Genomic DNA, 52,010 nt, shown 5'->3' with positions numbered 1-52,010 from the left:
ATGCTGAGCAGGAACGCGTACCGGCCCAGCTCGGCGCAGACCTCGGCGAGCTCGTCGACCTCGGCGCCGTCGATCAGCGGCATGCCGAGGCGGGCGAGTCCGACCAGGTGCAGCGGCATCGGCACCTGGGGGTCGACCGGCGGGTGCCCGTCGCCGATGTCGCCGGCGTAGAGCGAGACGTCGCGGTGTCGCATCCATGCCACCGCGTCGAGGGTCATGCCGGGCATCGGGTTCGCCGGGTCCCGGGAGAACTCCCACCCACCGCGCACGACGAGGGCGTCGCCGGGCTCCACGCGGACCCCACCGCGCTGCTCGGCGGCGTCGAGGTCGGCAGCGGTGACCGGGTGTGCCGCGGGCAGCCGTCCACCGGGAGCGAGATCGAGCAGGACTCCATGGGTGAGCACGCCGTCGGCGAACGCCGTGGTCGAGCCGTGGCGGACACCGGTCGGGGTCACGGCGTCGGTCAGGGGGCGCCCGGGGTAGACGTGTCCGTCGACCGGGATGTGCACGAGCGCGTCGAGGTGGGTCAGGCCGGGGTTGTGCGGGGTCACGACCAGCACCTCGGCCATACCCATCGGCGGGGCGCCGGTGTAGAGCATGGCCTGCTGCACCGGTGGGGACGGCGGGGTCGGTGGGGCGAACGGCCCGCCCATCATCGAGGCCGGGTCGATGGGCCTCGCCAGCGACACGCACCGGCCGGTGCGCGCCTGCGCCAGGGCCCGCGCGCGGGTCTCGTCGGTGATCAGGTTCAGGGTGCCGAGCTCGTCCTCGGAGCCCCACCGGCCCCAGTTGCTGAGGTCGTCGATGTTCTCGGAGTCGGTCACCGTGTGCCTCGTTCCGTCGCGTGCGAGGTGATGCCTGAGCCGTGTCGCGTGCCCCGACGCTCAGGCACGTGCCGGCTCCGGCACGTGCAGGGCGGGCATCCGCTCCAGAGCGGCGCGCAGGGTGGCGTCCCCGTGGCCACGGGCGCTGAGATAGCCGTCGGGACGGGCGAGGAGCCAGTCCCCGTCGGTCGCGGCCAGCGTGTCCCTGACCCGGCCGTCGGGATCCCGCACACCGCGGTCGTCGCCGACGCTGATCGTGATCCTGTCCAGCCACGCCGGCAACGACGCGGTGACCGGTTCCGGACTGCTCGCGTCGTTGCTCCCGGCGAAGACCAGCAGGTGCCAGGCGGGAGTCCGCAGCGCTGTGCGCAGGACCGTCCAGCCGGGTGACTGGGCATCCGCGGCGGAGATCTGGGTGAGTCGCCGGCCGGGTCGCGGTCCCTCGCCCGGCTGATCGTCGGGCTGATCGTCCGGCACCGTCAGCGGGCTGTCGGGGTAGGCGATGCCCAGGCCCGACATGGTCCGGATGAGCTGACGCGCGAAGCCCCGATCGGCGTCCTGGGTGTCGGCACTCGTGGTGTCGACCATCGCGGTGTTCATGACCTCGCCGGTGGAGGCGAGCAGGGCCTGGCCGATGGGGACGCGCTCGGTGTCGTAGGTGTCGAGGAGCACGGGGTCCGCGTGGCCCTGGATGACCATGGCCAGCTTCCAGGCCAGGTTGTAGGCGTCCTGGATGCCGGTGTTGAGGCCCTGCCCGGATGCGGGGGAGTGGACGTGAGCGGCGTCGCCGGAGACGAAGCACCGCCCGACGTGCATGGCAGGTACCGCGCGCTGCTGGATGGTGAACCTCGACGCCCAGCTGGGGCTCTCGACGTCGGTGTCGCGTCCCAGGGCCTCGGACAGCTTGGTGCCGAACTGCCGGGCGATCTGCTCGGGATCGTCGGGATCACCCTGGCCGGTGGTGTCCAGGAGCCGCCACTTGCCCGGGTCGGGGAAGGGGAACGCCATCAGCGCGCCGCCGGCCGGGAACAGCCAGTGCACTCCGTCGCGGTCGAGGTCGGTGTGCACGACGGCGTCGGCGATCAGCCAGGTGTGGGCGGCCTCGCCGGTCAGGGGGAGCTGGAGGGTCTTCCGGACGGTCGAGTGCCCGCCGTCGCAGCCCCACAGGTACCGCGCCCGCACGGTCTCCTGCCGGTGCTCCTGGCCGTCGCCGTGGGCCAGGGCGACCGTGACGCCGTCCTCGTCGAGCGTGAACGACTCCAGCCGCGTGTTCCACTCCACCGCCACCCCGGCCGCGGCGGCCTGCCCGCGGAGCACGCGTTCGGTGATCACCTGGTCGACGTTGAACATGTAGGGAAACCGGGTCGCGAGGTCGCCGAACTCGAAATCGACCCTGGCCACCCGGTCGGGCTGGTGGCGGATGAAGGCGTTGACCCTCGTCCCGTGCGGAGCGATCTCGCCGAGGATGCCGAGCTGGTCGTAGATCTCCAGGCTGCGGGCGTGCGTACCGAGCGCGCGGCTGGTCGTCGCCGGCCCGGAAGCGGCGTCCACCAGCCGGACCGAGACGCCCCACCGGGCCAGCTGCCACGCCGCGAGGAGGCCGACCGGGCCCGCCCCGGCCACGAGGACGTCGACGTCGTAGCTCTCCATACCCACCGGTCCCTCTGTGTCACCTAAGCTGACACAGCAACTCTACGCCGAGGACGGAGGAGCGCGAGCCATGAGTGCCGACGAGGACGCGCGCACGGACCTGCCGCTGCTGGCGCTCCTGCAGCGAGCCGTCCGCTGGTTCTCCGACGAGCTGCTCGAGCGTCTGGGGGAGGCGGGCGTGGACCCGATCACCCCGGCACACGCGGTCGTGCTCGCTCACCTGGACAGCGAGACGTCCCTGAGCATCGCCGAACTGGCCCGCCGCGCCGGCGTCACCCGCCAGACGATGCACCGCGCGGTCACGCAGCTGGTCGACGAAGGGCTGCTGGTCAGCGCGCCGGGGCCGGGCTTCCCCCGCAGCACCCTCGTCGGACTGACCGACGCGGGGTGCCGGCGTCGTGACGTCGCTTCCGGAATCCTCCGCGACCTCGAACACGAGCTCGAGCGTCGGCTGGGGCCCGGGGCCCTGACGGAGTTGCGCGACAGCCTGACGCGAGCGTGGCCGCGGTAGCGGACTGTCGGCCCTCATGGCCCGGATCCTGCGCAAGGGGGTCATCGCGGACTACGACGCCTGGCTCGCCGACGTCGTCGGGCCGGATCAGGTCGGCCGGCTGCGCGAGACCCTGCACCTGATCATCGGCAGCCCGCGACGCGAGAGGCGTGCGAGTGCACGCGCCGCCGACGACTGACGTGCGGAGAACGACGAGGCCTCGGTGATCTGCTCACCACAGCGACGCGTCGGCCGGGTGGACGTCGTCCAGGAACGCGGTGATCATCGGTTCGAGGACGTCCACGGCTACGAAGATCGAGATGTGCGACGTCGCCGGGAGGACGACGAGCCTGGCCCGCGGCACCGAGGACATCACGCCCGTCGCGGCCGCCTCCTCGTCACCGCCACCGAGCACCGTGAACATCTCCACCGCGTGCCCGGGCCTGACGCCGTCCGCGTCCCCGACGATGACCATCGCGCGGGCACGGATCGACCTCATGTCGGCGTCGCTGATGTCGTGGTCCTCGATGCCCAGCACCTTCATCTTCTCGACGTAGGTCTCGAACGCCTGCGGATCGGAGGTGTGCCGGCGGAAGGTCTCGCCGATCGGCGTGTCCGCGAAGTCGGCGCTGGTGAGATCCGCGATCGCCCGGGGGACCGCCGGGTACCAGCCGTCCGGGCGGTAGGTGGCCGACATGACGACGAGCTTGCTCACGAGCTGCGGGTGACGCAGCGCCAGCTGCAACCCGACCGCCCCGCCCTGCGAGTAGCCCATGACGTCGGCGCGTGCGACCTCCAGGGCGCTCAGCACCGCGGCTGCGTCGTCGCCGAACCGCTCGTACGACATCGGACGCGGCGTATCGGGTGTGCGGCCGTGCCCCTGTTGATCGACGACGATGACGGGACGCGCATCGGCGAAGGCTGCCACCCAAGGCGTCATGAACTCGGTCGACTGGAAGGCCCCGGGAACGAGCAGGAGGGGAACGGCGCCGGGAGCCGCGAGATCACCGTGCACCTCGTAGTACAGCTGGAGCCCGTCGATCGGCAGATGACCTCTGCGCGAAGGCTCCATGCGTCGAAGGTATCCACCCCGGGGCCGCGTGGCAGGAAAGGCTCGAGCCCTGGAGCGCGGAGTCATGGCTCCCCGAGTGGTAGCTGACGCCCACCCGGAGCAGAGCCCGAGCCGCAGAGGGAGCGACGCCGTAGCCCGTGTGCCGGCCGGATGAACACGGCCCGTGCGCCGGGGCCTGGTCCGGTGTCAGAGTTGCTCTGTCGGTCAAACCGATGGCCTCGACCTCGACTACTGCGCGGCACGGCAGTCGACCCTGTTCGAGGAGGCCCCGGTGTCCGTTTCTCCTGATCCAGTGGACGTAGCGACGGGGATGCTCGTCGAGCGCTACCACCTGGACGTTCCTCGGGCCTCGACGATGCTCACCGAGATCGCCACCAGCTGTGGTTCCGATGCCTCGCACTACGCAGCCTGGCTGGTCACGACGTGGAGCCACGACCAGGCGCCCGGGCAGGTCGGCTGGGAGCCGATCGCGGTCCGGCGAGCCGTGGAGTTCATCCACGCGAACGCGCATCGCGCCATCACCATCCGGGACATCGCCGACGCCGCAGGCATCGGCACCCGGGGCGTGCAGCACGCCTTCCGCAAGTATCGCGGCCAGACTCCGTTCGGCTATCTGCGCACCCTCCGGCTCGAGAACGCGCACCGCGATCTCGCCGCGGCCGACCCCGCCCGGGGCGACACCGTCAACGACATCGCCGCACGATGGGGCTTCGCGAGCGCCGGGCGTTTCGCCGGCGACTACACCAAGGTGTTCGGGTGCCCGCCGAGCAGCACCTTGCGTAGCTGACTTCGCGGTCTCCGATGTCGAATCGGTCGCAGACCCGACGACGACGGCACGGTGGTCGACGGGGACCTCCGGGACGTCATCGCCGGGGCGGCGTCGGTGCTTCCGTGACGGAACTCCTGGCGCGATGTCCCCGCGGACGGCATCGTCGAGCCCGCCACCGTGGAGAGGGACCACTCGCGCGGGCCGGAGCGGCCGAGCACGACGCGCTCGTCTCCGCCCGACGGGCGACAGGGCGCCCTGATCAGGGAGCGAGCCCGTGACGTTCCGAGAACCCGGCCGACCCGCCTGGTCACTGGCGACTCTCCCGGTGCTGGTCGTGGTCCTGACCGTGCTCAGCGCCGGCGTCGCGGCGCCGGCGCGGGCCGCCGTGTGGGGGCAGCGGCCCGTGGTCGATCTGTCGTTCGACGTGGCCCCGGACCTGCGCAGCGCCACCGGGCAGGAGACGGTGACGTTCACCCCCGACCTGCCGGTGTGCGAGCTTGTGTTCCGGACCTGGCCGAACATGCCGAACGCCGCCGACCAGGGCAACGCTCTGCAGGTCACCGCCGCCACGGTGCAAGGACGTCCCGTCGCGCCGGTGGTCCGGGCGGCGGGCGCTCGGCCCGGTGTCCCCGGCACGCTCGTCGAGCTCCCGCTGCCCGTCTGTGTCAGCGCGGGGCAGACCGTCCGGGTCGGGCTCGATTTCACGCTGCGCCTGGGCGGTGATGCCGACGAGCGACTGGGCACCTCCCGGCGCAGCGGTGTCGCCTGGTTCGGCTCCGGGTTCCCCCTGCTCGCGTGGGTCCGCGGACAGGGCTGGGTCCGTGACGACGCCGTGCAGATCCCCAGCGAGACCGCGACCAGCGAGGAGTTCCGCCTCGACGCCCTGCGGGTCCTGGCTCCCGACGGCGCCGCCGTGTCGGGCGCCGGCCATGCCGACGCCCCGGCCCCGGGGCCGCGTGCCGGCACCACGACCCACGTGTTCCGCGCCGAGGCCGTGCGCGACGTCGCCGTCGCTGTCGGCGCCTACCGCGTGCTCGAGCGCGACGTCGCCGGCACCCGCCTGCACCTGTTCGTCCCGACGTCGGGGACGCGCACCGACCCGGCGCGCTGGGCCGACGAGATCGACGGCGCGCTCGGGCGGCTCGAGGCGCTCGTCGGCGCCTTCCCCTACCCCGATCTGTGGGTCGCGATCGTCCCGCCGCTGTCGTCGGGCATCGAGTACCCGGGCACTGTGCTGTTCGGCGACATCCCGCCGGACGGGCTCCCCGAGCTGGTCACCCACGAGCTGGCCCACCAGTGGTTCTACGGGCTCGTCGGCAACGACCAGGCCCGCGATCCCTGGCTCGACGAGGGCTTCGCGACCTACGCCCAGGCCGTCGCCGACGACACCCCGGAGCAGTACGCCACCCACGACGTGCCCAAGGGGCTGCGCGGCAGGCTCGGGGATCCGATGACGATCTGGTCGGACCGCGGCGCCGAGGCCTACTACTCCGGGGTCTACGTACAAGGCGCCGCCGCCCTGCTCGCCGCCCGGCAGCGCGTCGGCGCCGGACCTTTCGACGCCGCGATCCGGGCCTACGTCGCCGAGAACGCCCACCGCGTCGCCACCCCGGCCGACCTGGCTCACGCCCTGCGGGGACTGCCGCCCGCCACCGACGTGCTCACCCGCGCCGGAGCCCTCACCCCGCCCGGCTGAGGGTGGCGGCTCTCGAAGCGTGGTGACCGTGGCCTTCTCACGGTCTGAACCGCACTGGTGCCCGTCCCCGGCAGTGCAGCTGCTGTGACGAAGGGCAGGGTCAACCGCCGGTGCCGCCGGGCGGACCGCCGCGGAAGCCGGGGGAGCCGGGACCGGAGATCGGTGTCGGGCTGAACTTGCCGGTCCAGGACGCGACCGCCCCGGAGTCGCCGATCCGGTACACGGTCACGAGCGCGCCCACGGCCAGGACGACGGCGAGGACCGCGATCACGACGGTCACTGCGGCACCACCCGGCCGGGTGCGGGGAGCGGTGACCGTGCCCGGCCCGTGACGGCGCGTCCGGCGGGCCGCCCGCTCACGCCCGGCCACGGCCAGCGCCACCACGGCCAGACCGATCGCCCAGGGCAGCATCGTGTCCCCGAGCTCGGCGTGGACCTCGATGAGCTCGGAGTGCGGTAGCCGGTGCTCGAGCCACTCCCCGGCCTCGGTCGTGATCGGGACCGCGACGAGCGTGATCACGGCGACGACCGCGGTGAAGACCGTGAGCCGGGCCCGTGCGGCAGGCCAGACCGTCACCAGCACCAGCAGCAGCGACGTCAGCGGAACCAGCACCACGACCGCGTGCACCAGCAGGACATGGGCCGGAAGCCCGTTCACCGTCGACATCCGGGACCGCCCTCTCTCGTCGTCGGGCGTCAGCATGGGTGTGTCGGCTGAAACGGTGCTGAAGGAGCAGGAGAACGCGGTGCGCCGGCACGCGCGGCGAGCCGCCCGCGCGGCGGGTCGTGATCCCATTGGCGTCCGGGCGAGCTCGGCCGGCCCCATTGATCTCCGGCCCGTGACAGGAGCAGCGTGCAACCGCGGCCTCGCTCCTACTCGGTATGGGCCTGGCGGTACTGCTCGTCGGTGACGGGCTCGAGCCACGTGGTGCCGTCGCCGTCGCCGGTGCCCTCGAGCAGGGCGTAGTGGCACATGAGGTTGCCCTCGGTGGCGCCGTGCCAGTGCTCCTCGCCGGGCGGGGTCCAGACGGTGTCGCCGGGACGCATGCGGATGACGGTGCCGTCGCGGTTGACGACGAAGCCTTCGCCGTCGGTGCAGTGCAGCGCCTGGCCGAGGTGGTGGGAGTGCCAGTTGGTGCGAGCGCCGGGGGTGAAGCGCACGAGGCTGGCGATGAGCCGCGACGGCTCGTGGGGGGTGTGGACGGGGTTGACGTAGACGTCGCCGGTGAAGCGCTCGGCGGGCGCCTTGGCGGTGGGGGCGACGGGTTCCAGCTCCACGGCTTCTCCTTGCGTGATCAGACGAGATGGTCGGACGGCGGTGTCACGCCGTCTCCTCGCCGCGGCTCTCCAGGACCTCCTCGAGACGGCTCAGGGCGGTGACGGCGGTCGGCCACCCGCCGTAGAACGCGAGGTGGGTGATGGCCTCGACGAGCTCGTCGCGGGTCAGGCCGTTGTCGAGCGCGCGGTGGAGGTGCCCGACGAGCTGCTCGGGGCGGTAGAGCGAGACCAGCGCGGCGACGGTGATCAGGCTGCGGTCGCGCTTCGGGAGCCCGGGACGCTCCCAGACGTCGCCGAACAGGACGTCGCTGGTGAGCTCGCCGAGCTTGGGGGACAGGGCGAAGGGGTCGTCGGCCATGGGGGTTCCTCTCGTGTGAATCAGGTGGCGATCGTGGCCGGGGTGCGCTCGCGGATGACGAGGGCAAACAGGGCGCAGGCCAGCGACACGGATGCGGTGACGACGACGGCGGTGCCCCACCCCGCCACGGCTGCGGCGGGACCGGTCCCGGCGCCCGCGACGATCACCGCGCAGACAGTGGGGTGCGCCGGGGTTCTGGACCACCGAGGTCGCTGCGGCAGTTCACGGCGACGCCGACCGCCGGGAGGACGGCATCGCTCGCCTCTGCTCCCGATCTTGATCATGCTCGATGGAATGTGTCACTGTCCCACCAACGATGCGATGTCGTGCATCGATCGAGGACAGAGCCGGGCGGACGCGTGGTGGGAGACCGGATGAAGACTCGTGCGGCAGTCATGGACAAGGGGCAGACGGAGTTCGAGATCACCGAGCTCGAGGTCGACGATCCGGGCCCCGGCGAGGTGCACGTCAAGTTCACCGCGTCCGGGTTGTGCCACTCCGACCTGCACCTGGTCGAGGGCATCTACGGGGACTCCCCCCGGTTCCCGATCGTGGCCGGTCACGAGGGCGCCGGGATCATCGAGTCGGTCGGCCCGGGGGTGACGCACCTCGAGCCCGGTGACCACGTCGTGTGCAGCTTCATGCCCAGCTGCGGCTACTGCCGGTACTGCGAGACCGGGCACACGAACCTGTGCAACATCGGGGCCAACATCCTGCAGGGCTGCATGCCCGACGGGACGTTCCGCTACCACCGGGGCGGCACCGACCTCGGTGGTTTCTGCATGCTCGGCACGTTCTCCGAGCGAGCCACGGTGCACGAGCGGTCGGCGGTGAAGGTCGATCCGTGGCTCCCGCTCGAGGTGGCCGTCCTGGCCGGGTGCGGCGTCCCGACCGGGTGGGGCTCCGCGGTCAACGCCGGCGGCGTGCGGGCGGGTGACACGGCGGTGATCTTCGGCGCCGGCGGCGTCGGGATGAACGCGGTGCAGGGGGCCGCGCAGGCGGGTGCCCAGTACGTCGTGGTGGTCGACCCGGTGGAGTTCAAGCGGGAGACGGCGCTGTCGTTCGGCGCGACCCACACGTTCGCGGACGCGGAGGAGGCCGACGCGAAGGTCAAGGAGCTCACCTGGGGCAACGGCGCGGACCAGGCGATCCTGACCGTCGGCGTGATGGACGAGAAGGTCATCCGGCAGGCCTTCGACATCGTGGGCAAGGGCTCGACGGTGGTGCTGGTCAGCCAGGCGAACGCGGCGAACAACACGATCCAGCTCCCGAGCGCCCTGATGGTGCGCAGCGAGAAGGTCATGCGCGGCGCCCAGTTCGGCTCGTGCAACCCGCACCACGACATCCCGCGGCTGCTGCGGCTGTGGAACAAGGGCGGGCTCAAGCTCGACGAGCTCATCACCAAGCGGTACACCCTCGACCAGGTCAACGAGGGCTACCAGGACCTCCGCGACGGCAAGATCATCCGTGGGGTGATCGTGCACGAGTGAACGCTCCCCGTGCGGCCACGACGCGCTGAGGCCTGGTTCGGCTCGGCGCCGCGACGCCGTGGCCGCGCGCCACCGGCGTCGGAGTCCTGACGGCCGCGAACACGGGCTCGTCGAAGACCCCGAGGTACTTCCCCCTCGCTCCGTGGGGCGACCCCGAGACCGACCAGGAGCGGTGAGCGCCCCGTCGGCGAGCTCGACGCGCAGCAGGCTCGCCCTGACTCGAGGGCATCCCGGACATCACACCGTCTGATCGCCCTCGGGAGCGCGTTCGTCGGCCCGCCGCTTCTGTTCGACCTGGTACCCGACAACGATGTGGACGAGCCCGGCCGCCGCGAACACGAGCGCGGCGGGCGGGTAGACGGCGCCCGCCGCGCACGTCATGAGTGCCCAGAAACCGACGACGAGGAACAGCGCGCGGTGGTAGCGCTCCCGGGCGCCGACGGGGTCGGGCCGGCCATGCGCTTCGGTGCCCCGTCCACGCCGTGGTCGCCCCCAGGCGAACAGGCCCGAGCGCAGTCTGGCGAAGCGAAACGACACGGCCGACCCCCGACAGGACGAGCGACGAGGGCCGTTCCAGGCCCATCGGTTCCACGATATGAGACACAGCGTCTCGTCGCTGTCCGACGACGAGGGCAAGATCCAACGCCGGGGCGCCGGGACGTCCCCGGAGACGGGCAGGCGATGCGCCCGGGTCGCCGGCCACGCGGTCGATCGAGGATACTTGCGTGTTGTCTGGCAAGTATGTGACGCTGGTCGGGGAATCGAGAGGAGCCGATGATGATCGAGGTACAGGACGGCGCGGTGGACACGATGCTCGCCGAGGACCCCGGCGGGCCCGTCGTCATGCTCAACCTGCTGCGTTTCCGACCCGACGGAGGTCGGGAGAGCTACCAGCGCTACGTCGACGCCATCAGCGGGGTGGTCGCGCGCCACGGCGTGCAGATCACCTACCTGGGCGAGGGCGGACGCCCGCTCGCCGCCGAGCAGGGGCAGGCCTGGGACATGGTCGCGCTCGTGCGCTACCCGAGCCGGGAGCACTTCGCGGCGATGATCAGCGACCCGGAGTACCGGCAGGCCGAGCACTTCCGTACCGAAGCCCTGGTCGAGGCCGTGCTCCAGCCGACCGTGCCGTTGGCGGAGGTGTCGTCGTGACGGTGGTGCTCGTGCACGGCAACCCGGAGACCCCGGTCGTCTGGGACCGCCTGCTCGAGGCGCTGGAGCGGGCCGGGGTGCGGGAGCGGATCGTGCGGCTCGCGCCGCCCGGCTTCGGGGCAGCCCTGCCCGAGGACTTCTCGGCCACACCGGACGGCTACCGCGACTGGCTCGTCGGCGAGCTCGAAGCGATCGTCGCCACCGACCGGCCCGTCGACCTCGTCGGCCACGACCTGGGCGGCAGTCACACGGTGCGCGTCGCCATGAGCCGTCCCGACCTCCTGCGCAGCTGGGTCAGCGACACCCTCGGGGCCTTCGAGCCCGACTACGTCTGGCACGAGCTCGCGCAGCGCTGGCAGACGCCCGGCGTGGGCGAGGCCGACGTCGCGGAACGCTTCGGTCCCGACCGCGACGTGGACGCCGTGGTGGCCCTGCTCGTCGACCGCGGGATGCCGGAGCCGGTCGCCGCGCGGGTCGTCGCCGGCCAGGACGAGGCGATGGGACGCGCTGTGCTCCGGTACTACCGCGCGGCGGTGCAGCCGGTGATGGCCGAGGCCGGCGCCCGCCTGCCGGACGCCGCGCAGCGCCCGGGCCTCGCGGTGCTCGCCACCGCCGACCACGTGGTGGGCGACGAGGGCCAGCGCCGACGCGCGGCAGCTCGGGCCGGGGCCCGGCTCGCGGTGCTCGAGGGCCTCGGTCACTGGTGGATGGCGCAGGACCCGGTGCGCGGTGCCCAGGTGCTCGTGGACTTCTGGAAGGAGGTCGCGTCGTGACCACCATCCCCGCGCTGCGCCCCCCCACGAGCGGTTCGTTGACCTCGCGGGTGACGAGGGCCTGCGGGTGCACCACCTCGATCTCGGTCCGCGCGACGCCGACCGGGGGCGTGGGTGCCCGGAGCCGCTCGTGATCCCGGAGGCGGGTCACGTCGAGCAGGAGCACGGCCGGATCGTCGCCCGACGGGCACTGGCGCGCCCCGGCGACGTCTGAGCGCGGGAGGGCACCAGCAAGATCCTCGCCGGGACCGCGGCGGCCTCGATGCCTTCGAGGGCTTCCCCTCCGATCCGTCCACCTGCCTGCTTGGCGCGCGGAGCTGCGTGTCCGGTGGCATCGTCGGGGCCACCCGGTGTCGCGCACCACGCGCGTGCGGCCGGTCGGAGAGGACGGCGCCGCGTGGACGTGGGGACGACCGACACCGAGGCGCGCAGCCTCGTCCACTGGGCCGAGAGCGGGCGGCTCGGCATGGAGGCCTTCTACGCGCTCGCCATCGAGGACTACCGGCAGATGGTCGCGGCGCGCGACTGGGCCGCGGACCTGCGCAGGCATGCTCGTGACGACGCCGAGGTGCGGGTCCTCGACGTCGCCTGCGGCAGTGGCAAGTTCCCCGCTGAGCTGGTGCGTCGCGGGCTCGCCGGTCGGGTCGACGGACGCTCGGTCGGGGTCGACCTGCTCGACCCGTCCGCGTTCTCGATCTCCGAGGCGCGCTCGGTGCTCGGCCCGCCCTTCGTGGTGCGCGGGGAGCACGAGGTCCGCCTGCAGGACCTCCATCCCTCGGTGGATGGGTTCGACGTGGCGTGGGCGACCCACGCGCTCTACGCGATCCCGGCCGGGCAGCTCGACGCGGCCCTCGCCCGCATGGTCGCCGCGCTGCGCCCCGGTGGCTTCGGCGCGGTCGTCCAGGCGACCACCGCGTCGCACTACCTGCGCTTCGCCGGGCTGTTCAGGGACTCCTTCTCGCCCGCGTCGACGCCGTTCTCCACCGCCGAGCAGGTGGCCGACGCGCTGGGCCGCGCCGGCGTCGAGCCGAGGGTCGAGCCGATCGAGTACACGGTGGCTTCCGACGACCGCGCCACCGTCGAGGGGTTCCTGCAGCGCTGCGTGTTCGAGGACTCGGTCCCGCTCGCGGCGATGGAGGCCGACCCGGCGGTGGGCGCCTACCTCACAGGGTGCCGCACCGACGGCGGCTACCGCTTCACCCAGCACGTCCATGTGATCACCTGGGAGGTGGCGCCGTGAGCGCCGTGAACGATCGGCTCTCCGACGCCACCGGCGCCGGGCCCTCCACCGACGTCTCCACCGCCTGGGACTCCGACAACGAGTCGTGGTGGGACTGGTACATGACGCTCGCCGAACGGCAGGACGGCGACGGCGACCTGGTCGAGGTGTCCGTCGTGGATCCGGGGCCGCTCCCCGGCGAGGCCGAGGTGCTCGCGCAGCTCGCCGAGCCCTACCCGCTCGACGACGCGGCGGTCGCCGCGTTCGCGACCGATGGCTTCGTCCGACTGCCCGGGGTGATCACGCCGGGGGCCGCCGAGGTCCTGCGCCGGCGGCTGGAGATCATGCTCACCGATCGGTCGAGCGCCTCGGGGCTGCGCAGCCGCGAGATGATGTGGCTCGAGGACGACCTCGTGCGGGCCGCGGTGCTCTCCCCGCGGATCGGGTCCATCAGCGCCGCCCTGCTCGGCGTCGACGCGCTGCGGCTCTACCACGACAGCGCGCTGTGCAAGGAGCCCGGCGCCGGCCGCACCCCCTGGCACGAGGACGCGCACCACTTCCCGCTCGACAGCCACGACGTGGTGTCCACCTGGATGCCCCTGCAGGCCGCGCCCGCGGCGATGGGGCCGCTCGCGTTCGCCCGCGGGATGCGCGCGCGCGACGTCGTCGCCGGGCTGCCGTTCGACAAGCACGGCACGTCGTTCGACCGGCAGGTCTCCCGAGCGTTCGACGACGCGGGTGTCGAGGTGGTCGAGGAGCCGTTCGCGCTCGGTGACGTCAGCTTCCACTCCACGCTGTGCTTCCACACCGCAGGGGCGAACCGCTCGACGCAGCCGCGCATGGTGCTGGGGGCGACCTACTACGGGGAGGGCGCCCGCATCATCGACGCGCCCACGATGGTCAGCGGCGACTGGCGGCTCTTCGTCCCCGACACCGAGCCCGGCGAGCGCGCCGCGAGCTCCCGCAACCCGCTGCTGGACATCCGCCGGGCGTCGTCCCGTCGGTGGTGATCGGGACCGCGACGAGCACGACGAGGACGGCGGTGGTGCGGGATACCGCAGAGGTATCGGGGCGGTCGCGCCGATCATCGACGTCACCGCATCGGCGCCCGCACCTCTGCGTCAAGCTTCGGCGCGGACCGGCTGTGGCCGATCACGACGAGCTGGGACGTGTCGTCAGCGGGCCGCGATTCGCGCTGCCGTGCGTTGCGGCCGGTCTCGTCGTCGCGGCAGGAGATGACGAGCACCGCGAAGACTTGCTGGGCGCGGCGCGCGAGGTGGCGCAGGACGTCGAACGTGGCGTCATCACCCCGCTGGACGTTCTCGAACGACCGCCCGACATAGGGGGGTCCGGGTGCAGGGATGGGGGACTTCTCCCAACGTCGGCCTCGTCGCGTGTCCTTAGTGTTCTCGCTGTCCGGCGGCCTCACCATGCTTGCGCTGCCCGACGACTCGATCATCGCGGCGGCGGGGTCGCACGGCACGCCTGTCGACCACAGCCGGCCCGCGGCGTTCTTCCGGGTCGACGGCGGCCTGCTCGCCGTCGGGGACGCCGCCGAAGTCGTGCAGCTGCGCGGATACGCTCAGGGCCCCGGTCCTGGAGGTGCGTAGTGGCGCAGGTCGTCGACTTCTCTGACGTCTCGACGAATGGCCTCGAGTCCTCTCCGGTCGCGGCGGCTCTCGCCGGCCTGCGTGCGAACGAGGCTCGGTACTTCACGAACAAGTACGACCACGAGTTCACCGTCGAACCCGCGGACGAGGCCGTCGAGGTCGTCGAGTGGGTGACCCGAATCCTCGCCGAGGAACGAGAGATCGTGATCGCGTCGCGGCCGTTGGAGGCGACCGGATTCGTGGCGGGCGGAATCCGGTTCGCCTACGTGTTCTACGAGTCGGGGCTCTCGATCAACGTGATGTACGGCCTCGAGCCGGGGTCGAAACGCGCAGTGGGGTTCAAGCTCTCGGAGGGCATGGAGGTCCCCGACGAGCTGGCGACGCGGTTCAAGTTCGCGAAGCAGCGCTCCAAGCTCGCCGGCACGATCCGCGGCAGCTTCTTCGTCATCAAGGGCGAGTACTGACGGGCCGCTCCCCAGGTGGTCACCGGGTCGCCGTGGGCGACCGGCGCCCTGGAAACGGAGGGGTTCTCCGTTCCTCCCACTACGCCTGGGCGCGGAAGAGCAGCGCGGAGTGTCCGACGCGGATGGTGTCACCGTCCGCGAGTTGCTCGGTCTGCACGGGGGATGCCGTTGACGAAGGTGCCGCTGGTCGACCACTGGTCGGGTCAGCGTGGCTTGCCGACGTCCCACTCGATCACGAAATGACGGCGGGACACGGAGGCGTCGGTGAGCGCGGAGTGGGCGTCCCTGCCGCGACCGATGACGTTCGAGCCTCGACCAGTCGGGCGTCGTGCCGGGCGATGACGTGACATCAGCGGGCCTCGAAGCGGGCCCGACCGGCCACGGAGGACACCCCTCCCGCTCTGCTCGAGGTGTTCGCTGGGCCCGGGTGGAGCCGTTACCGTCGGGCCGATGACGGCGATGTACTCGGTGGATGACGAGCCCGCCCGTGGGCACCCGCTGCGGAAGGGGGCGTCACCGGGGGCGATCCGGTCGGCGCTGCTGCCCGAGGACCAGGCCGGCTTCGATGCTGACTACGAGCAGGCGCTGACCCGGGCGGGCACCAGCCGCGATCTGACCGAGCTGTTCACCGTGCTCGAGCACTGGCGTCGCCTTGCGGTGCTGCAGTCCGAGCCCGAGGTGTTCCGGCGCGTCGCGCGCCGGGCGGCCGAGCTGCACACCGGGGCGCCGCGACCCGAGGACGAGCCGCTGTCGGTGACTCGGTCGCACACCGGCATCTGAGCCGGCGTATGTCCTCCACGTCGACGACGAGGTGTCCGCGGCGCTCGAGCAGCTCCCCGCCGAAGTATCGGCGATGGTGCTCGAGCTGCGGGCCGCGCTGGAGGTGTCGCCGTGGACGGTCGCACCGTCGGTGAATCCTCGGAACCCCGACGCGGAGGTTCGCTGCCATGTCTTCGAGGTGGGTGGGGGGGAGGGCATGGTCTGGTACCAGGTCACGGAGTCCTTGGAGTGCGTCGATCTGCTGCGGCTGGTCTGGCACGGATGAACCCGCCGCGAGAAGCGACACACACGCTCGTACTTGCGGTCCCCGCCGGGACACCCCCGTGAGATCGCCCCCAGCCGCCCACTCGGGCTGAACGACGTCGGGAGGACCAACGGGAAGGGCCACTCCGCTCGAGCAGATCGAGCAGAGGGGCGCTTGATCGGGCCGGAGTCGCGAGGTCACCAGGCGACGGCGCCGCCGTCGACGAGGAAGTTCGCTCCCGTGCAGTACGAGGCCGCTGCGCTGAGCAGGAAGACCACCGGCCCGACGAGCTCCTCGGTCTCGGCCCGCGGGCGAGCATGGCGGCGCCCTCGGCACATCGGCCTCCACCGCGAGGGCGCGGCGACCGACGCCCTCGATGGTGGCGACGGTCTCCGCCACCCCCTCGGCGGACACGTCGAGGCAGGCCACGTCGGCGCCGTACTCGGCCAGGCCCAGCGCCACGCGGGCCCCGATGCCGCCCGCGGCTCCGGTGACCAGCGCGGCGGCAGGCCCGTCGACGTCGAGACGGAACGACGGCGCCGGACCGGCCGCGAAGGAAGCGGTCACGCCTGGGCCGAGGCGGCCTGCTTGGCCTCGCGCTCGGCCTGGTGCTTGGCCGACCAGGCGTTGCCTAGCCGCTGTCGGGGGCCGGTCGGGGCAGGAGCCGGCGGACGTCGTCGCAGAGCTCCTGGATCTCATCGATGGGCGCGGCGCTGAGCAGGCCCATGAAGTGCGACCAGCGGGCTCCGTCGACGGACACCGCCATGGACGCGGACCCGGCGGCCAACGCCAGCAGCCCGTCGAGGCCGGCGCGGCGGCAGACGGTGACAGCGGTCATCTGCAGGTGCAGCTCGGTCAGGCCGCTGCGATGGAGCTGTTCGCAGTAGTTGGCGAGACTCCTCATCTCGGACGTGCCGATGGGGCCGGCCAGAATGATGGTGCGCGGCGTGGGGGAGAGCACCGGCGGCCCCCGCTCGAGTTGAATGACCGTCAGCCTCCTCCTCCCGGGGGTGCGCGGCAAGTGAGCGGCTGGCTACGGTTCGGGGCCGCTTCACGCGGCTGTGTCGCTCGCGGTCCCGCCCGGCAGCGACATCCGGGCGATGGTGGCGAGGACTCCGGCGTACTGGCGGGGAAGCGAACCAGACGTGTACGGGAGTCCGTAGCGCGTGCAGATGTCGCGCACCGCGGGTGCGACCTGCGCGTAGCGGCGCGAGGGCATGTCCGGGAAGAGGTGGTGCTCGATCTGGTGGGACAGGTTGCCGGTCATCAGGTGCAGCAGCGGGGGGCCGTCCAGGTTGGCCGAGCCGAGCAGCTGGCGCAGGTACCACTGGCCACGCGTCTCTCCGTCGAGCTGGTCCTCGCCGAAGACCTCGGCGCCGGCCGGGAAGTGGCCGCAGAAGATCACGGCGTGCGTCCAGACGTTGCGTGCGATGTTGGCGGTGAGGTTGGCCGCGAGGGTCGTCGGGGCCGCCAGGCCGGACAGCAGCGGCCACCGGATGTAGTCCTTGGCGAGTTGGCCGCGGATCTTGCGCCACAGGCCGCGCAGCTCGCTGCGGGCCTGTGCCCACGGCTTACGGCCGGCGGCGACCTCCTCGAGCTCGATGTCGTAGACGGCGATGCCGTACTCGAAGCCGAGGGCGAGCGCGGCGTTGGTGCCGAGCTGGACGAGGTGGTGCGGTCGCCACGGCTGTTCGGGGCTGACGCGCAGTACGGCGTACCCGACGTCGCGGTCCTTGCCGAGGACGTTGGTGTAGGTGTGGTGCACGAAGTTGTGGGTGTACTTCCACCCCTCGGCGGACGAGGCCGAGTCCCACTCCCAGGTGCTCGAATGGATCTCGGGGTCGTTCATCCAGTCCCACTGGCCGTGCAGGACGTTGTGGCCGATCTCCATGTTCTCGAGGATCTTGGCCACCGAGAGGGCCGCGGTCCCGGCGAGCCAGGCCGGCGGCAGCGGCGAGACCAGCAACAGCGTGCGGCCGCCGGCCTCGAGCCCTCGTTGGACCGCGACGACCCGCCGGATGTAGGCGGCGTCCTCGTCGCCGAGATCACTCATCACGCTCTGGCGCAGCGCGTCCAGCTCGACCCCGAGGTCCTCGACGTCGGCATCCGAGAGGTGCGCGGTCGTACTCGACGTCGACGTCGTCGGTGGACGGACCGCGGTGGCGTTGTGGTCGTCGTCGGTGTGGGTGGTGGTCGGTGCAGGCAGAACAGCCGTCATGGGGCCTCCGGGTCTCGCGGACGTGGGGCGACGGGATCGCGGGGTCCTGGCGAACACATTCGGAGGGCCGCCGGCGCGGGGCCGTGCGGGCTCACTCCCAGGGTGCTCGCCCGACCGCCGTCGCACACCCGGAGGAGCGCAGGCCTACACCTCGGCGCGGTGGGCCGTCCTACGGATCGGCCCGGAGGGACGCCACGTCGACCGTGCGCTCGACCACGGCGCGGGCGAGGTCGGTGAGCCGCAGACCGTGCCGTCGGGCGTGGGTCCGCAGCCTGCCGAACGCCTCCTCCGGGCTGAGCCCGCTCTGCCCGGCGACGACGCCCTTGGCCTGCTCGATGGTCACTCTGCTGTTGAGGGCGCCCTGGAGCTGTTCTTGCACGGTCTCGGCGTGGCGCACCGCCCGCTCGTGGAGCAGGCCGATGGTCGCCGCGTCCGCCAGCGCCTGACCGAGCCGGACGTCGTCGTCGACGAGGGTGTGCGGGTCGGTGTGGAGCAGGGTCAGCACCCCGATCACCTCGTCCCGCAGGCGCATCGGGAGGGCATGGGTGGACCGGAACCCGGCGTCGGTGGCCTGGAGCGCGTAACGGGGCCACCGGTCGCCGGCGCCGGGCGCGGTGAGGTCCTCGCTGCTCACCGGCCGTCCGCTGCGCACGCAGTCCACGCACGGGCCGGCGTCGATGGCGACGGCGAACACCTCCAACAGGCGGGTCCGCTCCGTGGACGCGGCGGCCACCGACAGGCCGCCCTGCCCGTCGGTCAGGATGACCCCCGCCGCGTCGACGTCGAGGAGCTCGACGCAGCGTTCCGAGAGCATCGTCAGCATGTCCAGGGCGTCGAAGTCGTGGACGAGGGTGTCGGTCAGGCCCAGGAACGTGTCGATGACCTGGGGTTCGCGGCCGTTGCTCATGGGTCTTCGCCCTCCGGGTTCGGGGCTGGGGTCTCTGGAGATGCTTCGTGCCCGTCCTCGAGAGGAGGTCCCGGTGCGGGCGTCCCCGACCGGTCGAGCACCAGGTCGCGGGCGATGATCCGCCGGGCGACGTCGTGGATCGGTTCGCTGTGGGAGAAGGCGTAGGCCCGCAACCGCAGCAGGGCGGTGGCGACGTCGACGCCGGCGCGGGCCGAGACCATGCCGGCGGCGACGTGCACGTCGGCGTGCACGTCGGGCAGCCATCCCGTCAGGGACGCCGCCGCGTCCTGGACGTCGCCGTCGTCCTCCGGGGCGGCGCCGTTGCCGGAGCCGGTGAGGTCGAGCAGGGCCTCGGTGGCGAGTGCGGCGAGGGCGAGGGCGTCGGCGAGCTGCTCGCGCGTGAGCTGGCCCGCCGTGAGGCGGTGCAGATCGAGGGTGCCCAGCCGGACCGCGCCGACCTGCAGCGGCAGCGAGAACAGCGCCGCCACCCCCGCCCGGACCGCCTCGGGGGCGAACCCCAACCAGCGGGCCGGCTCGGCAGCGATGTCTCCGGCCAGGACCGGGAGGCCTCCCCGGAAGGCGTCGAGGCACGGGCCCTCGCCGGTGGTGAGCTGCAGGTCCTCGAGCTGCTGGGTCAATCGGCCGGTGGCGGCGAGCTGGTCCCGCGCGCCGCCCACCCCGCCCTCGAGGCTGCCCATCACCGTCACCCCGGCACCATCGACCCGGACCTCCGACACCGCCACCGTGCACACCCTGCCGAGCCGGGACAACAGGGCCGGCGCGTCGGCGGTGCCCCGGCTGCCCCCCGCGCCCGCGCCCGCCGACCCCTCGCCGTCGACGAGCGCCAGCAGCCGGTGACGCCGCAGAGCGTCCTCGGCGCCATCCTGGGCGCTCACGCTGTGTCCCTCCCGACCCGCGCAGCGACGGCTGTGTCCTCGTCGGCCGGGGTCCGGGGCCTGCGACGCGCTGGTGGCACGACGTCTCGAAGACCACCGCACGGTAGAGCATCGAGGCCCGATGGGCTTCCCGCCTCTCGCGGCACTGGTGCGGTGACGGACCGTGTAGCGTTCCGGCCGTTGCCGTCTTGTTGTCCTCGCGTCGAGCGCCGGATCACGTGACACCGATCTCGTGCGCACACCCGGGGAAGCCTCGGGTTGGCAGGAGTTCCGGGCAACGCCGACCGGCAGGTCCCTGCCGCGGCCGCGCAGAAGAGATGAGGAACTCCGTGACCGACGGAACCGTGAAATGGTTCAACGCCGAGAAGGGCTTCGGTTTCATCGCGCCCGATGACGGGAGCAAGGACGTCTTCGTCCACTTCTCCGCCATCGACTCGTCGGGCTACAAGTCGCTCGAGGAGAACCAGCGGGTGACCTTCACCGCGTCGCAGGGCCAGAAAGGGATGCAAGCCGACTCGGTCCGTCCTCTCTGAGACCACGGCGGGCCGGCGACCGGCGAGCGTCCTCACGACGCCTCCGGCGCCGGCGCGCCGATCGACCCCGTCAGGCCTGCACCTCCACGAAAGCAGGGCAACCATCAGGTCACCCGTTTCTCTCGCGCACGCTTCCGGGCACGTCGACCGCCCCTGCCGCCAGCGCCACGCGGACGCCTCGTGATCCCCACCGGCCGTGTCGCCGCGAATCTGCTCGATCTCGTCGGCGAGGGGGTCGGCGCGCTGGTCGTCTCCTCGATCGCGCTGGTCGCGGCCGTGCGGGGCGCAGCGCCGCCGACCCGACCGGCGTCGTCACCGCTCCCCGACCCCCTCGATCCCCGCACTCGCCCCTGATCCCTGCTCGCCGCGCAGGGGCGCGCCGGCCTCGTGCAGGTGGCGCAAGGTGCGGGCGTACGAGTCGAGGAGCCCGGTCTCGGTGTAGGTGATGCCCTGCCGCTCGCAGAACGCGGCGACGAGAGGCCGCGCGCGCCGCAGGTTCGGCCGTGGCATGCGGGTGAACAGGTGGTGTTCGATCTGGTGGTTCAGGCCGCCCATCGCGTGGTCGACGAGGACGTTGCCGCGGATGTTCCGCGAGGTGAGGACCTGCTTGCGCACGGGGTCGAGGCGATCCGCCGCGGACACCATCGGCATGCCCTTGTGGTTCGGCGCGAACACCGCCCCGAGGTAGAGCCCGAAGAGCCCCTGCTGGACGACGACGAAGACGACCGCGGGGCCCGGCGAGAGCACGAGGAACACCGCACCGAGGTAGACCAGGGCGTGCACGGCGAGCAGAGTCGCCTCCAGGCGAGGCCTGGCGACCTCGCCGTCGAGGAGGGCCCGGACACTCCCGACGTGCATGCTCAGCCCCTCGAGCAGCAGGAGAGGGAAGAACAGCACGGCCTGGTGGCGGGCGACGAAGCCGAGCGGACCGCGCCGCCCCGTGGCCTGCTCCGCGCTGAAGGCGAGCACCGGGATCTGGACGTCCGGGTCGCGGGTCTCGTGGTTGGGGTTGGCGTGGTGCGCGTTGTGCTCGGCCACCCATCGGGCGTAGCCCAGACCGATGGCGAGGTTGCCGGCCACGTAGCCGACGGCGTCGTTGGCCCGTGCGCTGTCGAAGATCTGGCGGTGCCCGGCGTCGTGACCGATGAACCCGCACTGTCCGGCCACGACGGCGAACACCGGAGCCAGCGCCACCGTCCACCAGGAGTCGCCGATCGCGACGAAGGCGGCGACGGTCGCACCCAGTAGCGTGGTCGTGGCGACGATCAGGGCCGCGTACCAGCCACGGCGCCGCTCGAGCAGCCCGGCCGCGCGCAGCGCGCGCGTCAGCACGGCGAACTCCGTGCGCCGCGGCACCGGTCGGACCGCCTCGCCCGCGATCATGGTTGCTCCTGTCGTGTCGTGTCGACGGCCCATCGGTCAGGCCGGATGCGGGCGAGCGGGGAAGCGCGGGCGCCCGAAGACCTCGGGGAACGCCGACACCTCGGGGTCGGTGATCAGCCGCCGGCGCAGCCCCACGACGTGCAGCCGGCCGCCGGCGCGCGAGAGCCGGTGCCAGGTGGCGGCGAGGACCTCGAGGACGTCGGCGTCACGACCCTCGAGGCGGGTCAGATCGACGGTGATGTGGCGGCCGTGGGCTCTCATGATCAGGTCGAGCGCACGGTCGAGGCGTTCGACGGCGTCGGCGTCGGCGTGGCCGTCCACGGTGACCTGGGCGTGGTGGCGGATGGTCCACATGACGATCAGGCGGGGGCTGGGGCACATGGGAACCGACGGGGGCGGCGCCGGAGCTCGACGAGTGCGCCGAGCACCTGTGGCAGGTCGTTGACGAGGGCCGAGAGACCGGATGGTGACAGCTGGAGCATCGAGAGCTTCCCCGGAGGAGTCACGTGAGCAGGACCGAAACGTCCACCGGGACCAGGGGGGACAGCTGCCGCACCGTGCGGGCGCGGCGATGAGCGCGGCTACCCTTGCCTCTCGGCGGGCCAAACACTCCTCGCGACGGGCTGCCGCCCTCGAACGGGCTCACGGCCCGCTCCCCGGGGCGGGAGGCGCGGGCGGGCGACGCGCCGCCTGACCGAGGACGTCGGCGAAGCGGTCCGACACGGCCACCTCGCGATCGAGGCCGCACAGCCGCAGCGCCCGCCGTCTCAGGACGACCGGGATGCCCGGACGCGAGCGCGGGTCGCGTCGTGGTGCATCCAGGCGGTGGTGGTGTCGTCGGCGATGGCCTGACCCAGGGCACGCTGGTCGGCATCGAAGCTGCGTGTGCGGATGTCGAACAGGTACAGCGCGCCGACGACGCGGCGGCCGCTGCGCAGCGGGAGAGCCTGCGCCGAGCGGAAGCCTGCGCGGCGTGCGGCGGCGCCGTAACCGGGCCAGGCCGCGGTGTCGCGGTCGATGTGCGGGCTGCTGACCTGGGCGCCGGTACGGAGGGCCTCGACGCCGGGGCCGGTCTCGGTGGCCGCGGCGAACGATGCGAGGTCGTGGCAGCCCGGTGACGTCGCCGCGGCGACACGCACCCGCTCACCGGGCGAGACCAACAAGACCGCCGCAGCGGCGACGTCGAACACCGCGAGACAGCGTCGCGCGAGCTGGACGAGCAGCTCGCTCGAGCTGGATTCGGGCACGAAGGACTTGCCTCTCGCTGGTGCGGGCGGAACAGGCGGTACGCGCCCGGGGCGTCGCCGGTCGGGACCGACGCGGCGGGGCGCGACGACGGGGACACCGGACGTCGGCGACGGTGCGATCCGATCCGGCAGATCGGTGATTGCGGACTGTCTGCTCCCGCTTACCTCCAGCCCCGTCCACGGGGCGTGGTCGGAGGATCGGACATCACGTCGACCGGGTCTGGGGAGGACGACCGGGGCCCGCGTGCGAAGCCCGGTCACGTGAACGTACCTCCCGGGGAGAGGTCGCCCAACTCGACCGGACGACGTTGCGACGGACAGACCAGTCTCGACGAGAGACCGGTTGCGCTCATCGACCGGGCTCGCATCCAGGAAGCGTCGCCGCGTCCGTCAGGGCTCGAACCCGTGGAGGGCAGGCCGCAGGGACGTCATGGCGGCGAAGGTGCGGGACTTGACGGTACCGAGCGGGATCCCGAGCGTCGTCGCGATCTCGGACTGGGTGCAGCCGCGGTAGTACGCCAGCGCCAGCACCTGGCGTTGCGCCGGCGGGAGGGCCGCGAGGGCCGCCCGCACGTTCGCGCCCACCACCGAACCGATCGCGGCCTGGTCCGCTCCCGGGGCGGCGGGGAGCTCCCGCTCGTCCTCACCGGCCGAGAGGGTGCGCCGTCGGATCGCCGCTTCGCGGCGGACGGCGTCGACGGCGATGTGGTGGGCGAGCGTGAAGATCCACGTACGGACCGATCCGCGCGCGGGATCGAAACGGCCTGCCTGGCGCCAGACGGCGAGGAACAGCTCCTGGGTGGCCTCCTCGGCAATGTGCTCGTCGCGACAGATGCGCCGGGCCAGGGAGTACACCTGCCGGCCGAACCGGTCGTAGAGCTCGCCGAGGGCGTGCTGATCCCGCCGGGCGACGCGGGCCAGCACGGCCGCGTCGACCTCGGACTCGCCGGTCTGTCGCCGCCGTCCGGCACCCCCCGACTCCGGGTGGCCGTGCTCGGGGGGCTCGGGCACGTCGGCCGACGCGGCCGTGCCGGTCACTGCGCTCATCCCGCTCCCGCCGCGCGCGCCTGTTCTGGTGCACGGTGCGCCGGGTCCGGGACATCACCGGTGGTCCTTTCAGTCCAATCTTAGAGGCCCGGTCGAAGCAGCGCAGTGCGCCGCGCTGCTGACCGATGGGAGCGGCGAACCACGCCAGTGCCCCACCTCCGGGATCGTCCCGAGCCGGCGCCGCGAGGACGTGCCCGACGTCCGTCTCCCGCGGCCCAGCATGGGTAGCGGCATCCCGGCCCCGATGCCGGACGGGCGAGCACGGCTCGCAGGACGAGGGCGGACGGCGATGCACCCCAGACACGGCACCCGCGCCGATGCGCTCGGCCGGAGGACCCGCGTCCCGACCGGGACGTCGGCCCACCGGCAGCCCGCGCCCTCGACGTCCATCACGGTCCGCCACCGCGGGGACGCCACGCTCCTCCGAGTTCGCGGCACGCTCTGCACCGACACGGTCGCCGAGCTCCACCATGTCGTGTCGAGCGCCCTGGCGAGCAGGCCACCCCGCCTGGTCGTCGACATGACCGAGGTGCTCGCCGGTGGCGCGCCGGCATGGTGGACCCTCCACGCGGTGGCGGACCACGCCCATCGGTGCGGGGTCCTCCCGACGGTGGTCGTCCCGAATCCTCGGGTACGGGCGCGTCTGGCCGAGGTGGCGCGGTGCGGGTTGGAGATCGTCGGTGCGTCACCGCCACCGGCCGCGTCGCACGAGTCCGCGGACTTCGTCCACCGGATCGCTCGTCCTTCGACCGACCTGTCGGCGTGGGAGATCGAGGACCTGCTCGGTCGCTACGGTTCCGCGCTCGTGACGGTGACGCGGTCACCGCCGGCCGTTGTCACACCGGACCGACGTTCGTCACCGAGCCCCCGACGGTCCTCACCATCGCGACCCGCCAGGAGATCGAGGATTCCCTGACCCGGCTCGCCGCGGGCTACCGCGACGCCAGGCTGGTCTCGGCGCGCCCCGCCCTGGAGACGGCGACGCTCCTCGGCGACCAGTACTGCGAGGCGAGCGTGCTCTGGTGTCACGCCGACGGCGAGGGCCGGCGCCGTGTCCATTCCCGCTACCGCTATCTGCTGCGTCGGGTGCACCGACGCCTCGCCACGGGCTCGGTCGCCGCATACACCCGCATCAACACCGTGACCGTCCTGGAAGGACCGCGCGTCGCGGGACCGCACGGACCCCGCTGACGAGCGGGGCGCGGTATCAGTCGGGGTTGCGCGGAGCGACATCGGAGCTGCCCTGGTCCTCGGGGTCGACGTCCACCGCGAAGGCCGGCTCGGTGTCGGCGCCACGGCCGGAGGCAGCCTCCGTCGGCGCGAGAGCATCGGGATGCCCGCCGTCGAGGCGGTGGTCGGGCCCGCCGAGTACCCGCCGCTCGAGCTCGTCCACCGCGTCCTCGGGGTGGCGGCGGGCGCGATGCCGGTCCAGCGGGTCGTCGGACGGACCCGGCTCGGGGGATCGATCGGTCATGGCGGCTCCCTGTCGCGTCGGGCGGCGCAGAGGATCGGGCCGCGCCTACGAGGTGCTGACCGCGCGGCGCGCGAACTCGCGGATCTGCTGGCCCGGACGCTGCTGCTCGCCGTGCTGCGAGCCCAGGGCCAGGACGATCCCGGTGAGGGCGGGCACGGCGGACTGCGCGTAGCGCAGCTGGCGCTCGGCCTGGGCCACGTCCACCGGGAGCTGCTCGGCGACGGAGCCGACGGCCTGCCCGACGGCCTTGTCGGCCGCCGCGGTGACCGTCTGCGGCCCGCCGCTCGCCGAGGCGGGGGAGGTGGTCGACGACGACACGCCGGGCGCCCGGTGGATCTCCTCCTGCTCGAGCCTCTTGCCGAGGATCCGGGTGTAGGCCGACGCGCCGAGTGCCGCGGCGGTCAGCGCGACCTTGACGGCGGTGTTGCGGGCGGGGCCGGGCTGGTGGGCGACCCGGTCACGGTTGGCGGCCAGCAGTCCGACGGCGCCCGTGAGGTGGACGCCGATCGCGGCCGCGTTGACCGGGGTCCACTTCGCCCAGCCGACCGCCGCGATGCGGCGCGCGGTGTGCCGGTCCCCGGCCTCGGCGGCGGCGGCGTTGAGCCCGGCGGCGCCGAACAGGGAGCCGCCGAACCATGCCGCGAGGCCCACGTCGTGCATCGTGCGGATGACGGTCTGTCGGTCATTGGTCATGGGGTTCCTCCCGTCCGCCCGAGCGGAGCTCGGCGGACGACGTATCGCCGGGGAGATGTCGGGATCGGGCGCTGCGGGTGTCCGTGCGCACGCGCACCCGGATCGGTGATCACCCGGGATGTCCGGCTCTCGTGATCGCGGACGACCCGGCGCGGCGGCCCGCGTCGTCGGCATGGTCGAGGACTCGACCGCCGGGTCCGGGGCGGCGACGTGATCAAAGGCGGGTGCCCTCGGCCGTGGGGCGTCAAACGGGCGGCGCGGGCGCACGACGTCCTCGGCGGGCCGGTCTCGCGACGCTCATCACGTCGCCGGCGCCGGAGTGACCGGCGGGCGCACTCTGGACGAGGGCGTTCTGTGCCCTCTCTCCGACCGAACAAGGTGATCTGCCGATGTCCGACCGCCACGTGGTCCCCGCCGACGAGGGCTGGCACGTCGAGAAGGACCACGCCCAGCGCGCGAGCGCCACGGCCCCGACCCAGGCCGAGGCGATCTCCCGGGCTGTCGAGATCGTCGCCAACGACGGCGGCGGTCAGGTCATCGTTCACGGCAACGACGGCCGGGTTCGCGAGAACCGCACGGTCGCCGCCGGTGAGCCGCACACCGCTCGCACGGCGGCGGCCGCGGCCACGGAAGCAGTCGCCGAGGGCGCGCAGGTGACCGGCCGCGCGGCCGGCGAGGAGCTCGCCGCGGCGGGCGGGACGCTCGCCGCGGAGACCGACACCGCCGCCCGTGAGGTCGCCGAGCACACCGGGCGCGGTGCCGAGCACGCCGCGGCCATCGTCGACGCCGCCACCGGTGGCATCGCGGAGCAGGCCGTCGCCGCGGCCGGCGGGGCGAAGCCCGTCGCGGCCGCCGCCCGGGACGCCGCCACTATCGCCGAGACGGCGGGTGGCCAGGTCGCCGACCAGGCCGACCGCGCCTCCGGCCAGGTCCGCGACGCGACCGCCTCCGCAGCGTCCCGCGCCGAGGACGTGCTCGCGACGACCGCCGCACGAGGTGAGCGCGCAACCCGCAAGCAGGTCGACCGCGCCGCCGTCGCCGGCGAGGGGCTCGGGGACGAGCTCGGCAGCGCCGCGGACCGCACGGGGCGGCGCGTCCACGCCGTCACCGAGTCGATCGCCCTGCCGCTGGACGAGGTCACCGACCAGGTCCTCGTCCGGATCGGCCGGCTCTCCCACGCCCTCAACCCCGTGCGGGTGGTCGGACGCAGCGTCGGCGTCGCCCTCGCCGGCGGGCTCTACCTCGCGGCGCTGGTCAGTGCCCGCGGGACGCGCGCCGCGCAGCGTGGCGTCCACCGCGCCACCGACGAACGCTGACAGCCGGCCGTCGTCGGCGGGCGGATCGGGCCGGGAACTAGACGGACAGCTCGGCCCGGGCGGTGGTCTGCCGGCAGATGCAGCGCCGCTCCCAGCCGACGTCCCGGGTGGCACGGCAGAAGCGTTGGCCGAGCGCGTCGTGGGCGGCCCAGACGTGGGGACAGACCGTGCACGTGGTCGCGGTCCGTCCCCACCGAGGTTGCTCGGTCATCCGGCGACCCCGGCCGGGGTCGCCGTGGGCAGGTCCTCGTCGATCTCCTGCAGCAGCTCGGCGTGTGATTGCACGTTGTCCGGTGCGCTCGCCCGCCGCAGGACCCGCTCCGCGACGGCCGGGGCGGTGTCCGGGGGGATGACGAGCACGCACACCCGTCCCTGCCACCGGCCGGCGATCACGAACCACACCGCGTCCGGCGTGAAGGTGGCGAAGCCGTCGAACGAGACCCGGCCGGTGGGTGTGACCAGGCGCTCCCGCCCGGTGGGGTCCCAGCCCAGCCTCCCGAACGCCACGCGCTCGACCGGTCCGATCCGGGAGGAGAGGGCGGCGAGGATCTCCGGGAGCTCGCGACGCAGGTCCCGCGACCGCGGCCACCAGGCTCCGTCCACGAAACCGGGCTTCGCGCCCCTGGGCTTGAGCTCGAGCCGCACCCCGCCGTCCTCCGCGACCGGGGTGGACGTGAGGGCTGGATCGATGTGCTGTGGTTCCGACATCGTCGGCACCCCGTCCCGGACCGCCGAGCGGCCGATGTGGACCTCGTCGGGGTCGGGCCGACGCTGCTCGTCGGACACTCGGACCCCGATACCGTCGACGCTACGCCGGCCGCGTCCGGCCGCTCGCCCGGTATCACCTCGCGCTCCCACCATGCGGCGTACTGTCAGTTCCCCTGGCGGAGTTGGCCCCGGACACCCGGCGAGCCCCGTCCCTTCATCCTCGTGGGTCGGAGTCGCCGTGAGTGCGGTCGTTGTCGTCGTCGCCGTCGTGCTGGTCGCGGCGGTGCTCACCGGGACGAGCGTGCGGCTCGTCCAGCAGTACGAGCGGGGGGTCGTGCTGCGGTTCGGCCGCCTGCTGCCGTCGGTCCGGCAGCCGGGCCTGCGCTTCATGATCCCGTTCGCGGACCGGATGGCGAAGCTGTCCGTCCAGACGGTCGTCCTGGACGTGCCGTCGCAGAACGCGATCACCCGCGACAACGTCACCATCGGGGTCGACGCGGTCGTCTACTTCCGCGTCGACGACCCGGTGAACGCCGTGATCAACGTCCAGAACTACGTGCTGGCCACCTCCCAGGTGGCGCAGACCTCCCTGCGATCGGTCATCGGTCGCGCCGACCTGGACACGGTCCTCTCGGACCGGGATCGGATCAACGGAGAGCTCAAGGGCGTCATCGACGCTCCCACCGAGCAGTGGGGCATCAGCATCGACCGCGTGGAGATCAAGGACATCTCGCTCCCGGAAGGCATGCGACGGTCGATGTCACGCCAGGCCGAGGCCGAGCGTGACCGCCGCGCCCGCGTGATCAACGCCGACGGCGAGCTGCAGGCGTCGACCAAGCTCTCGCAGGCCGCCGCGGCCATGGGCGAGACCCCGGGCGCCCTGCAGCTGCGGCTGCTCCAGACCGTGACCGACGTGGCGGCCGAGAAGAACAGCACGTTGGTGATGCCGTTCCCGGTCGAGCTGCTGCGCTTCTTCGAGCACACCGGGGTCACGTCGCCCGGGACGGCCGTGCCGGGCGATCCGGCGCTCCGCTCCGCGCCCGTCCCCGGCGACGCCACGCCCGAACCCGACCCCGCGCGGCCCTCGGCGACGTCGCGAACCAACGGCGCCGGACGGCCCGACGGCGGAGGGACCCTGCCGCCAGCGGAGGGATGAGAGGTTGCTGCGGCACGGACCGTCGCGGAGGCTCCGTGGACTCGACGCTCGCGTTATCGTGAGGTCTCACTCGGCTGTCCCCGGACCCGGCTGGCCGTCTCCGACGCCTCCGCACGGGATGAGCCACACGATGACTGCACCGAACGAGGCCCTGCTCGTCGCTCTGCGCCGCTCCGCTCAGGGGCTGGTCGAGCGCGACCTCAGCGACCTCGAGGACGTGCTGACCCGGATCGTGGCCGCCGCGACGCAGACCGTTCCCGGCGCCGACGGCGGCGGTATCGCGTGCCTCGACCGGGAGGCGGTCCGCGGGCGCCACGCCACCGCGGACGTGATCCGCGAGATCGACCAGGTGCAGGACGACCTCGGCGAGGGGCCCTCGGTCACGGCGGCTGCCGATCCACCGTCCAGCGGCATGGTGATCGCCCACGATCTCGGGTGTCGGCCCGACACCGACCGGTGGCCGCGATTCGCCGCGGTCGCGGTCGCGCGCGGCTACCGCTCCGTCATGTCGACCCAGTTGTCCGCCGACCCTCGAGCGGCGCTGACCCTGTACTCCCGGACGGCGCACGCTTTCGACGAGCAGGCCTGCGTCATGGCCGGGCTGTTCGCCACGCAGGCCGCCGTGCTGCTCCACGGCGCCGAGCGGGCCGCGAATCTGGAGCGCGCACTCGACTCACGCGACCTGATCGGACAGGCCAAGGGCATCCTCATGGAGCGCTTCACGATCACGAGTGCGGACGCGTTCGACTTACTCGTCACCTCCTCCCAGGAGACGAACCTGAAGCTCGTGGAGGTGGCGCGCTGGCTCGTCGAGGAATCGGCCACGACGCGGGCGAGTGCCGGGCGCGCGTTGCCGTCCGACGGGGACGACGGGCCCGGTGATTTCTCACAGCCCACGCTCCGTGTGATGTGACCCGCGTGCGCAGTCGCGGCGCACGTCCTCCTCGCGGGAGCTGCCACACTTCGCCGGTGAACGTGCGCACGAGGAACCGCGTCACCGTCTCCGGTCGCGTGGGGGCTCGTCCGATCGTCTTCGCGCACGGCTTCGGTTGCGACCAGAACATGTGGCGTCTCGTCGCGCCGGCGTTCGCCGGGGATCACCGGGTGGTCCTCTTCGACCACGTCGGTGCCGGACGCTCGGATCTCTCGGCGTGGGATCCCGATCGGTACGCGACGCTCGACGGGTACGCGCAGGACGTCCTCGAGATCGTGGACGACCTCGACCTGGACGACGTGGTGCTGGTCGGGCACTCGGTGAGCGCGATGATCGGCGTCCTCGCGGTGGTACGGGCGCCGGCCCGCTTCTCCCGTCTCGTCCTCGTGAGCCCGTCGCCCCGCTACACCGACGCCCCGCCCTACCGGGGCGGGTTCACCGAGGCCGACATCGACGAGTTGCTCGAGGCGCTGGACAGCAACTACCTGGGCTGGTCGGGGGCGATGGGGCCGGTGATCATGGGAAATCCGGACCGGCCGGAGCTCGCCGAGGAGCTGACCAACAGCTTCTGCCGCACCGACCCCGAGATCGCGCGCCACTTCGCGCGCGTCACGTTCACCTCGGACAACCGGGCGGACCTGGGAGGCGTCCGCATCCCATCACTGGTCCTGCAGTGCCGGCAGGACGCGATCGCCCCGCCCGAGGTCGGACGGTGGGTGCACGGCGCACTGGACGACAGTCGGCTGGTGATCCTCGAGGCGGCCGGGCACTGTCCCCAGCTGAGCGAGCCCGGGCAGGTCGTCAGCGCGATCCGCGAGTTCCTCCCGTCCCCGGTGCCCGCCGCACCGTGACCCCTCCCGGCCTCGAGGTCCTGCTCGAGGAGACCCTCGACGACCTGTACGAGCGCGCCCCCTGCGGTTACCTGTCCACCCTGCCGGACGGCGGGATCCTCAAGATCAACGCAACGATGCTGGGCTGGCTGGGGCTGACGCGCGCCGACGTGGTGGGGCAGAAGCGCTTCAGCGACCTGCTGTCGGTGGGTGGTCGGATCTATCACGAGACCCACTTCGCCCCCCTCCTGCGGATGCAGGGCGAGGTCCGCGGCGTGGCCCTGGACCTCGTGACCACGTACGGGCCACGGCTGCCCGTGCTCGTGAGCGCCACGATGACGGCCGGGCCCGACGGTGAGCCGCTGCTCGCCCGGATGACGGTGTTCGAGGCCTCGGACCGCCGGGCCTACGAGCGCGAACTGCTGAGGGCGCGTCAGGAGGCCGAGCAGGAGCGCGAGCGCCTGCAGCACCTCGCGACCGTGCTGCAACGGACGCTGCTCCCGCCGGCGCTGCCGCGTGTGCCGGGGCTGACCACCGCCGGGTACTACCACAGCGCCGCGGTGGAGCAGATCGGCGGTGACTTCTACGACCTGTTCCCGCTGGACCACGACCGCTGGGGGTTCTTCCTCGGTGACGTGTGCGGCAAGGGCCCCGCCGCCGCCGTCGTCACGTCGCTGCTGCGCTACACCCTGCGCGCCACGGCGGTCTACGAGAGCGACCCGGTGTCGGTCCTGGAGGCCCTCGATTCCGGCCTGCGCCAGCAACGGGCCACGGGGGAGCGGGGGTGGTGCACCGTCGTGTTCGGCCTGCTCACGCCCCTCGACGACGGGTTCAGGGTGAGTCTCGCCAGCGGCGGGCACCCGCCGGCGCTCGTCATGCGTGCGGGCGGGCGGGTCGAGGCCATGGACACCGTCGGCGGCCAACCCGTCGGGCTCCTGCCAGACCCCCGGTTCGTCGCGGCGACGGCTGTCCTCGGGCCGGGCGACGGGCTCGTGCTCTACACCGACGGTCTGACCGAGGCGCGCCGGCCCGACGGCACCATGATCGACGACACCCTCCCGCAGGTCGTCGCCGGCCTCGTCGGTCTCGCCGCCCAGGGGGTGGTGGACGGGCTCGCGGAGCTTCTGACGTCGCTCGGCCCCGGTCTCGCCGACGACGCCGCGATCCTCGCCCTCACGGTCCGCGGGGCGAGCCTCAGTCCTTCGGACTGAGGCCGAGGGTTACCGAAGACGGGCGGTCACCAGCCTGCCGCGGGTCTCCACGCGTCACATCGCGACGGCGTCGGAAAGCGTGGCTCCACGCCGCTGAACGTGCGGCGCGGAGCCACCCAGGAACCCTGGGCGCGGAGCGGACTCGAACGCGCCGGAGCCGACCCGATCCTCGGCACCCTCGACGGTCATCCGCCGGGGCCTCCATGTCGCCGTCGCCTGCCCGGTGGTCCGGCGACGCGTTCGGCCATAAGGTTGTGCACGTCCGTCCTGGACCTGACGGCCACCGTGCCCCGCTCGGCGAGCGGGCTGTGTGTTCCGGGTCAGCGGAGGATGGACGGGGGTGCCGGCCGTGCAGGGCTCGATCCGCTCCGGGGAGGCGTCAGCTCGAGGGCTCGGCGCCCGCCCCGAGAGCGCGCAGGCGATCGAGGACGGCTGGCTGCTCGCGAAGGCCCGCGGTGGCGAGGTGGAGGCGTTCGAGGTCCTCGTCGGTCGGCATCGGGACCGGATCTACCGGATCTCCCTGCGGATGCTGGGCAGCCGGGAGGACGCCGAGGACGTCACCCAGGACGTGGTCGTGCAGATGTGGACCGGCTTGGCGGCGTTCTCGGGATCGAGCAGCTTCGTCACCTACCTGCATCGGCTCGTGGTCAATCGCTGCCTGAACCGCATCCGCCACGCGAGAACGACGGTGACGCTGCCCGACACGGGCGACCCACAGCATCCCCGCAGCGCCGGAGTCGGGGAACGGGTGCAGGATCGCGCCGAGCTCGCGTCGGCGACCCGGGCGCTGGAGGCCTTGAGTCCGGAGGTGCGCACGGTGTTCGTGCTGTGCCAGCTCGAAGGGATGACCTACCGGCAGGCGGCGGCCATGTGCTCGGTGTCCGAGGACGTGGTGCGTGGACGATTGGCCCGAGCCCGGGCCGGGCTGACGGCAGCGATGAGGGAGTGGACATGAGCGATGATCCGCTCCTAGCCGGCCCGACTCCGGGCGCCGGGCCCGCCGGGCTCGAGGACGCGGCGGTGGGGGAGCGGCGGTTGCCGTGCGGCACGGAGTCGGTGGACCTGCTCGCCCAGGTCTGCGACGGCGACAGCGGTCGTCGCACGGCCCATCAGCAGCAGTGCCCGTACTGCCGGGCTCTCCTCGTGGACTACGCCGAGCTCTGGTCCCCGTTCGCGGACCTGGCGGCCGAACCGGTCCGCGCGCCGCTGTCGATCGTCGACCGCGCCCTGGCCTACGTTCGCGAGGTCGCGGGCGACTCCCGCCGCCCCGTCCTGCCCCTCCACGACTCCACCCCGACGGCGGGTGAGGTGGCGGGGTCGGCGGACCTCACCGCGCGGGTGATCATGCGGTGCGTCCGGCTGGTCGCCCAGGAGGTCGACGGGGTCCGCCTGGCCCTGTCCCACGTCGAGGTCGCGGCGCCCACGAGGAACGTGACCGTGGACGTCACGGTGGCCGTGGACTACGGCCAGGACCTCTACGCCCTCGCGGCGAGGGTCCGCGCCCGCGTCGCCGACACGGTCCGGTCGCTGATCGGACCCGGCGCGGTGACGGTGTCGGTGCACATCGACGACGTCTTCCCGGCGCGCCCCGACGCGGCGACCGCCTGAGCTGCGGAAGGACGGCGCCACCCCGCCACGCAGGACGACGTGACCCAGATCACGTCGACCGATTCCGTGCGGTTCGGGCGCGCGAGGTGTCCAACTCAGTGAGTCCGGCCGAGCAGGCGCCCAGTCCCGCGCCTCCGAGTCCTCGCGAGTCCGCCGGGCGCCGTCCGTTTCCGTGTTCCAGACATCCCCCAGGGAGAAGTGTGTCCATGACCAGCCCCATCAGCCCCGCCAGCAGCGCCGGCCCCACCGGCCCCGCGGCCTCCGCGAACGCCACCCCGTCCGCCACCGGTGCGGCGATGGCCCGCCCGGCGGGCTCGGACCTCGAGACCAGCCAGGGCAAGACCTCCATCGCCGACGCCGTCGTCGCCAAGGTCGCCGGGCTCGCCGCCCGCGAGATCCCCGGCGTGTACGGGTTCGGCGGCGGTGCCGCGCGCGCGTTCGGCGCGATCACCGAGCGGCTGCCCGGTGCCCGGACCTCGTCCACCCAGGGGGTATCGGTCGAGGTCGGCGACCGTCAGGCCGCCGTGGACCTGACCATCGTCGTCGAGTACGGCGTCGCGGTCGCCGAGCTGGCCCGCGCCACCCGGCGCAACGTGATCGGCGCGATCGAGCAGATGACCGGGCTCCAGGTCGTCGAGGTCAACATCAACGTCGTCGACCTGCACCTGCCCGGTGACGACTCCGACGACCAGCAGCAGGACCAGGCCCCGGCCCGGCCGACCAACCGGGTCCAGTGACCGGAACGCACCGAGCGGGGCCGGCATCGACCGGCCCCGGCCCGATGCCGGCCGGCCCGGGGGGACGCCCCGGAAGGGACCCGACCGCGGACGGCCCGCCTCGGTTCGATCCGACCGGCCCGGCCGCAGCGCCGGTCGCCCGTGACCTCGACGCGCTGGCCGAGCCCGTCGCCGCGGCGGTGCTGGCCTGTCCCGGCGTCGCCGGGCTCTCGGGCGGCCCGTACGGCACGGTGGGCACGTACCTGCCGGGGCGGCGGGTCACCGGGGTGCAGATCACCGACCACGAGATCACCGTCCGCATCGTGGCGCGCCTGGCTCCCCTGCGTCGTATCGAGGCCGAGGTCCGCGCCGCGGTGGCCCCCTTGCTGCCGGGCCTGCCGGTCCATCTCGGCGTCGACGACATCGACGCCGGGGACGCTCATGGGCCCACGATCGGGAACGCCGACGCGCCGACATCACTCGGCCCCCACGGCGGGGTCCGCCTTCCCTTCTAGCGCTGACACCCGGGTTCGCGACGCCCTGCCCCGCCGCGGTGGGCGGGCCGCCACCCGTCACCTCTCCTACGTCATCGAGGAATTCCCATGCTCGTGTCCAACACCGTCCTGGGCCTGCTCGTCGGCCTCACCCTCGGCATCGTCGGCGCCTTCGGCGGCCTCGCCGCGTTCCTGCTCGTGCTGGTCCTCGGAGCCGCCGGGTTCCTGGCCGGCCGCCTGCTCGACGGGCAGCTCGACCTCGGCGGCCTCGCCGGTCGCAGCCGCTCCACGAGCGCCCGGCCCTGAGCCCGCCATGAGCACCCACGACGCCGCAACCGGGCCGGAGCCCGGAGCCCCGCCGCGCGCCGACCGGACCCTGACCGGTCAGAAGCGATTGGTCACCACCACCGTCAACACCCCGTCGCCGACGTCAGGCCGGCACGCCGCTCCCGACGATGTGACATCCGACAGCGCCGCGTCCGGCGACGCCGGCGGGCGTGGCACCTTGTCGATCGAGGACGTCGTGGTGGAGAAGGTCGCCACGGCCGCCGCCGCGGAGGTCGAGCACGTCGGCGGGGCGGTCCGCCGCGTGCTCGGGGTGGCGACCGGTCGCGAGGACGGCGACGGCCGGCCCCGGGTCTCGGCGAGGGTGTCCGGGGAGGTGGCTGCGCTCGAGATCCGGCTCGCGGTCGCCTATCCGGCCTCGGTACGCGCGACGACCGAGGCGGTGCGGGCGCACGTCCGCGACCGGGTGCACGCGCTGACAGAGCTCACCGTGACCCGCGTCGACATCACCGTCGCCGCGCTCACGGCGACGACGCCGGCGAGCAGCAAGCGGGTGGTCGCATGATCCGCCGTCCCCGCCGCAGCATCCCGGCCACGATCGTGGCGCTGCTCCTGCTCGCGATGTGCGTGCTCGTGGTGCTCTGTTGCGTGCAGGCCCTGCTCGGGCAGACGCCGCTCATCAGCTTCACGCAACTGCTCGCCGTGGGTTCCGGGCAGTCCTGGGACAGCGCGGTCGTCGTCACCCTCGCCGTCGCGACCGCGGTGCTGGGGCTGGTGCTGCTGGTCGCGGCGATCCGCCCCGGCAACCCCACCGTCATGCCGCTGGTCCCTCTGAGCTACGACGGGGCCACCGGCTCGGATGCCGGGGTCCGGCGTCACAGTCTCGTCCGAGACCTCACTACCACCGCCGAGGCCGTCCCGGGGGTCACGAAGGCGACAGTGGACGCCGGCCGCCGCCGCATCGTCGCCACGGTGGCGGTCGCCGCGGCCGACCCGGCCGCCGTGCCCGACACGGTCCGCGGACGCCTCGAGTACCGCCTGGTCGAGATCGGCCCGGCCCCGCGCCCGAAGGTCCGGATCCGAGCCCGCCGGGACGACGCCGGCTGAGACCGGCGCACTCACCACCCCCGCCTCCCACCAGACAGGACCGCGTCATGGCCAGTCCCAACCGGCCCGCCCGGCTCAACCACACCCTGCTGCTGCTCGTCGCGATCGTGCTCCTCGCCGCGGCAGCGTTCGCGCTCCTCCTCGGCTCGGGGGTCCTCGCGGGCCTCGGCATGAACAGTCCGGGCGAGGCCTCACCGCTGACTCCCGCCACGCTCTCGCCGCCGACCTGGGTCGCCTACCTCGCGATCGTCGTCGCGATCGTCGTCGGGATGCTCTGTCTGCGGTGGCTGATCGCCCAGACCATCCGCAAGCCCGCCACCGGCACGTGGCGGCTGGAGAGCGACCCCGCCGGTGGGGTCACCCGCCTCGACGCCCAGGCCGCCGTCGACCCGTTCGTCGATGAGGTCGAGACCTACCCCGGCGTGCACCGGGCCACGGCACGCCTGTCCGGAACCAGCGCCCGTCCGTTCCTGCACCTGGACATCGGCACCGAGGACGCCGCCGACATCACCGCGCTGCGCCGGCGCATCGACACCGACGCCGTCCCCCGGCTGCGCCGGGCGCTCGACCTGCCGGCCTTGCCCGCGGACCTGCTCGTGCGCCTCGACGCCGCCCGTTCCGCCCGACTCGAGTGAGAACGACGATCAGGAGCGCCGGACCGAGCCGACCGTCAGAGGGCCCCGGCGGCTGCTTGGGCAACGGCCTGGTCCTGCTCGCCGGTGCCGCCGCTGACACCGACCGCACCGACAACGACTTCGCCGCTCACCAGGGGCATCCCGCCCGCGAAGATCATGACGCGGCCGTCGTTGGAGTCCTGGATGCCGTAGAACTGGCCCCCGGGCTGGGCGTTCTCACCGAGAGCCTGGGTGGACACGTCGAACGCACGGGCGCTGAAGGCCTTGTTGATGGCCACGTCGACGCTGCCGATCCACGCCCCGTCCTGACGGACGTGGGCGACGAGGACACCGCCCACGTCGACGACGGCGATGTTCACCGGCTGGCCCTGGGCCTCGGCCTTCTTCTCACCGGCGGCGATGACGCGGCGAGCGTCCTCGAGATCCACGGTCTTGATGTCACGCATGACGGTTCCTTCCTTGAGGACCTTGACGTGCCGCGCGCCCTACGTTCGGCGGGGCGGCGGCAGCGATGGCCGACGGCCCGGATCCGCTCGCGCACCACGGCCGGGGCGCGACGAATGGAGCGGCCACCAGCGGGACGGTCATGCGCATCCTCGGACGTCGTCGTGGTCGGTGCCCGTCGTCGGGTCACCGCGCCCACCGGGTCCGGGGTGGTGGTCACGTTCGGCGGACCGGGCGGGAACGTCCCGGCACGGCCACGCTGCGGAGCACGCTACAGGCGTCCCGTGCGCGCCGACACCGAACCCGGTGGACAGGGGCCACGGCAGCGCTGATGGCCCTGGTGCTCGTCTGTGCTGGTCAGTGGACGTACTCGCCAGCGTCGATCGTCAACGGTGATCATCAACGGTGATCGTCCGAGACAGGCTGTGGTGTGACGTAAGCGGTACCCAGAGCGGGACCGATGGCGTCGGGCATGAGCCCACCTACCCGACGATCGCTCCTTGTCTGTCGCGGCCGTCGGTCAGTCATGGGAGCGCGCGGAGCGGCGCCATTCGGTTGGGGTGACCCCGGAGGTCTGCCGGAAGGCGCGACCGCAGTGGGATGGGTCGACGAATCCCCAGCGGCGTCCGATGGCGGCGATGGCCTGGTCGGCGTCGCGCGGGTCTCGCAACTCCCGCCGGCAGGCCTCGAGCCGTTGCTCTTGGATCATCGCCCGCAGGCTGATACCGGCGTCGGCGGTGCCCTGGCCGGGGGATGCGCCGGCCAGTCGCCCGGTGCGTTCGTCGAGGACGGTGTCGACGAACAGGTCGGCGCCGCGTGGTCGCACGACGCGGCGGCGGCGCCGCTGGAGATTCGGGCCCCGGTCATTGCGCGAGCGTCGGGGTGCGTCGTGACCACTGCGGTCGATCGACTTCGTTGACGATGAAGCGGGCGAGGTCGGTGCGGGTGATGGTTCTGCCGCGGCGCGGGGTGGCGTCGTCGCGGACGCGGTAGGTGTCGGTGGGGTCACGGTCGACGAGCAGGACGGGGCGGACGAGGGTCCAGTCGAGGCCGCTGGTTCGGACGGTGTCCTCCATGAGGCGCATGTCGCTGTAGATGTCGCGTAGCAGCGGCCGGACCAGCAGGCGGTACCAGAGGGCGAGTTCGGGGTCGTCGTCACGGACCCCGGCGCTGGTGATGGCGATGAGTCGGCCGACGTCACGCCGAGCTACGCGAACTGCCCCGAGGGCTGCACCCGCCGAGGCGCTGACCAACACGGTCAAGCACGCCGCGGGGCGGCGCGGGCGACGGTGCAGGTGCGCGGTCGGGGCGCGCGGCTCGAGATCGAGGTCGCCGACGACGGCGTCGGGGGAGCCGCTCCGGCACGGCCCGAGATCGCCCCTCCTGGAGGCCGACTGATACCTCTCCGCGCGTGCCCCCCCCCGCATGAGCAGATTCACTCGATTCGAGCTCGCTGATGGTGGAGGTGACCACCACGGAACCGGTGCCAGGGGGTCTCGTGCTCGCCCTGTGCGGCGAAGTAGTCCTCGAGGAGCTCGCGGCCGTCGAGTCCCCGCTTCCACGAGCGCGGGGGTCGCTTGCCGGCCAAGAAACACTACGCTACGGTTTCGTAGTTTTTCCGTCGAAGGGGTGACCGTGGAGCTTTCGTCCGTGCGAGTGGTGACCGACGACGTCGCCACGCTCGCCGCGTTCTACGCCCGGGTCACCGGGGTGGCGCCGGTGGGCTCGTCCGACTACACCGAGCTGGCTCGACGGGAGCCACGCTGGCGTTGTGCAGCCGCGAGGCCTTGGCGGCGGCCAGCCCCGGAGCGGCCGGGCAGGCCGATGCTGCGTCGGCCGGGACCTCGGTCGTCCTGGAGTTCGAGGTCGACGACCTCGACGCTGTGCGCGACCACCTCCGCGGCGGCGGTGTGCGGGAGTGGGTGCAGGAACCGACCGACCAACCGTGGGGAAACCGCTCGATGCTCCTGCGAGACCCGGACGGCAACCTGGTCAACGTGTTCACCCCGATCCCGGGCGCCGACCGGGGTTGGCCTTCGCAGGCACGGGACGGGCGCTGAGGGCTGAGGGCGGCGGAATGGTGGAGGCGGTGGAGCCGGTGGGGCGCGACAAGCGGGTGGCGCGCTCGCAGGCCGCCGTGCTCGCCGCGACCTACGAGCTCATGCTCGAGGGCGGCCTGGCCGGGGTCAGCGTCGACGAGGTCTCCCGGCGGTGCGGGGTGGCCAAGACGACCATCTATCGGCACTGGCCCTCGCGCAGCGCGCTGCTGCTCGACGCCTGCTCGCAGATGGGCACCGCGGTGCCGGTCCCGGACACCGGCGGCCTGGCCGGCGACCTGCACATCCTGGTCGAGGGTCTGGCCGACCAGCTCCGCGCGCCGGGCTGGCCGGCGATCCTGCCGTCGATCATCGACGCCGCTGAGCGCGATCCCGACCTCGCGCGTGCCCATGCTGAGCTGCACCGCAGCCTGATGGATCCCTTCCTCGACGCCGTCGAGCAGGCCCGTCGGCGCGGTGACATCCGAGGTGATCGGGACCCGACGGCGGTGGTCGCGTCGCTGGTCGGGCCGTTGTTCTATCGCCGCTGGTTCTCGCGTGAGCCGCTCGACGCCGCCTTCGTCGACCAGGTGCTCGACGTCGCGCTCGACGTCGCGGGCGCCGCGGCACGCCAGGGCTCGACGTCCGGGGGCGGCGCTCGGTCCGGACCGGTGCGGTGAGGTAGCGCTGCAGGGTCTGGCCGTATGGCGACGAGCGTCTCGGTCCGGGCCTCCCGCAGCGGCGCGAGGCCGATGATGTGCTCGCTGAGGGCGAGCCCGAGCAGCTGGGAGCAGCACAACGCCGCCCAGAGCTCGGGCTGGTCGACGTCGAGTCGTTCATGCGGCCACACGCACCCGACTCGCGACCGCGGTGGCGGTGCCGCCCCGCTTGACGACGGTGCGTTGCAGCCGGTGCCACGCCGCGAGGGCGGGCAGGCCGACCCGCGCCGCCGAGCCGGCGGGCGGGGTCGAGAGGCGCTGCATCGAGCGCAGCACGCCGAGGGCGTCGCGGACGCGGTCGGGCGCGTCGTCGGACATGGTCCGCTGGAAGCGCTGGGTGCCAGCGGGATCGTCGAGGTGCCGTCGCGGGTGGCCGCGAGCTCGGCGGCGAAGTGGCCCCGCGATACGTCATCGGGCTGAGCGCGGCGCCGGGGCAGCTCGTTACTGCTCGTGCGGACGGTCGTGTACCGCGCCCTCTCTCCCGCTCCGGTCGGAGGCGTCGCCCTGGTGCCGATCCGTCCGAGGTGGGTGTGGGCGAAGGCGTCGGGCAGCTGAGCCCGAAGCCGAGCATACGGTCGAACCCGACGTGGAAGGCCCACGCGCAGGCCGTGACGCCGGCCCATGTGGAGAGGTTCGGGAGCGGGGCCGCCATCGTGATCGCGACGACCGCCAGTTCGAACGAGACAGCATCGTCGCGAGGACGGTCCACCCCTGTCGTGCCACCCCACGTCGAGTACGAGCTCACCGAGCCCGGGAAGACGCTCGAGGAACCGATCAGGACGTTGGAGCGGTGGGACGTGCAGAACCCCGAGGCCTTGCTGGCCGGTGGTGCCCGGCGTCGGGAGCGGACCAGCACCACGCAGACGGCTACGGCCACGGAAATCGGCCGGGGTACGACGTCAGCGGTACCGGGGAGCGGGCCGTTGTCGCGAGGGCGCGGCAGGACCTCGTCATGAGTCGGTCGAGCGTCTCAGCCTTCGTCGACATCTTGACCTGATCGACGGCGACCTCGAGCGCGAGCCGTCCGTGACCGGCTCGTCGGTCTCGACGACCAACGAGGTTGGACCTTCGGAGCATCGACGGCGTTGGACGCGGCGATCTCTGCAATGGGCTACTTCCTCGTCGACGTGCCCGGCTGGCACTCCCGCCCCACCGACGCTCGGTACCCTGAGAGCGAGCTTTCCGAGATCGCCGAGGCTTACTACCGGTCGCCGTGGCGGCGATCCGCCGGCACGACCCGCACCACCTCGTCCTCGGGACTAGGACGAGCGGGCCATGTCCGTGGTCTGATCCCCGGAGCTGCGAGATCAGGCGCCGGGAACCCGGTAGATGCGGCCCGTGGTGGCGAGTCCCTCGAGCGTCCAGTCGCCGCCGACACCCGCCACGATCCAGCACAGGATCGCCCACAGGTCGAGGTCGGCGCGCTCGTCGTCGAGGGGCTCCAGCCCGGGCACGAGTGCATGGATCTCCACGCCCGCCGGGAACGGCCGAGCGGAGCGGCCGAGGAAGACCAGTTCGTAGACCCGACCCTCGACACCGAGCAGGCCCGGCGCGCCAAGCGGGTCCTGGGCGAGTCCGAAGGCGTCCCGCAGGAACGTGGCGAACTCGGGGTAGTGCTGGAGGTCGGGCTCGTTGAGCAGGGGCACCGCGCGGTGGCCGGTGGGCCGTCGTCCCGGCGGCAGCACCGTGACGGTGGCATGGTCGGTGGCATGGTCGGGCGGCCGGGTCGGGTCGCTCAACGCAGGCTCCGCTCCGCGAACTCGGTGAGGATCTCGCCGATCTGATCGCCGGAATCCTCCTGCAGGAAATGCCGTCCGGTCACCAGGTGGGTGCCCTCGGCGTGCGGCCACAGCTCGTGCCAGCGGGCGGCGAACACCTCGGGATCGAACACGTCGTCCTCCCGGCCCCAAATGATCGTGGACGGAAGCCGCATCGCCGCGACCTGGGTCTCCAGCCAGGCGAAACGATCGGTCGTGGTGTCGCTCTCGCGTCCGATCGGGATCGACCGGGGCCACTGCCAGGTCAGAGCACGATCACCGGGGTCGGGAAGAGCCTGCTCGTAGGTGGCCTGGGCGTCACGGGCGAACCGCGCCCGGTCGACCACCGAGAGGTACATACCCCGTCCCGGCATGGCGCCGTGCCGGCCCAGCACGTGGGGCCCCACGAGCGGTGCGTGCATGAAGCGCCAAGGGGTCACGGCCCGGTGGAACGGCGACGCCGGCGCCGCCCAGGCCCACGTCGACATCACCGCGACCGCGGCGATGCGATCCGGACGGGTGACCGCAGCGGCCAGTCCTGTCGGGCCGCCCCAGTCGTGGCAGACCAGCAGCACCCGGCTCAGGTCGAGCGCGTCCAGCAGGGCGACGACGTTGGCCGCGTGGTTGTCCAGGGTGTGGGCGGCGGACTCGTGGGGCTTCTCGGACCGTCCGAAGCCGATCTGGTCGGGCACCACCACGCGATGTCCCGCCCGGAGCAGCGGCGGGATCACGTCGCGCCACAGGTAGCCCCAGGTCGGGTTCCCGTGCAGCAACAGCACCGCTCCCGGCCCGCCCGGCGCGGGCGCCCCCGGCCCGGTCTCGTCGACGTAGTGCATACGGCGTCCGTTGACCCGCAGGAAACGTGGCGGGTAGGGGTAATCGAGGGTTGCGGGTGCTGGCCCTTCGGACACGGGTTCGCTCCAGTGGGTTCGGGGGCGCGCTCAAGCGGCCTGGGTACGGATCTGGGCCAGGACCGTGTCGAGCGCGATGCGCAAGGGTGCAGTGACGCGCCGGGTCTGCGTGAGCAGCAGGCCTCCCTGCAGGGCGGCGAGCAGCGCGAGGGCGAGCGCATCGGTATCGGCGTCGGCCCGCAGGTCGCCGCGTTCGCGCATCCGGGCGAGACCCTCGCGGATGGGCGCCTCCCAGCGTTCGAACCCGGCGACGAGGTCGGCGCGCGCCTCGGGGTCCTCGTCGGCGAGCTCGGCGGCGATGGAGCCGATCGGGCACCCGCCGGTGCAGTGGCGCTCTTCCTGCAGGGCGACGAGCATGTCCCGCCACTGCTCGAGGGCGGCGAAGCTGTCGAGGTGGTCCAGCAGCGGACGCTGGACCTCGAGGATGCCGTCGGTCTGGTGGGCGATGACGGCCCGCATCAGCTCGTCCTTGTCCGCGAAGTAGTGGTACAGCTGCGACGCGCTGACCCCCGCTTCGCGGCGGACGTCGTCGATCCCGGTGCGCGCGACGCCGTGGGCGAACACCAGCTCGGCTGCGGCGGCGACGATCCGCGCCCGGGTCGCGCGGCCCTTGGCCGTCAGCCGTCGGGGCGGAGCCGTCTCCCTCACACCGTGATCGTACGCGCAAGATTGGAGTTGACACTCCATAATCGCGGGAGCAGAGTTTGGAGAGAACGTTCCACTTCTCGAGGAGGCTCCATGCGCACCGACCTGGCCGGCTCCACCGCCCTCGTCACCGGGGCGACCAGCGGCATCGGCCGCGCCACCGCCGTGCGCCTGGCCGCGCTGGGGGCGCACGTCGTGGTATCCGGGCGGGATCAGGAGCGGGGCGACGCGGTGGTCGCCGCGATCCGGCACGACGGAGGTCGCGCCGACTTCGTCGCCACCGACCTGCGCGACGACGCGAGCGTCGTGCACCTGGCCGACCGTGCGACCGAGCTGGGCGGCGGGCACGTCGACGTGCTGGTCAACAGCGCCGGGGTCTTCCCCTTCGGCGCGACCACCGACTTCACGCCGAAGGACCTCGACGAGACCTTCGTCGTCAACGTCAAGGCGCCCTACCTGCTCGTGGCCTCCTTGGCGCCGGCGATGGCCGCCCGCGGCCACGGTGCGATCGTCAACGTCACCACCATGGTCGCGGAGTTCGGCATGTCCGGAGCCGGCCTCTACGGGGCGAGCAAGGCGGCCCTCGTGCTGCTGACCAAGTCCTGGGCTGCCGAGTTCGGACCGTCAGGGGTGCGCGTGAACGCGGTCAGCCCCGGCCCCACCCGCACCGAGGGCACCGTCGGGATGGGGGACGGGTTGGACGCGCTCGCCGCGGGCGGACCGGCCGGACGCCCCGCGCAGCCCGACGAGATCGCGGCGGCGATCACCTTCCTCGCCACCGACGAAGCCAGCTTCGTGCACGGCGCCGTGCTGCCTGCCGACGGCGGCCGTGTCGCCGTCTGAGCCATCCCGCCCAGCCAGGAAGGTTCGACGCAGGACATCGCGAGCCCACAGAGGTGCGGTGGCCGGCGGACGTCTCCAGGCCCGGCCCACGGCCCACGGGCGGCCCTCGGAGAAGCCGTCGCCGCGCCGTGGCACTAGAGCACCTTCCACGGCCTGATCGATCGGCGAACCTGGTGCAGCTGCCAGGGTCAAGGACGTCCTGAGGCTCGCGCTGCGCGACCACGCCCGCACCGCGCTGTGAACCGCCCTGGCGTGTCCGGAGAGCTACGGGCTCTCCGGACACGCCGGGGCGGTTCACGTCTCGTCCTGGGCTGGAGCTGTGCCGGGATGCTCTGTGATCATCAACTGTGCGTGCGGGTTGGACTGGGGTCGGCTGAGGTGACCGACTGGACGCCGCCGTTGGAGACTGAGGAGAGCGTGCCGATGCGGACCGGAGCCCCCGTTGATGGCTTCACTCTGAGCTATGACCGCTTCGGGTCGCAGGGGCAACCAGCTGTCGTCCTGCTGCATGGCTGGCCCGGAGATCGCACTGACATGACGGCGGTGGCCGAGAGGCTGGCCGGTGAGCACGACGTGTTGGTGCCCGACATGCGCGGCTTCGGTGGATCGGACAAGCATTCCGGTGAGCCCAGCGAGTACTACGGTCTGATCGCGCAAGCCCGCAGCGTCGCGGCGTTAATCGAAGAGCTCGGACTGCCAGAGGTCGTGCTCGGGGGTTACGACATCGGCAGCCGCGTCGGACAGCAACTCGCGAGAGACCGACCGGAGCTGCTGAGGGCCATGGTGATCACTCCGCCGGCTCCGGGGGTGGGATCGCGCATTCTGGCCGAGGGCCCGATCCGCGAGTTCTGGTATCAGTCGTTCCACCACCTCGACCTCGCTGAGAGACTTCTCGACGGCAAGCCGGCCGCAATCCGCGACTACCTCGAGTACTTCTGGTCCCACTGGTCCGGGCCCGACTTCGCTGCCGACGCCACCCGCCTGGAGCACCTGACGTCGGTCTATGGACCTGCCGGTGCGTTCATCGCCTCGATCGCCTACTACCGCGCGGCTGGAAGCATCGTCGCTCGCTCGCTGGCCGAGACGACCCCGACCCAGAAGATCACGGTGCCGACCACGTTCCTGTGGCCCGAGCACGATCCGCTGTTCCTTCGTGCCTGGTCGGACCGGGTGGGGGAGTTCTTCGCCCAGGTCAGGGTCCAGCCCGTTGATGGGGTCGGCCACTTCGTCCCCGTCGAAGCTCCGGACACCTTCGCCGCGGCCATCTCGGCAGCCGGCTCTTGAGCGATCGGCGGGCCCGGAATCGTCCGGCTCAAGGCGCAGTTCCGCGTTGAGCCTTGGCGTGGGCGAGTCGGTAGGACTGGGTGCCGGTTTCGATGATCAGTCCAGCGAAGGTGAGTCGGTCGATGATCGCGGCGCAGAGTCTGGGGTCGGTGAAGGTGTTGGTCCAGCCGGAGAAGGCCCGGTTGGAGGCGATGGCGATGGAGTTGGTCTCCTCGCGCTCGGTGAGGACCTGGAAGAGCATCTCGGCGCCGCGGCGGTCGAGTTGCCTGTATCCGAGCTCCTCGATGCGGAGCAGGTCGACCCGCCCGTAGCGCGCGATGGTCGTGGCGAGCTGCTTCTCATGGGCGGCTTCGACGAGGTCGTCGACCAGCTTCGTCGCCAGTGTGTAGCGGACGCGCCAGCCCTGTTGGGCGGCGGCGGTCCCGAGGCCGATGAGTAGGTGGGACTTGGCGGTGCCGGAGTCTCCGATCAGGCAGAGCGGGTGCCCCGCTCGGACCCAGTCGCCGCCGGCGAGGGTGTGGATGGTGGCCGGGTTGATGGTGGGGTTGGCGTCGTAGTCGAAGTCCTCGAGCCACTTCTCTCGCGGGAATCCGGCGGGCGCGGGCGGTGAGGGACACGGGGACGGGCGCTCCGGGGAACCTGGCGGCGGGTCCGCGCCCTCGCGGCCGCGTCGATCCATGGTGCGCGCCCGGTGCCGCCGCCCGCCCGTGGCCTGAACTGAAGCCTCGCTGAAGACCCGGCCGCCATTGAACGGGTGAGGTCCGCGTCTGGCGGCGGATCACGGCGCTCCGCCATCATGCTGCGCACGGTGCCGTCGGGAACGAGCGGAGGTCGACATGCCCCAGCCGGAGATCTTCCTGAGGTCCTACCCGATCCCCGACGGCATGGCGGCGCACGCGGCGGCGGTGGAGGAGGACGGCTGGGACGGACTCCTGTTCACCGACACCCAGAACCTCAGCATGGACGTGTACGGGTCGCTCTACCTCGCGGCGGCGGCCACCTCGCGGCTCAAGCTCGGCACGGCGGTCACCAACCTGACCAGCCGCCATCCCGCGGTGGTCGCCTCGACCATCGCCACCCTGCACCACGTCAGCGGCGGCCGGGCGCACATCGGTATCGGGCGCGGTGACACGGCGCTGGAGCTGATCGGCGTCAAGCCCCCGTCGGCCCACACGTTCGAAGGTCAGCTCAGCACGCTGCAGACCTACCTGCGCGGGGAGACGGTCGACGCCGACGGTTTCGCCAGCCACATCACCTGGCTGCCGCTTCCCGACGAGACGAAGGTGCCGGTCGACGTGTTCGGCTCCGGACCCCACGTGATCGACGCGGGCGCGCGGATCGGCGACCGGGTCACCGCCACCGTCGGCGCCGAGCCCGAGCGCGTCGACTGGGCGATCCGCGCGGCGCGGGACGCGCGTGCCGCCGCGGGAGGCAACCCGGCGACCCTGCGGGTCGGCGCCTTCCTGGTCGTGTGCGTGGGCACCGACGAGGCGGCCCTCGACGCGCTCGCGCGCGGCAACGCCAGCATCTCGGCGCACTTCCAGCGCAACGTCACCGCGTCGTTGTCGCGGGGGGACACGGCCGCCGTCGACAGGGTGTCGGGCGATTACGACCTCTATCACCACGGTCTCGAACACGCGACACAGGCCGCGACGCTCCCCGACGACTTCCTGCGCAGGTTCTGCGTCATCGGCACGCCGGACGACTGCATCGCACGGCTGCACGAGCTGATCGGGCTGGGCCTGTCGCACCTGGTGTTCGTCGGCGCCTCCCGCGACGTCGACCACACCGTGCGGGAGCGATCGGACCATCTGCTCGCGACCGAGGTGCTGCCGGCGCTTCGCGAACCCGGACACGCCGGCGACCGCCTCCCGGACACCGTTCAGGGCCAGCGGTGACCGGCGGGGACCGTCAGTGCGGGGCCACGCGGAAGACCGGCCAGCCGATCTCGGTCCGCCAGGCCGACGGGTCGGTGGTGTCACGGGGGCCGACCAGGTAGGTCTCCCGCACCGGGCCGGCCACGGCGAGCGCGTTGGTCACCACCCAGATGCCCAGTTCGCCGTAGGCGACCTCGATGTCGTCGTGCTCGCCGGCGTGGGTGGTGACGGCGAGCTCGACCGCGGGCAGGGTCACCGGGTGCACCCGGCCGCTGCGCGGCGGCCGCGCCGTCGGCCGGTACAGGAGGGCGTGCCCGCGCCCGTCCTCGAACAGCTCGTTGTCGAAGAGCCCTCCCGGCGCGCCGGTCGGGTCGTCGACCGCCGCGTCCAGCTCGGCCATGGCGCCGGCGTACCAGGCGAGCACCTCGTCGACCGCCACGTCGTCCTCGACCGCGGCCACCGTCGTCGCCGGGACCACGCGCAGCTCGACGTCCAGCGGTGGTGGCTCCGGCGCCAGCAGCCGGCGCAGGGACGCCACCGCGCCGCGGGTGCGCTCGAGCTCGGACTCGAGCCGCCGCAAGTGGTCCGCCACCAGCATGGCGCGGGTCTGCGGGTCGCCGGAGCGCAGGATGCGCTGCACGTCGGACAAGGGGACGTCGAGCTCCCGCAACCGGTGGATCACCTGGGCGGTCGGGATCTGGTCGACGCCGTAGTGGCGGTACCCGGTCGCCTCGTCCACGGTCGCGGGCTCGAGCAGGCCCGCATCGTGGTAGCGGCGCAGCGTCCGCACGCTCAGGTGGCTCAGCCGGGAGAACTCACCGATCGTCAGCACGGCGCCACGATGCACCCTCCCCCAGGGGGAGGGTCCAGCGCTTGACCCTCCCGGTCCGGGAGATCGCACGGTGGGTCCATGACCACCTCGCACACCATCCAGCCCGACCAGCTCCCGGCCACGATCCGCGGCTACCTCGCCGCGCACGACGCCGGCGACACGGACACCGCGCTGCGCGCCTTCACGCCCACCGCCGTGGTCGTCGACGACGGCGAGACCTACCGCGGGACCGAGGAGATCCGCGGCTTCCTGATCGAGGCCGGAGCCGAGTTCACCGTCACCAGCACCCTCGTCAGCGCGCAGCGCGCCGACGACACGCACTGGGTCGCCACCAAGCACCTCGAGGGCGACTTCCCCGGCGGCGTCGTCGACCTCCTCTACCGCTTCGCGATGGACGGCGACTCCATCGCGGAGCTCGTCATCGCACCGTGACAGCCCCGAACCCGCGGACGACGACGAAGGAGCAGAGATCGGGAACATGGATCGCGAGAGCCTCGACGGACGTCGAGCCCTGGTCACCGGGGGATCGAAGGGAGCGGGTCGAGCCGTGGCCGAACGGCTCCGTGAGCTCGGCGCCGACGTGTCCGTGACGGCCCGGACGATGCCCGACGGGTACGAGCTCCCGGACGTCGACGTCCCGGTGCTCGTGATCCACGGCACCGAGGACGTCAACCTGCCGATCGGGGCCACCGCCGACCGGCTCAAGGACTTCCTGGGCGATCTCGAGCTCGTCCGCGTCGACGGCGTCCCGCACAACGTGCCACGGTGACGTCTGGTGGACGTTCGTGCTGGTCAGTAGTGGTGCCCAAGGCTGGCGATCATCATCTGTGGTGCGCTGTGACAGCCCGGAGCGTGGCCTAAGCGGTCCGCAATCCGTGCCGCTGAGAAGATCACCAGTCCTGACCGCTGAGGCAGGGGTGGCTGGGTTCGGTCGTAGCGCATCTACTGGTCGACGGGTCGTCCTGTGTTGTCGGATCGCGCCGGACTCGCAGATGTACTCACCAGTACATCAGATGGACGTCGCGATCGTCGTGGCGTACCTGGGTCAGGCGCGCTCAGGCGGCATCTTCGTCCTGAGGTCGCTGACCGGGTAGATGTCCTAGAGGGTACATTTTTCTGGTTGCCGTGAGCGCCTCGGCCACTAGGCTGCGGTGATGCCTCTCGGCGACATCGACTTCTACTTCGACCCGGTCTGCCCGTTCTGCTGGATGACGAGCAAATGGGTGCGTCAGGTCCGAGCCCAGCGGGCCCACGCGGTGAACTGGCGCTTCATCTCGCTGCGGCTGCTCAACGCTCATGTCGACTACGACGCTCAGTTCCCGCCGGACTACGAGGCCGGTCACACCGCGGGCCTGCGGCTGCTGCGGGTCGCCGCGCGCACCCGCGCCGAGCACGGCAGTGACGCCCTCGACGACCTCTACGCGGCCATGGGCGACCACGTCTTCGAGCGTCCGCTCCCGACGGACGGCTCCGGGGACGGCGGCCGGCGGGGGACCCGGGCGTTCGTCGCGCCGATCCTCGAGCAGGCCGGGTTGCCGGCCGAGTTGGCCGACGCGCTCGACGAGGCCACCTGGGACAGCATCATCCAGGCCGAGACCGACGAGGCGCTGGCCCTGACCGGCAAGGACGTCGGGACGCCGATCCTGCAATTCGAGCCCCCCGACGGCGTCGCCTTCTTCGGGCCGGTGATCAGCCGGATGCCCACCGACACGCAGGCCGGCGAGCTGTGGGACCACGTGATCGGACTGGCGCGCTTCGCAGGGTTCTCCGAGCTCAAGCGCAGCCTGCGTGAGCGGCCGCAGCTGCCCTCGTTCGGGGTGACCGAGGACCAGGTCGGGCTGTCCGAGGACTGGCACGGCGGCAGCCGGCGCCAGCATCACTGAGGGCGGGCGTGAGTACCGTGCTCGTGCTCTCGGGCGGCGGCAGCCTCGGAGCGGTGCAGGTCGGGATGCTCGCGGGACTGGCCGAGGCCGGCGTCGCGTTCGACGTGGTCATCGGGACCAGCGTGGGAGCGATCAACGCGGCGTGGATCGCCGGGGATCCGGGGCTCGCGGGCGTCGAACGGCTGGCCGGCGTCTGGCGCGGGCTGCGCCGGGCGGACATCTTCCCGTCCAGCCCGTGGTGGGGTCTGCTCGCTGCGTCGGGTCGGCGCAGCGGCCTGGTGTCCCAGCACAGGTTGCGCTCGCTGCTCGACGAGCACGTGCGGTTCGAGCGGATCGAGGACGCCACGACACCGCTGCACGTGGTGGCCGTCGACGCTCAGAGCGGGCAGAGCACCCTGCTCTCGACCGGCTCGGCGGTGGACGCCGTCCTGGCCAGTGCGGCCATTCCCGGCGTCTTCGCTCCGGTGGCGATCGGGGACCGGTGGTTCATCGACGGTGGGGTGGTCGACAACTGCTCGATCAGTCATGCGGTCGGCCTGGGCGCCGACACGGTCTGGGTGTTGCCCGCCGGCTACCCGTGCGCGGTGCCGGCGCTGCCGACGACCGCGACCGGGATGGCTCTGCACGGGTTGACCCTGCTCGTCCACCAACGACTGGCCCCAGACCTCGAGCGCTATCGCGACCAGGTAGACCTGCGGGTCGTGCCGTCGCTGTGTCCCCTGTCGGTCTCCCCGGCTGATTTCTCCCGAGCCGACGAGCTCATCGACAGCGCCCGCACCTCGACCCGGACCTGGCTCGCACGGGGATGCCCGCCCGAGGTCGCGACCGCGATGCTCCCGCACCCCCACGCGGGCGGCTCGATCACTCGGCAACCCGTTGCGGACTCCTGACCCGTCTCACGGCCACGGAGTCGCAGTCGGTTTCTGGACTCAATCCGCCTCGTCCTAAGGGGTACCGAACGGTACAGAAACCGCTCGCTCTGTCGGCCTCCGAGTCTCCGCGCGATGCGATCAGGCGAGGGCGAACGCGTCGGGATCCGCGGCGGCCCAATCGGCGGCCCAGGCCGCGGGCGGCTCGCACAGGAGCTCTCCGGGGGCCAGCCAGTCGTAGATCTCGGCGTAGGTTCGCATGACGCCGGGCTCGGTACGCCGACGCAGCATCGCGGGGTGCAGCTGCTCGGGGTGTCGCACCCCCATCGCCGCGATGATCTCCATCGCCGAGGCGACGGTGCCGGCCTGGAGCTGCCGGACGCGCGTGGCCTTGTCGGGTACGTGCAGGGCGCGCGCCCGGCGCGGGTCCTGGGTGGCCACGCCGGTGGGGCAGGTGTTGGTGTGACAGCGTTGGGCCTGGATGCAGCCCACGGCGAACATCATCGCTCGCGCCGCGTTCGTGTAGTCGGCGCCTTGGACCAGACGCTTGACCACGTCGGCCCCGGTGGCGACCTTGCCAGAGGCCCCGACGCGGACCTGCTCCCGCAGCCCAGCTCCGACCAGGGCGTTGTTCACGGTGATC

71 protein-coding genes and 2 pseudogenes (2 of these 73 only partly in view) are annotated in these 52,010 nt (G+C 72.5%); 38 read left to right on the top strand and 35 right to left on the bottom strand.

Annotation, left to right across the window (positions count from 1 at the left end; translation table 11 throughout):
- Together QSK03_RS25725 and QSK03_RS25720 are read right to left on the bottom strand one after the other, a co-directional pair.
- Positions 1–824, bottom strand: the 5' portion of a protein-coding gene (locus QSK03_RS25725) for a cyclase family protein (protein ID WP_285658067.1). The gene continues 61 nt to the left of window position 1, outside the view; only the first 824 of its 885 coding nucleotides appear in the window; it begins with the start codon at positions 822–824; its stop codon lies off the left edge, out of view.
- Between the two features lie 60 nt (positions 825–884).
- A complete protein-coding gene (locus QSK03_RS25720) occupies positions 885–2,474 on the bottom strand; it encodes an FAD-dependent oxidoreductase (protein ID WP_285658066.1) in 1,590 nt (529 codons plus the stop codon).
- Between the two features lie 70 nt (positions 2,475–2,544).
- Between QSK03_RS25720 and QSK03_RS25715 the strand changes: the two genes are divergently transcribed.
- Positions 2,545–2,985 (top strand): MarR family winged helix-turn-helix transcriptional regulator, encoded by a 441-nt coding sequence (locus QSK03_RS25715; protein WP_285658065.1) that lies wholly within the window; start codon positions 2,545–2,547, stop codon positions 2,983–2,985.
- 16 nt (positions 2,986–3,001) lie between these two features.
- Entirely contained in the window at positions 3,002–3,163 is a 162-nt protein-coding gene (locus tag QSK03_RS25710; RefSeq protein WP_285658063.1) for a hypothetical protein, read from the top strand.
- Positions 3,164–3,196: 33 nt separating this feature from the next.
- Here QSK03_RS25710 and QSK03_RS25705 read toward each other — a convergent pair whose 3' ends face one another.
- The gene (locus QSK03_RS25705) at positions 3,197–4,036 is read right to left on the bottom strand and encodes an alpha/beta fold hydrolase (protein ID WP_285658060.1); all 840 of its coding nucleotides are present in this window, start codon (positions 4,034–4,036) and stop codon (positions 3,197–3,199) included.
- 310 nt (positions 4,037–4,346) lie between these two features.
- Here QSK03_RS25705 and QSK03_RS25700 point away from each other — a divergent pair, with 310 nt between their 5' ends.
- On the top strand, positions 4,347–4,823 hold the full coding sequence (locus QSK03_RS25700) for a helix-turn-helix transcriptional regulator (protein WP_285658058.1): 477 nt from the start codon (positions 4,347–4,349) through the stop codon (positions 4,821–4,823).
- Between the two features lie 256 nt (positions 4,824–5,079).
- Positions 5,080–6,501: a M1 family aminopeptidase gene (locus tag QSK03_RS25695; protein ID WP_285658057.1), complete on the top strand. Its 1,422-nt coding sequence runs from the start codon at positions 5,080–5,082 to the stop codon at positions 6,499–6,501.
- A 100-nt stretch (positions 6,502–6,601) separates the two neighbouring features.
- Here the strand turns inward: QSK03_RS25695 and QSK03_RS25690 are convergent, their stop codons facing one another.
- From QSK03_RS25690 to QSK03_RS25675, 4 genes are all read right to left on the bottom strand, one after another.
- Positions 6,602–7,168 carry a DUF2231 domain-containing protein gene (locus tag QSK03_RS25690; RefSeq protein WP_285658054.1) on the bottom strand — a complete coding sequence of 189 codons (567 nt, stop codon included), beginning with the start codon at positions 7,166–7,168 and terminating at the stop codon, positions 6,602–6,604.
- A gap of 206 nt (positions 7,169–7,374) precedes the next feature.
- Positions 7,375–7,779, bottom strand: coding sequence for a (R)-mandelonitrile lyase (locus QSK03_RS25685; protein ID WP_285658052.1), 405 nt, complete (start codon positions 7,777–7,779; stop codon positions 7,375–7,377).
- A 43-nt stretch (positions 7,780–7,822) separates the two neighbouring features.
- Positions 7,823–8,137 carry a carboxymuconolactone decarboxylase family protein gene (locus tag QSK03_RS25680; protein ID WP_285658051.1) on the bottom strand — a complete coding sequence of 105 codons (315 nt, stop codon included), beginning with the start codon at positions 8,135–8,137 and terminating at the stop codon, positions 7,823–7,825.
- 20 nt (positions 8,138–8,157) lie between these two features.
- Positions 8,158–8,304 (bottom strand): hypothetical protein, encoded by a 147-nt coding sequence (locus QSK03_RS25675; protein ID WP_285658049.1) that lies wholly within the window; start codon positions 8,302–8,304, stop codon positions 8,158–8,160.
- A 207-nt stretch (positions 8,305–8,511) separates the two neighbouring features.
- Here QSK03_RS25675 and QSK03_RS25670 point away from each other — a divergent pair, with 207 nt between their 5' ends.
- Entirely contained in the window at positions 8,512–9,627 is a 1,116-nt protein-coding gene (locus QSK03_RS25670; RefSeq protein ID WP_285658047.1) for an NDMA-dependent alcohol dehydrogenase, read from the top strand.
- A gap of 237 nt (positions 9,628–9,864) precedes the next feature.
- On the opposite strand, the gene QSK03_RS25665 is transcribed toward QSK03_RS25670, so the two are convergent.
- Entirely contained in the window at positions 9,865–10,164 is a 300-nt protein-coding gene (locus QSK03_RS25665; protein WP_285658046.1) for a hypothetical protein, read from the bottom strand.
- A 240-nt stretch (positions 10,165–10,404) separates the two neighbouring features.
- On the opposite strand from QSK03_RS25665, the gene QSK03_RS25660 reads away from it, so the two are divergent.
- The 5 genes from QSK03_RS25660 (at position 10,405) to QSK03_RS25640 (ending at position 13,781) form a co-directional block, all read left to right on the top strand.
- Positions 10,405–10,779, top strand: coding sequence for a DUF1330 domain-containing protein (locus QSK03_RS25660; RefSeq protein ID WP_285658045.1), 375 nt, complete (start codon positions 10,405–10,407; stop codon positions 10,777–10,779).
- Positions 10,776–11,552, top strand: a complete 777-nt coding sequence (locus QSK03_RS25655; RefSeq protein ID WP_285658043.1) for an alpha/beta fold hydrolase — start codon at positions 10,776–10,778, stop codon at positions 11,550–11,552. Before QSK03_RS25660 ends, QSK03_RS25655 begins: the two co-directional genes overlap by 4 nt.
- A gap of 67 nt (positions 11,553–11,619) precedes the next feature.
- The gene (locus QSK03_RS25650; RefSeq protein WP_285658041.1) at positions 11,620–11,766 is read left to right on the top strand and encodes a hypothetical protein; all 147 of its coding nucleotides are present in this window, start codon (positions 11,620–11,622) and stop codon (positions 11,764–11,766) included.
- Positions 11,767–11,949: 183 nt separating this feature from the next.
- Positions 11,950–12,792, top strand: a complete 843-nt coding sequence (locus tag QSK03_RS25645; protein ID WP_285658039.1) for a class I SAM-dependent methyltransferase — start codon at positions 11,950–11,952, stop codon at positions 12,790–12,792.
- Positions 12,789–13,781 (top strand): phytanoyl-CoA dioxygenase family protein, encoded by a 993-nt coding sequence (locus QSK03_RS25640; RefSeq protein ID WP_285658035.1) that lies wholly within the window; start codon positions 12,789–12,791, stop codon positions 13,779–13,781. Before QSK03_RS25645 ends, QSK03_RS25640 begins: the two co-directional genes overlap by 4 nt.
- 83 nt (positions 13,782–13,864) lie before the next feature.
- Here QSK03_RS25640 and QSK03_RS25635 read toward each other — a convergent pair whose 3' ends face one another.
- Entirely contained in the window at positions 13,865–14,254 is a 390-nt protein-coding gene (locus QSK03_RS25635) for a hypothetical protein (RefSeq protein ID WP_285658033.1), read from the bottom strand.
- Between the two features lie 126 nt (positions 14,255–14,380).
- Between QSK03_RS25635 and QSK03_RS25630 the strand changes: the two genes are divergently transcribed.
- Positions 14,381–14,845 (top strand): DUF8821 family protein, encoded by a 465-nt coding sequence (locus tag QSK03_RS25630; protein ID WP_285658032.1) that lies wholly within the window; start codon positions 14,381–14,383, stop codon positions 14,843–14,845.
- Positions 14,846–15,048: 203 nt separating this feature from the next.
- Here QSK03_RS25630 and QSK03_RS33230 read toward each other — a convergent pair whose 3' ends face one another.
- Positions 15,049–15,195 carry an FHA domain-containing protein gene (locus QSK03_RS33230; protein ID WP_352232043.1) on the bottom strand — a complete coding sequence of 49 codons (147 nt, stop codon included), beginning with the start codon at positions 15,193–15,195 and terminating at the stop codon, positions 15,049–15,051.
- 100 nt (positions 15,196–15,295) lie between these two features.
- Between QSK03_RS33230 and QSK03_RS25620 the strand changes: the two genes are divergently transcribed.
- Together QSK03_RS25620 and QSK03_RS25615 are read left to right on the top strand one after the other, a co-directional pair.
- Entirely contained in the window at positions 15,296–15,625 is a 330-nt protein-coding gene (locus QSK03_RS25620) for a DUF6247 family protein (RefSeq protein ID WP_285658030.1), read from the top strand.
- Between the two features lie 31 nt (positions 15,626–15,656).
- The gene (locus QSK03_RS25615) at positions 15,657–15,890 is read left to right on the top strand and encodes a hypothetical protein (RefSeq protein WP_285658029.1); all 234 of its coding nucleotides are present in this window, start codon (positions 15,657–15,659) and stop codon (positions 15,888–15,890) included.
- 176 nt (positions 15,891–16,066) lie between these two features.
- On the opposite strand, the gene QSK03_RS25610 is transcribed toward QSK03_RS25615, so the two are convergent.
- The 6 genes and pseudogenes from QSK03_RS25610 to QSK03_RS25585 all read right to left on the bottom strand — a co-directional run bounded on the left by QSK03_RS25610 (position 16,067) and on the right by QSK03_RS25585 (position 19,890).
- Positions 16,067–16,207: an SDR family oxidoreductase gene (locus tag QSK03_RS25610; protein WP_285658028.1), complete on the bottom strand. Its 141-nt coding sequence runs from the start codon at positions 16,205–16,207 to the stop codon at positions 16,067–16,069.
- 52 nt (positions 16,208–16,259) lie between these two features.
- Positions 16,260–16,568, bottom strand: a pseudogene (locus tag QSK03_RS25605) (hypothetical protein); the annotation flags it as partial.
- Positions 16,501–16,773, bottom strand: coding sequence for a hypothetical protein (locus tag QSK03_RS25600; RefSeq protein ID WP_285658027.1), 273 nt, complete (start codon positions 16,771–16,773; stop codon positions 16,501–16,503). The gene QSK03_RS25600 and the pseudogene QSK03_RS25605, both read right to left, overlap by 68 nt.
- A 147-nt stretch (positions 16,774–16,920) precedes the next feature.
- The gene (locus QSK03_RS25595; protein WP_285658026.1) at positions 16,921–18,087 is read right to left on the bottom strand and encodes a fatty acid desaturase family protein; all 1,167 of its coding nucleotides are present in this window, start codon (positions 18,085–18,087) and stop codon (positions 16,921–16,923) included.
- A 169-nt stretch (positions 18,088–18,256) separates the two neighbouring features.
- On the bottom strand, positions 18,257–18,994 hold the full coding sequence (locus tag QSK03_RS25590; RefSeq protein ID WP_285658024.1) for a GAF and ANTAR domain-containing protein: 738 nt from the start codon (positions 18,992–18,994) through the stop codon (positions 18,257–18,259).
- On the bottom strand, positions 18,991–19,890 hold the full coding sequence (locus QSK03_RS25585) for an ANTAR domain-containing protein (protein WP_285658022.1): 900 nt from the start codon (positions 19,888–19,890) through the stop codon (positions 18,991–18,993). The genes QSK03_RS25590 and QSK03_RS25585 overlap by 4 nt, the downstream gene beginning before the upstream one ends.
- Positions 19,891–20,219: 329 nt before the next feature.
- Here QSK03_RS25585 and QSK03_RS25580 point away from each other — a divergent pair, with 329 nt between their 5' ends.
- Positions 20,220–20,423, top strand: coding sequence for a cold-shock protein (locus QSK03_RS25580; RefSeq protein ID WP_285658020.1), 204 nt, complete (start codon positions 20,220–20,222; stop codon positions 20,421–20,423).
- Between the two features lie 312 nt (positions 20,424–20,735).
- On the opposite strand, the gene QSK03_RS25575 is transcribed toward QSK03_RS25580, so the two are convergent.
- From QSK03_RS25575 to QSK03_RS25560, 4 genes are all read right to left on the bottom strand, one after another.
- The gene (locus QSK03_RS25575; protein WP_285658018.1) at positions 20,736–21,806 is read right to left on the bottom strand and encodes a fatty acid desaturase family protein; all 1,071 of its coding nucleotides are present in this window, start codon (positions 21,804–21,806) and stop codon (positions 20,736–20,738) included.
- A 36-nt stretch (positions 21,807–21,842) separates the two neighbouring features.
- A complete protein-coding gene (locus QSK03_RS25570; RefSeq protein ID WP_285658016.1) occupies positions 21,843–22,187 on the bottom strand; it encodes an STAS domain-containing protein in 345 nt (114 codons plus the stop codon).
- A gap of 386 nt (positions 22,188–22,573) precedes the next feature.
- Positions 22,574–23,053, bottom strand: a complete 480-nt coding sequence (locus QSK03_RS25565; RefSeq protein WP_285658015.1) for a GAF domain-containing protein — start codon at positions 23,051–23,053, stop codon at positions 22,574–22,576.
- A 390-nt stretch (positions 23,054–23,443) separates the two neighbouring features.
- Positions 23,444–24,100, bottom strand: coding sequence for a sigma-70 family RNA polymerase sigma factor (locus tag QSK03_RS25560; protein ID WP_285657995.1), 657 nt, complete (start codon positions 24,098–24,100; stop codon positions 23,444–23,446).
- A 762-nt stretch (positions 24,101–24,862) separates the two neighbouring features.
- On the opposite strand from QSK03_RS25560, the gene QSK03_RS25555 reads away from it, so the two are divergent.
- On the top strand, positions 24,863–25,291 hold the full coding sequence (locus tag QSK03_RS25555) for a hypothetical protein (RefSeq protein WP_285657994.1): 429 nt from the start codon (positions 24,863–24,865) through the stop codon (positions 25,289–25,291).
- 16 nt (positions 25,292–25,307) lie between these two features.
- On the opposite strand, the gene QSK03_RS25550 is transcribed toward QSK03_RS25555, so the two are convergent.
- Together QSK03_RS25550 and QSK03_RS25545 are read right to left on the bottom strand one after the other, a co-directional pair.
- Positions 25,308–25,574 (bottom strand): hypothetical protein, encoded by a 267-nt coding sequence (locus QSK03_RS25550; protein ID WP_285657992.1) that lies wholly within the window; start codon positions 25,572–25,574, stop codon positions 25,308–25,310.
- A gap of 45 nt (positions 25,575–25,619) precedes the next feature.
- Positions 25,620–26,267 carry a hypothetical protein gene (locus tag QSK03_RS25545; protein ID WP_285657991.1) on the bottom strand — a complete coding sequence of 216 codons (648 nt, stop codon included), beginning with the start codon at positions 26,265–26,267 and terminating at the stop codon, positions 25,620–25,622.
- Positions 26,268–26,656: 389 nt separating this feature from the next.
- On the opposite strand from QSK03_RS25545, the gene QSK03_RS25540 reads away from it, so the two are divergent.
- Positions 26,657–27,583, top strand: a complete 927-nt coding sequence (locus QSK03_RS25540) for a DUF2188 domain-containing protein (protein ID WP_285657989.1) — start codon at positions 26,657–26,659, stop codon at positions 27,581–27,583.
- A 37-nt stretch (positions 27,584–27,620) separates the two neighbouring features.
- Here QSK03_RS25540 and QSK03_RS25535 read toward each other — a convergent pair whose 3' ends face one another.
- The gene (locus tag QSK03_RS25535; RefSeq protein WP_285657988.1) at positions 27,621–27,794 is read right to left on the bottom strand and encodes an RGCVC family protein; all 174 of its coding nucleotides are present in this window, start codon (positions 27,792–27,794) and stop codon (positions 27,621–27,623) included.
- Positions 27,791–28,369 carry a DUF5994 family protein gene (locus QSK03_RS25530; RefSeq protein WP_285657986.1) on the bottom strand — a complete coding sequence of 193 codons (579 nt, stop codon included), beginning with the start codon at positions 28,367–28,369 and terminating at the stop codon, positions 27,791–27,793. The genes QSK03_RS25535 and QSK03_RS25530 overlap by 4 nt, the downstream gene beginning before the upstream one ends.
- A 160-nt stretch (positions 28,370–28,529) precedes the next feature.
- Between QSK03_RS25530 and QSK03_RS25525 the strand changes: the two genes are divergently transcribed.
- The 12 genes from QSK03_RS25525 to QSK03_RS25470 all read left to right on the top strand — a co-directional run bounded on the left by QSK03_RS25525 (position 28,530) and on the right by QSK03_RS25470 (position 37,267).
- Positions 28,530–29,447 (top strand): slipin family protein, encoded by a 918-nt coding sequence (locus QSK03_RS25525; protein ID WP_285657984.1) that lies wholly within the window; start codon positions 28,530–28,532, stop codon positions 29,445–29,447.
- 130 nt (positions 29,448–29,577) lie between these two features.
- Entirely contained in the window at positions 29,578–30,360 is a 783-nt protein-coding gene (locus QSK03_RS25520; RefSeq protein WP_285657982.1) for a GAF and ANTAR domain-containing protein, read from the top strand.
- Between the two features lie 98 nt (positions 30,361–30,458).
- Positions 30,459–31,232, top strand: coding sequence for an alpha/beta fold hydrolase (locus QSK03_RS25515; RefSeq protein ID WP_285657980.1), 774 nt, complete (start codon positions 30,459–30,461; stop codon positions 31,230–31,232).
- Positions 31,229–32,422 (top strand): PP2C family protein-serine/threonine phosphatase, encoded by a 1,194-nt coding sequence (locus QSK03_RS25510; protein ID WP_285657978.1) that lies wholly within the window; start codon positions 31,229–31,231, stop codon positions 32,420–32,422. The genes QSK03_RS25515 and QSK03_RS25510 overlap by 4 nt, the downstream gene beginning before the upstream one ends.
- Before the next feature lie 340 nt (positions 32,423–32,762).
- Positions 32,763–33,377 (top strand): RNA polymerase sigma factor, encoded by a 615-nt coding sequence (locus QSK03_RS25505; RefSeq protein WP_285657976.1) that lies wholly within the window; start codon positions 32,763–32,765, stop codon positions 33,375–33,377.
- Positions 33,374–34,030: an Asp23/Gls24 family envelope stress response protein gene (locus QSK03_RS25500; RefSeq protein ID WP_285657974.1), complete on the top strand. Its 657-nt coding sequence runs from the start codon at positions 33,374–33,376 to the stop codon at positions 34,028–34,030. Before QSK03_RS25505 ends, QSK03_RS25500 begins: the two co-directional genes overlap by 4 nt.
- 206 nt (positions 34,031–34,236) lie before the next feature.
- A complete protein-coding gene (locus QSK03_RS25495; RefSeq protein WP_502872218.1) occupies positions 34,237–34,767 on the top strand; it encodes an Asp23/Gls24 family envelope stress response protein in 531 nt (176 codons plus the stop codon).
- A gap of 44 nt (positions 34,768–34,811) precedes the next feature.
- Positions 34,812–35,261 (top strand): hypothetical protein, encoded by a 450-nt coding sequence (locus tag QSK03_RS25490; RefSeq protein ID WP_285657972.1) that lies wholly within the window; start codon positions 34,812–34,814, stop codon positions 35,259–35,261.
- An 87-nt stretch (positions 35,262–35,348) separates the two neighbouring features.
- A complete protein-coding gene (locus QSK03_RS25485; protein WP_502872217.1) occupies positions 35,349–35,546 on the top strand; it encodes a hypothetical protein in 198 nt (65 codons plus the stop codon).
- A 7-nt stretch (positions 35,547–35,553) separates the two neighbouring features.
- Entirely contained in the window at positions 35,554–36,090 is a 537-nt protein-coding gene (locus tag QSK03_RS25480) for an Asp23/Gls24 family envelope stress response protein (RefSeq protein ID WP_285657970.1), read from the top strand.
- The gene (locus QSK03_RS25475; RefSeq protein ID WP_285657968.1) at positions 36,087–36,632 is read left to right on the top strand and encodes a DUF6286 domain-containing protein; all 546 of its coding nucleotides are present in this window, start codon (positions 36,087–36,089) and stop codon (positions 36,630–36,632) included. The genes QSK03_RS25480 and QSK03_RS25475 overlap by 4 nt, the downstream gene beginning before the upstream one ends.
- 47 nt (positions 36,633–36,679) lie before the next feature.
- On the top strand, positions 36,680–37,267 hold the full coding sequence (locus tag QSK03_RS25470) for an Asp23/Gls24 family envelope stress response protein (protein WP_285657967.1): 588 nt from the start codon (positions 36,680–36,682) through the stop codon (positions 37,265–37,267).
- 35 nt (positions 37,268–37,302) lie between these two features.
- Here the strand turns inward: QSK03_RS25470 and QSK03_RS25465 are convergent, their stop codons facing one another.
- The 3 genes from QSK03_RS25465 to QSK03_RS25455 form a co-directional block, all read right to left on the bottom strand.
- On the bottom strand, positions 37,303–37,713 hold the full coding sequence (locus QSK03_RS25465) for a GlcG/HbpS family heme-binding protein (protein WP_285657965.1): 411 nt from the start codon (positions 37,711–37,713) through the stop codon (positions 37,303–37,305).
- A gap of 518 nt (positions 37,714–38,231) precedes the next feature.
- Positions 38,232–38,537, bottom strand: coding sequence for a helix-turn-helix domain-containing protein (locus QSK03_RS25460; protein WP_285657963.1), 306 nt, complete (start codon positions 38,535–38,537; stop codon positions 38,232–38,234).
- Between the two features lie 37 nt (positions 38,538–38,574).
- Positions 38,575–38,967, bottom strand: coding sequence for an NAD(P)-dependent oxidoreductase (locus tag QSK03_RS25455; RefSeq protein ID WP_285657962.1), 393 nt, complete (start codon positions 38,965–38,967; stop codon positions 38,575–38,577).
- A gap of 531 nt (positions 38,968–39,498) precedes the next feature.
- On the opposite strand from QSK03_RS25455, the gene QSK03_RS25450 reads away from it, so the two are divergent.
- Together QSK03_RS25450 and QSK03_RS25445 are read left to right on the top strand one after the other, a co-directional pair.
- Positions 39,499–39,771, top strand: coding sequence for a VOC family protein (locus QSK03_RS25450; RefSeq protein ID WP_285657961.1), 273 nt, complete (start codon positions 39,499–39,501; stop codon positions 39,769–39,771).
- 29 nt (positions 39,772–39,800) lie between these two features.
- Positions 39,801–40,427 (top strand): TetR/AcrR family transcriptional regulator, encoded by a 627-nt coding sequence (locus QSK03_RS25445; RefSeq protein WP_285657960.1) that lies wholly within the window; start codon positions 39,801–39,803, stop codon positions 40,425–40,427.
- Positions 40,428–40,465: 38 nt separating this feature from the next.
- On the opposite strand, the pseudogene QSK03_RS33225 reads toward QSK03_RS25445, so the two are convergent.
- Positions 40,466–40,597 (bottom strand): annotated as a pseudogene (locus QSK03_RS33225) (TetR/AcrR family transcriptional regulator); the annotation flags it as partial.
- Complete coding sequence (locus QSK03_RS25440) at positions 40,584–40,784, bottom strand: hypothetical protein (protein WP_285657959.1); 201 nt, start codon at positions 40,782–40,784, stop codon at positions 40,584–40,586. The gene QSK03_RS25440 and the pseudogene QSK03_RS33225, both read right to left, overlap by 14 nt.
- A 74-nt stretch (positions 40,785–40,858) precedes the next feature.
- On the opposite strand from QSK03_RS25440, the gene QSK03_RS33220 reads away from it, so the two are divergent.
- Entirely contained in the window at positions 40,859–41,422 is a 564-nt protein-coding gene (locus QSK03_RS33220; RefSeq protein WP_352232042.1) for a winged helix-turn-helix transcriptional regulator, read from the top strand.
- 351 nt (positions 41,423–41,773) lie between these two features.
- On the opposite strand, the gene QSK03_RS25435 is transcribed toward QSK03_RS33220, so the two are convergent.
- The 3 genes from QSK03_RS25435 to QSK03_RS25425 all read right to left on the bottom strand — a co-directional run bounded on the left by QSK03_RS25435 (position 41,774) and on the right by QSK03_RS25425 (position 43,782).
- On the bottom strand, positions 41,774–42,205 hold the full coding sequence (locus QSK03_RS25435) for a hypothetical protein (protein ID WP_285657957.1): 432 nt from the start codon (positions 42,203–42,205) through the stop codon (positions 41,774–41,776).
- Entirely contained in the window at positions 42,202–43,059 is an 858-nt protein-coding gene (locus tag QSK03_RS25430; protein WP_285657956.1) for an alpha/beta fold hydrolase, read from the bottom strand. Before QSK03_RS25430 ends, QSK03_RS25435 begins: the two co-directional genes overlap by 4 nt.
- Before the next feature lie 105 nt (positions 43,060–43,164).
- Entirely contained in the window at positions 43,165–43,782 is a 618-nt protein-coding gene (locus QSK03_RS25425) for a TetR/AcrR family transcriptional regulator (protein WP_285657955.1), read from the bottom strand.
- 90 nt (positions 43,783–43,872) lie between these two features.
- Here QSK03_RS25425 and QSK03_RS25420 point away from each other — a divergent pair, with 90 nt between their 5' ends.
- Together QSK03_RS25420 and QSK03_RS25415 are read left to right on the top strand one after the other, a co-directional pair.
- Positions 43,873–44,622 (top strand): SDR family NAD(P)-dependent oxidoreductase, encoded by a 750-nt coding sequence (locus tag QSK03_RS25420; RefSeq protein WP_285657954.1) that lies wholly within the window; start codon positions 43,873–43,875, stop codon positions 44,620–44,622.
- Positions 44,623–45,000: 378 nt separating this feature from the next.
- Positions 45,001–45,906 (top strand): alpha/beta fold hydrolase, encoded by a 906-nt coding sequence (locus QSK03_RS25415; RefSeq protein WP_285657952.1) that lies wholly within the window; start codon positions 45,001–45,003, stop codon positions 45,904–45,906.
- 28 nt (positions 45,907–45,934) lie between these two features.
- Here QSK03_RS25415 and QSK03_RS25410 read toward each other — a convergent pair whose 3' ends face one another.
- Positions 45,935–46,585, bottom strand: a complete 651-nt coding sequence (locus QSK03_RS25410) for an ATP-binding protein (RefSeq protein ID WP_285657950.1) — start codon at positions 46,583–46,585, stop codon at positions 45,935–45,937.
- Between the two features lie 157 nt (positions 46,586–46,742).
- Between QSK03_RS25410 and QSK03_RS25405 the strand changes: the two genes are divergently transcribed.
- The gene (locus QSK03_RS25405) at positions 46,743–47,804 is read left to right on the top strand and encodes an LLM class flavin-dependent oxidoreductase (RefSeq protein WP_285657948.1); all 1,062 of its coding nucleotides are present in this window, start codon (positions 46,743–46,745) and stop codon (positions 47,802–47,804) included.
- Between the two features lie 13 nt (positions 47,805–47,817).
- Here the strand turns inward: QSK03_RS25405 and QSK03_RS25400 are convergent, their stop codons facing one another.
- The gene (locus QSK03_RS25400; RefSeq protein WP_285657947.1) at positions 47,818–48,615 is read right to left on the bottom strand and encodes a MerR family transcriptional regulator; all 798 of its coding nucleotides are present in this window, start codon (positions 48,613–48,615) and stop codon (positions 47,818–47,820) included.
- Between the two features lie 78 nt (positions 48,616–48,693).
- Between QSK03_RS25400 and QSK03_RS25395 the strand changes: the two genes are divergently transcribed.
- The 4 genes from QSK03_RS25395 to QSK03_RS25380 all read left to right on the top strand — a co-directional run bounded on the left by QSK03_RS25395 (position 48,694) and on the right by QSK03_RS25380 (position 51,388).
- Positions 48,694–49,047, top strand: a complete 354-nt coding sequence (locus QSK03_RS25395) for a nuclear transport factor 2 family protein (RefSeq protein ID WP_285657946.1) — start codon at positions 48,694–48,696, stop codon at positions 49,045–49,047.
- Between the two features lie 115 nt (positions 49,048–49,162).
- Positions 49,163–49,384 carry an alpha/beta fold hydrolase gene (locus tag QSK03_RS25390; protein WP_285657944.1) on the top strand — a complete coding sequence of 74 codons (222 nt, stop codon included), beginning with the start codon at positions 49,163–49,165 and terminating at the stop codon, positions 49,382–49,384.
- 385 nt (positions 49,385–49,769) lie between these two features.
- A complete protein-coding gene (locus QSK03_RS25385; protein WP_285657942.1) occupies positions 49,770–50,498 on the top strand; it encodes a DsbA family protein in 729 nt (242 codons plus the stop codon).
- A gap of 8 nt (positions 50,499–50,506) precedes the next feature.
- The gene (locus tag QSK03_RS25380) at positions 50,507–51,388 is read left to right on the top strand and encodes a patatin-like phospholipase family protein (protein ID WP_285657941.1); all 882 of its coding nucleotides are present in this window, start codon (positions 50,507–50,509) and stop codon (positions 51,386–51,388) included.
- 120 nt (positions 51,389–51,508) lie between these two features.
- Here QSK03_RS25380 and QSK03_RS25375 read toward each other — a convergent pair whose 3' ends face one another.
- Positions 51,509–52,010: the 3' end of an FMN-binding glutamate synthase family protein gene (locus QSK03_RS25375; RefSeq protein ID WP_285657939.1), read on the bottom strand. 1,073 nt of this gene lie beyond the right edge of the window; the window shows 502 of its 1,575 coding nt (coding positions 1,074–1,575); its start codon lies beyond the right edge, outside the window; the stop codon is at positions 51,509–51,511.

It is taken from the genome of Actinomycetospora sp. NBRC 106375, assembly GCF_030269665.1.
Lineage (GTDB): Bacteria > Actinomycetota > Actinomycetes > Mycobacteriales > Pseudonocardiaceae > Actinomycetospora.
The sequence above is the reverse complement of the archived record's forward strand: the minus strand, read 5'-3'. Positions and strand labels throughout refer to the sequence as shown.

What these genes read in the sequence shown, in the direction of transcription:
- QSK03_RS25475 (WP_285657968.1), top strand. Translation starts at nt 36,087, where the DNA reads ATGATCCGCCGTCCCCGCCGCAGCATCCCGGCCACGATCGTGGCGCTG.
- QSK03_RS25660 (WP_285658045.1), top strand. Translation starts at nt 10,405, where the DNA reads ATGATCGAGGTACAGGACGGCGCGGTGGACACGATGCTCGCCGAGGAC.
- QSK03_RS25395 (WP_285657946.1), top strand. Translation starts at nt 48,694, where the DNA reads ATGACCACCTCGCACACCATCCAGCCCGACCAGCTCCCGGCCACGATC.
- QSK03_RS25600 (WP_285658027.1), bottom strand. Translation starts at nt 16,773, where the DNA reads ATGAGGAGTCTCGCCAACTACTGCGAACAGCTCCATCGCAGCGGCCTG.
- QSK03_RS25705 (WP_285658060.1), bottom strand. Translation starts at nt 4,036, where the DNA reads ATGGAGCCTTCGCGCAGAGGTCATCTGCCGATCGACGGGCTCCAGCTG.
- QSK03_RS25670 (WP_285658047.1), top strand. Translation starts at nt 8,512, where the DNA reads ATGAAGACTCGTGCGGCAGTCATGGACAAGGGGCAGACGGAGTTCGAG.
- QSK03_RS25495 (WP_502872218.1), top strand. Translation starts at nt 34,237, where the DNA reads ATGACCAGCCCCATCAGCCCCGCCAGCAGCGCCGGCCCCACCGGCCCC.
- QSK03_RS25490 (WP_285657972.1), top strand. Translation starts at nt 34,812, where the DNA reads ATGCCGGCCGGCCCGGGGGGACGCCCCGGAAGGGACCCGACCGCGGAC.
- QSK03_RS25410 (WP_285657950.1), bottom strand. Translation starts at nt 46,585, where the DNA reads ATGGATCGACGCGGCCGCGAGGGCGCGGACCCGCCGCCAGGTTCCCCG.
- QSK03_RS25440 (WP_285657959.1), bottom strand. Translation starts at nt 40,784, where the DNA reads ATGTCCGACGACGCGCCCGACCGCGTCCGCGACGCCCTCGGCGTGCTG.
- QSK03_RS25620 (WP_285658030.1), top strand. Translation starts at nt 15,296, where the DNA reads ATGACGGCGATGTACTCGGTGGATGACGAGCCCGCCCGTGGGCACCCG.
- QSK03_RS25590 (WP_285658024.1), bottom strand. Translation starts at nt 18,994, where the DNA reads ATGAGCAACGGCCGCGAACCCCAGGTCATCGACACGTTCCTGGGCCTG.
- QSK03_RS25485 (WP_502872217.1), top strand. Translation starts at nt 35,349, where the DNA reads ATGCTCGTGTCCAACACCGTCCTGGGCCTGCTCGTCGGCCTCACCCTC.
- QSK03_RS33230 (WP_352232043.1), bottom strand. Translation starts at nt 15,195, where the DNA reads ATGTCACGTCATCGCCCGGCACGACGCCCGACTGGTCGAGGCTCGAAC.
- QSK03_RS25520 (WP_285657982.1), top strand. Translation starts at nt 29,578, where the DNA reads ATGACTGCACCGAACGAGGCCCTGCTCGTCGCTCTGCGCCGCTCCGCT.
- QSK03_RS25720 (WP_285658066.1), bottom strand. Translation starts at nt 2,474, where the DNA reads ATGGAGAGCTACGACGTCGACGTCCTCGTGGCCGGGGCGGGCCCGGTC.
- QSK03_RS25545 (WP_285657991.1), bottom strand. Translation starts at nt 26,267, where the DNA reads ATGACCAATGACCGACAGACCGTCATCCGCACGATGCACGACGTGGGC.
- QSK03_RS25570 (WP_285658016.1), bottom strand. Translation starts at nt 22,187, where the DNA reads ATGTGCCCCAGCCCCCGCCTGATCGTCATGTGGACCATCCGCCACCAC.
- QSK03_RS25715 (WP_285658065.1), top strand. Translation starts at nt 2,545, where the DNA reads ATGAGTGCCGACGAGGACGCGCGCACGGACCTGCCGCTGCTGGCGCTC.
- QSK03_RS25470 (WP_285657967.1), top strand. Translation starts at nt 36,680, where the DNA reads ATGGCCAGTCCCAACCGGCCCGCCCGGCTCAACCACACCCTGCTGCTG.
- QSK03_RS25595 (WP_285658026.1), bottom strand. Translation starts at nt 18,087, where the DNA reads ATGACGGCTGTTCTGCCTGCACCGACCACCACCCACACCGACGACGAC.
- QSK03_RS25700 (WP_285658058.1), top strand. Translation starts at nt 4,347, where the DNA reads ATGCTCGTCGAGCGCTACCACCTGGACGTTCCTCGGGCCTCGACGATG.
- QSK03_RS25480 (WP_285657970.1), top strand. Translation starts at nt 35,554, where the DNA reads ATGAGCACCCACGACGCCGCAACCGGGCCGGAGCCCGGAGCCCCGCCG.
- QSK03_RS25550 (WP_285657992.1), bottom strand. Translation starts at nt 25,574, where the DNA reads ATGACCGATCGATCCCCCGAGCCGGGTCCGTCCGACGACCCGCTGGAC.
- QSK03_RS25420 (WP_285657954.1), top strand. Translation starts at nt 43,873, where the DNA reads ATGCGCACCGACCTGGCCGGCTCCACCGCCCTCGTCACCGGGGCGACC.
- QSK03_RS25575 (WP_285658018.1), bottom strand. Translation starts at nt 21,806, where the DNA reads ATGATCGCGGGCGAGGCGGTCCGACCGGTGCCGCGGCGCACGGAGTTC.
- QSK03_RS25680 (WP_285658051.1), bottom strand. Translation starts at nt 8,137, where the DNA reads ATGGCCGACGACCCCTTCGCCCTGTCCCCCAAGCTCGGCGAGCTCACC.
- QSK03_RS25540 (WP_285657989.1), top strand. Translation starts at nt 26,657, where the DNA reads ATGTCCGACCGCCACGTGGTCCCCGCCGACGAGGGCTGGCACGTCGAG.
- QSK03_RS25710 (WP_285658063.1), top strand. Translation starts at nt 3,002, where the DNA reads ATGGCCCGGATCCTGCGCAAGGGGGTCATCGCGGACTACGACGCCTGG.
- QSK03_RS25500 (WP_285657974.1), top strand. Translation starts at nt 33,374, where the DNA reads ATGAGCGATGATCCGCTCCTAGCCGGCCCGACTCCGGGCGCCGGGCCC.
- QSK03_RS25535 (WP_285657988.1), bottom strand. Translation starts at nt 27,794, where the DNA reads ATGACCGAGCAACCTCGGTGGGGACGGACCGCGACCACGTGCACGGTC.
- QSK03_RS25430 (WP_285657956.1), bottom strand. Translation starts at nt 43,059, where the DNA reads ATGCACTACGTCGACGAGACCGGGCCGGGGGCGCCCGCGCCGGGCGGG.
- QSK03_RS25385 (WP_285657942.1), top strand. Translation starts at nt 49,770, where the DNA reads ATGCCTCTCGGCGACATCGACTTCTACTTCGACCCGGTCTGCCCGTTC.
- QSK03_RS25560 (WP_285657995.1), bottom strand. Translation starts at nt 24,100, where the DNA reads ATGAGCGCAGTGACCGGCACGGCCGCGTCGGCCGACGTGCCCGAGCCC.
- QSK03_RS25405 (WP_285657948.1), top strand. Translation starts at nt 46,743, where the DNA reads ATGCCCCAGCCGGAGATCTTCCTGAGGTCCTACCCGATCCCCGACGGC.
- QSK03_RS25690 (WP_285658054.1), bottom strand. Translation starts at nt 7,168, where the DNA reads ATGTCGACGGTGAACGGGCTTCCGGCCCATGTCCTGCTGGTGCACGCG.
- QSK03_RS25465 (WP_285657965.1), bottom strand. Translation starts at nt 37,713, where the DNA reads ATGCGTGACATCAAGACCGTGGATCTCGAGGACGCTCGCCGCGTCATC.
- QSK03_RS25610 (WP_285658028.1), bottom strand. Translation starts at nt 16,207, where the DNA reads ATGTGCCGAGGGCGCCGCCATGCTCGCCCGCGGGCCGAGACCGAGGAG.